Origin of the sequence: Streptomyces mexicanus, from assembly GCF_902506575.1 — a bacterium.
Lineage (GTDB): Bacteria > Actinomycetota > Actinomycetes > Streptomycetales > Streptomycetaceae > Streptomyces > Streptomyces mexicanus.
This window is the reverse complement of sequence record NZ_LR732544.1, coordinates 5,420,945-5,478,615: the sequence shown is the minus strand read 5'-3', so window position 1 is coordinate 5,478,615 and position 57,671 is coordinate 5,420,945. Positions and strand designations below refer to the sequence as shown.

Annotated in this window: 43 protein-coding genes and 3 pseudogenes (1 of these 46 cut by a window edge); 25 read left to right on the top strand and 21 right to left on the bottom strand. The window is 73.0% G+C overall.

Annotated features, from left to right (window positions below; translation table 11 throughout):
- Positions 1-133: 133 nt before the first annotated feature.
- Positions 134-748: a hypothetical protein gene (locus tag GV126_RS24590; RefSeq protein WP_159670662.1), complete on the bottom strand. Its 615-nt coding sequence runs from the start codon at positions 746-748 to the stop codon at positions 134-136.
- A 306-nt stretch (positions 749-1,054) separates the two neighbouring features.
- Between GV126_RS24590 and GV126_RS24585 the strand changes: the two genes are divergently transcribed.
- Positions 1,055-3,208: a RecQ family ATP-dependent DNA helicase gene (locus tag GV126_RS24585; RefSeq protein ID WP_159670659.1), complete on the top strand. Its 2,154-nt coding sequence runs from the start codon at positions 1,055-1,057 to the stop codon at positions 3,206-3,208.
- A 214-nt stretch (positions 3,209-3,422) separates the two neighbouring features.
- On the top strand, positions 3,423-5,510 hold the full coding sequence (locus tag GV126_RS36640) for a DUF4192 domain-containing protein (protein WP_236570091.1): 2,088 nt from the start codon (positions 3,423-3,425) through the stop codon (positions 5,508-5,510).
- A gap of 245 nt (positions 5,511-5,755) precedes the next feature.
- Here the strand turns inward: GV126_RS36640 and rnhB are convergent, their stop codons facing one another.
- The 4 genes and pseudogenes from rnhB to GV126_RS24560 form a co-directional block, all read right to left on the bottom strand.
- Positions 5,756-6,457: a ribonuclease HII gene (rnhB, locus tag GV126_RS24575; RefSeq protein ID WP_159670656.1), complete on the bottom strand. Its 702-nt coding sequence runs from the start codon at positions 6,455-6,457 to the stop codon at positions 5,756-5,758.
- A 443-nt stretch (positions 6,458-6,900) separates the two neighbouring features.
- Positions 6,901-7,809: an ADP-ribosylglycohydrolase family protein gene (locus GV126_RS24570; RefSeq protein WP_159670653.1), complete on the bottom strand. Its 909-nt coding sequence runs from the start codon at positions 7,807-7,809 to the stop codon at positions 6,901-6,903.
- Positions 7,810-7,821: 12 nt separating this feature from the next.
- The gene (locus GV126_RS24565) at positions 7,822-8,481 is read right to left on the bottom strand and encodes a histidine phosphatase family protein (RefSeq protein WP_159670650.1); all 660 of its coding nucleotides are present in this window, start codon (positions 8,479-8,481) and stop codon (positions 7,822-7,824) included.
- A gap of 150 nt (positions 8,482-8,631) precedes the next feature.
- A pseudogene (locus GV126_RS24560) lies at positions 8,632-9,211 on the bottom strand (DUF4937 domain-containing protein).
- A 156-nt stretch (positions 9,212-9,367) separates the two neighbouring features.
- On the opposite strand from GV126_RS24560, the gene GV126_RS24555 reads away from it, so the two are divergent.
- On the top strand, positions 9,368-9,901 hold the full coding sequence (locus tag GV126_RS24555) for a TerD family protein (RefSeq protein ID WP_159670644.1): 534 nt from the start codon (positions 9,368-9,370) through the stop codon (positions 9,899-9,901).
- Between the two features lie 217 nt (positions 9,902-10,118).
- Here GV126_RS24555 and GV126_RS24550 read toward each other — a convergent pair whose 3' ends face one another.
- Both GV126_RS24550 and nrdR read right to left on the bottom strand, forming a co-directional pair.
- Positions 10,119-13,007, bottom strand: a complete 2,889-nt coding sequence (locus GV126_RS24550) for a vitamin B12-dependent ribonucleotide reductase (protein ID WP_159670641.1) — start codon at positions 13,005-13,007, stop codon at positions 10,119-10,121.
- Positions 13,008-13,168: 161 nt separating this feature from the next.
- Positions 13,169-13,729 (bottom strand): transcriptional regulator NrdR, encoded by a 561-nt coding sequence (gene nrdR, locus GV126_RS24545; RefSeq protein ID WP_159670638.1) that lies wholly within the window; start codon positions 13,727-13,729, stop codon positions 13,169-13,171.
- Positions 13,730-14,533: 804 nt separating this feature from the next.
- Here nrdR and lexA point away from each other — a divergent pair.
- Entirely contained in the window at positions 14,534-15,310 is a 777-nt protein-coding gene (gene lexA, locus GV126_RS24540) for a transcriptional repressor LexA (protein ID WP_159670635.1), read from the top strand.
- Positions 15,311-15,719: 409 nt separating this feature from the next.
- Here the strand turns inward: lexA and GV126_RS24535 are convergent, their stop codons facing one another.
- The 3 genes and pseudogenes from GV126_RS24535 to GV126_RS24525 all read right to left on the bottom strand — a co-directional run.
- The gene (locus GV126_RS24535) at positions 15,720-17,720 is read right to left on the bottom strand and encodes an ATP-dependent DNA helicase (RefSeq protein ID WP_159670632.1); all 2,001 of its coding nucleotides are present in this window, start codon (positions 17,718-17,720) and stop codon (positions 15,720-15,722) included.
- Positions 17,721-17,814: 94 nt separating this feature from the next.
- Positions 17,815-18,639: a GNAT family N-acetyltransferase gene (locus GV126_RS24530; protein ID WP_159670629.1), complete on the bottom strand. Its 825-nt coding sequence runs from the start codon at positions 18,637-18,639 to the stop codon at positions 17,815-17,817.
- A 370-nt stretch (positions 18,640-19,009) separates the two neighbouring features.
- Positions 19,010-20,200 (bottom strand): annotated as a pseudogene (locus GV126_RS24525) (IucA/IucC family protein); the annotation flags it as partial.
- A gap of 364 nt (positions 20,201-20,564) precedes the next feature.
- On the opposite strand from GV126_RS24525, the gene GV126_RS24515 reads away from it, so the two are divergent.
- From GV126_RS24515 to GV126_RS24500, 4 genes are all read left to right on the top strand, one after another.
- A complete protein-coding gene (locus GV126_RS24515; RefSeq protein WP_185946735.1) occupies positions 20,565-21,227 on the top strand; it encodes a hypothetical protein in 663 nt (220 codons plus the stop codon).
- 260 nt (positions 21,228-21,487) lie between these two features.
- Complete coding sequence (locus GV126_RS24510; RefSeq protein ID WP_236570090.1) at positions 21,488-21,724, top strand: hypothetical protein; 237 nt, start codon at positions 21,488-21,490, stop codon at positions 21,722-21,724.
- A gap of 174 nt (positions 21,725-21,898) precedes the next feature.
- Entirely contained in the window at positions 21,899-22,369 is a 471-nt protein-coding gene (locus tag GV126_RS24505; RefSeq protein ID WP_236570089.1) for a DUF5994 family protein, read from the top strand.
- A gap of 135 nt (positions 22,370-22,504) precedes the next feature.
- Entirely contained in the window at positions 22,505-23,698 is a 1,194-nt protein-coding gene (locus GV126_RS24500) for a PP2C family protein-serine/threonine phosphatase (protein ID WP_159670619.1), read from the top strand.
- A gap of 53 nt (positions 23,699-23,751) precedes the next feature.
- Here the strand turns inward: GV126_RS24500 and GV126_RS24495 are convergent, their stop codons facing one another.
- Together GV126_RS24495 and GV126_RS24490 are read right to left on the bottom strand one after the other, a co-directional pair.
- Positions 23,752-24,234: a DUF5994 family protein gene (locus GV126_RS24495; protein ID WP_185946734.1), complete on the bottom strand. Its 483-nt coding sequence runs from the start codon at positions 24,232-24,234 to the stop codon at positions 23,752-23,754.
- Between the two features lie 322 nt (positions 24,235-24,556).
- A complete protein-coding gene (locus GV126_RS24490; protein WP_185946733.1) occupies positions 24,557-25,099 on the bottom strand; it encodes an MOSC domain-containing protein in 543 nt (180 codons plus the stop codon).
- Between the two features lie 145 nt (positions 25,100-25,244).
- On the opposite strand from GV126_RS24490, the gene GV126_RS36635 reads away from it, so the two are divergent.
- The gene (locus tag GV126_RS36635; RefSeq protein ID WP_236570088.1) at positions 25,245-25,691 is read left to right on the top strand and encodes a hypothetical protein; all 447 of its coding nucleotides are present in this window, start codon (positions 25,245-25,247) and stop codon (positions 25,689-25,691) included.
- Between the two features lie 46 nt (positions 25,692-25,737).
- On the opposite strand, the gene GV126_RS24480 is transcribed toward GV126_RS36635, so the two are convergent.
- From GV126_RS24480 to GV126_RS24455, 6 genes and pseudogenes are all read right to left on the bottom strand, one after another.
- Positions 25,738-26,565, bottom strand: a complete 828-nt coding sequence (locus GV126_RS24480) for a GNAT family N-acetyltransferase (protein ID WP_236570087.1) — start codon at positions 26,563-26,565, stop codon at positions 25,738-25,740.
- A 250-nt stretch (positions 26,566-26,815) separates the two neighbouring features.
- Positions 26,816-28,231, bottom strand: a pseudogene (locus GV126_RS24475) (sensor histidine kinase); the annotation flags it as partial.
- Positions 28,232-28,981 (bottom strand): response regulator transcription factor, encoded by a 750-nt coding sequence (locus tag GV126_RS24470; protein WP_159670610.1) that lies wholly within the window; start codon positions 28,979-28,981, stop codon positions 28,232-28,234.
- 263 nt (positions 28,982-29,244) lie between these two features.
- The gene (locus tag GV126_RS24465) at positions 29,245-29,865 is read right to left on the bottom strand and encodes an FMN reductase (protein ID WP_159670607.1); all 621 of its coding nucleotides are present in this window, start codon (positions 29,863-29,865) and stop codon (positions 29,245-29,247) included.
- A complete protein-coding gene (locus tag GV126_RS24460; protein WP_159670604.1) occupies positions 29,862-30,989 on the bottom strand; it encodes an LLM class flavin-dependent oxidoreductase in 1,128 nt (375 codons plus the stop codon). The genes GV126_RS24465 and GV126_RS24460 overlap by 4 nt, the downstream gene beginning before the upstream one ends.
- A 165-nt stretch (positions 30,990-31,154) precedes the next feature.
- Complete coding sequence (locus GV126_RS24455; protein ID WP_159674053.1) at positions 31,155-32,438, bottom strand: MFS transporter; 1,284 nt, start codon at positions 32,436-32,438, stop codon at positions 31,155-31,157.
- Between the two features lie 158 nt (positions 32,439-32,596).
- Here GV126_RS24455 and GV126_RS24450 point away from each other — a divergent pair, with 158 nt between their 5' ends.
- From GV126_RS24450 to GV126_RS24415, 9 genes are all read left to right on the top strand, one after another.
- Entirely contained in the window at positions 32,597-33,541 is a 945-nt protein-coding gene (locus GV126_RS24450; RefSeq protein WP_159670601.1) for a LysR family transcriptional regulator, read from the top strand.
- 240 nt (positions 33,542-33,781) lie between these two features.
- Positions 33,782-34,123 (top strand): YnfA family protein, encoded by a 342-nt coding sequence (locus GV126_RS24445; protein ID WP_159670598.1) that lies wholly within the window; start codon positions 33,782-33,784, stop codon positions 34,121-34,123.
- A gap of 52 nt (positions 34,124-34,175) precedes the next feature.
- Positions 34,176-34,952 (top strand): SDR family NAD(P)-dependent oxidoreductase, encoded by a 777-nt coding sequence (locus GV126_RS24440; protein ID WP_159670595.1) that lies wholly within the window; start codon positions 34,176-34,178, stop codon positions 34,950-34,952.
- Positions 34,949-35,107, top strand: coding sequence for a hypothetical protein (locus GV126_RS35885; protein WP_185946729.1), 159 nt, complete (start codon positions 34,949-34,951; stop codon positions 35,105-35,107). Before GV126_RS24440 ends, GV126_RS35885 begins: the two co-directional genes overlap by 4 nt.
- 43 nt (positions 35,108-35,150) lie before the next feature.
- Positions 35,151-36,416 (top strand): tyrosine-protein phosphatase, encoded by a 1,266-nt coding sequence (locus tag GV126_RS24435; protein WP_159670592.1) that lies wholly within the window; start codon positions 35,151-35,153, stop codon positions 36,414-36,416.
- Positions 36,417-36,590: 174 nt separating this feature from the next.
- A complete protein-coding gene (locus GV126_RS24430; protein ID WP_185946727.1) occupies positions 36,591-37,391 on the top strand; it encodes an LAGLIDADG family homing endonuclease in 801 nt (266 codons plus the stop codon).
- Positions 37,392-37,648: 257 nt separating this feature from the next.
- The gene (locus GV126_RS24425) at positions 37,649-38,503 is read left to right on the top strand and encodes a DUF3558 domain-containing protein (protein WP_159670586.1); all 855 of its coding nucleotides are present in this window, start codon (positions 37,649-37,651) and stop codon (positions 38,501-38,503) included.
- Positions 38,504-38,620: 117 nt separating this feature from the next.
- Positions 38,621-39,562 carry a DUF3558 domain-containing protein gene (locus GV126_RS24420; protein ID WP_159670583.1) on the top strand — a complete coding sequence of 314 codons (942 nt, stop codon included), beginning with the start codon at positions 38,621-38,623 and terminating at the stop codon, positions 39,560-39,562.
- A gap of 130 nt (positions 39,563-39,692) precedes the next feature.
- A complete protein-coding gene (locus GV126_RS24415; RefSeq protein WP_159670580.1) occupies positions 39,693-40,973 on the top strand; it encodes a DUF2637 domain-containing protein in 1,281 nt (426 codons plus the stop codon).
- A 92-nt stretch (positions 40,974-41,065) separates the two neighbouring features.
- Here GV126_RS24415 and lysS read toward each other — a convergent pair whose 3' ends face one another.
- The gene (gene lysS / locus GV126_RS24410) at positions 41,066-42,817 is read right to left on the bottom strand and encodes a lysine--tRNA ligase (protein WP_159670577.1); all 1,752 of its coding nucleotides are present in this window, start codon (positions 42,815-42,817) and stop codon (positions 41,066-41,068) included.
- A gap of 266 nt (positions 42,818-43,083) precedes the next feature.
- Between lysS and argS the strand changes: the two genes are divergently transcribed.
- Positions 43,084-44,853: an arginine--tRNA ligase gene (gene argS / locus GV126_RS24405; RefSeq protein WP_159670574.1), complete on the top strand. Its 1,770-nt coding sequence runs from the start codon at positions 43,084-43,086 to the stop codon at positions 44,851-44,853.
- A gap of 96 nt (positions 44,854-44,949) precedes the next feature.
- Here argS and GV126_RS24400 read toward each other — a convergent pair whose 3' ends face one another.
- Positions 44,950-45,330, bottom strand: coding sequence for a peptidase inhibitor family I36 protein (locus GV126_RS24400; protein ID WP_236570086.1), 381 nt, complete (start codon positions 45,328-45,330; stop codon positions 44,950-44,952).
- A 306-nt stretch (positions 45,331-45,636) separates the two neighbouring features.
- On the opposite strand from GV126_RS24400, the gene GV126_RS24395 reads away from it, so the two are divergent.
- The 6 genes from GV126_RS24395 (at position 45,637) to GV126_RS24370 (ending at position 56,568) form a co-directional block, all read left to right on the top strand.
- A complete protein-coding gene (locus GV126_RS24395) occupies positions 45,637-46,488 on the top strand; it encodes a peptidoglycan-binding protein (RefSeq protein WP_159670571.1) in 852 nt (283 codons plus the stop codon).
- On the top strand, positions 46,485-47,477 hold the full coding sequence (locus GV126_RS24390) for a helix-turn-helix domain-containing protein (protein ID WP_159670568.1): 993 nt from the start codon (positions 46,485-46,487) through the stop codon (positions 47,475-47,477). The genes GV126_RS24395 and GV126_RS24390 overlap by 4 nt, the downstream gene beginning before the upstream one ends.
- Before the next feature lie 193 nt (positions 47,478-47,670).
- A complete protein-coding gene (locus GV126_RS24385; RefSeq protein ID WP_159670565.1) occupies positions 47,671-48,444 on the top strand; it encodes a DUF4253 domain-containing protein in 774 nt (257 codons plus the stop codon).
- A gap of 146 nt (positions 48,445-48,590) precedes the next feature.
- Positions 48,591-54,275, top strand: coding sequence for an FxSxx-COOH system tetratricopeptide repeat protein (gene fxsT / locus GV126_RS24380; protein ID WP_159670562.1), 5,685 nt, complete (start codon positions 48,591-48,593; stop codon positions 54,273-54,275).
- On the top strand, positions 54,272-55,552 hold the full coding sequence (locus GV126_RS24375) for a hypothetical protein (protein WP_159670559.1): 1,281 nt from the start codon (positions 54,272-54,274) through the stop codon (positions 55,550-55,552). Before fxsT ends, GV126_RS24375 begins: the two co-directional genes overlap by 4 nt.
- Positions 55,549-56,568 carry a hypothetical protein gene (locus tag GV126_RS24370; RefSeq protein WP_159670556.1) on the top strand — a complete coding sequence of 340 codons (1,020 nt, stop codon included), beginning with the start codon at positions 55,549-55,551 and terminating at the stop codon, positions 56,566-56,568. The genes GV126_RS24375 and GV126_RS24370 overlap by 4 nt, the downstream gene beginning before the upstream one ends.
- Before the next feature lie 53 nt (positions 56,569-56,621).
- Here the strand turns inward: GV126_RS24370 and GV126_RS24365 are convergent, their stop codons facing one another.
- Positions 56,622-57,671, bottom strand: partial view of a transcriptional regulator gene (locus tag GV126_RS24365; RefSeq protein WP_159670553.1) — the 3' portion only. The gene runs 648 nt beyond the window's last position; 1,050 of the gene's 1,698 nt are visible here — the last part of the coding sequence; the start codon falls outside the window, past its right edge — the gene reads right to left on this strand; the stop codon is at positions 56,622-56,624.

The following is a 57,671-nucleotide window of genomic DNA, read 5'->3' as shown; positions in this document are numbered from 1 at the left end:
CACCCCGGCATCAGCCGGTACGACCCCGTACAGGCCGCCGTTGGCGGGACGTGTCGGCGGGCGGCGGGCGGCGGAAGCTGTCGCCGAGAACGTGACCAGGGGGCGGCGAAACCTCGCGCCCGGATGCCGGTCCTCAGCGGGCCGCCGCCCGGCGCAGCACGTCGGAGGCCGCGCCTCCGGGCCGTGGCCGCGGCGGCGGTAGCTCGGCCGTCTCGAAGGGCTCGGGCGCGGAGCCGGCGTTCGGCCGACGGCCGCCGCGGCCCTCGCCCAGCACCTGCCAGCCGTCCGGGGTCAGCGTGATGTACGCCCCGCAGCGCAGCCCGTGCAGGGTGCAGGCGTCACGCAGGCCCCACATCCACGCGCCGTCCTCCTCCGTCCAGCGCGCGTCGCCCTCGCGGCAGTACAGAAGCACGGCGGTGCGCACCGGAGTTCGGCGCCGCAGGTCGTGGGGGATGACCCGACGCAGCTGGTCCAGCAGCGCGTTGCGGAACATCCAGCCGTCGGCGGGCGCCGGGCGGCGGACGAACGAGGCACTGGCCCGCAGCCGTTCGTCCGGGTCGAGGACCGCGACCACGGCGGTCGCCGGTCGCGGCCGGTGCCGGGCGTGGAGCCCGCTGACGACGTCACGGGGGTTGCGCAGCAGAGGGATGCCCGCGGCGGCCCACTCCGCGGGTTCCAGCACGCGATGGGCGGAGGCGGCGGACGTCGACAACGATGCCGCCGAGGACGGAGCGAATCCGAAGGTCACGTTCCTCCCTTCGGCTACGCGCCCACACTGCGGGCGGGGTCGGATTCGGGAGCGCACCGCAGCAGAGCCCAACCAAATCACGGCCCAGCCGTGCGGGAGCGGACTTCAATTCTTCCTGTCGAACTGGGATGCGGCAACGAGCAATTGGGGCCACCGACCGTTATCGGACGGCCCGTGCCTTTTATCCCCAGCGGGATATACCTACCCGGCGCCGAGCCCCGCGACGCCTGAGAGCGGCCGATCGTCCCGTGGCCGTCACCCTGAGTGAAGTGGCCGAGGGGGCGCGGTCTCGGGTTGCATGGGGCCATGGACACTCCGCAGCTGCGCGCCGAAGCCGATGCCGTTCTTGCCGAGCTGGTCGGTGCCCCAGGGGCACGGCTGCGGGAGGACCAGTGGCAGGCGGTGGCGGCTCTGGTGCGGGAACGCCGGCGTGCCCTGGTGGTGCAGCGCACCGGCTGGGGCAAGTCCGCGGTGTACTTCGTGGCCACCGCTCTGCTGCGCCGGCGCGGCGCCGGCCCCACGGTGATCGTCTCGCCGCTGCTGGCGCTGATGCGCAACCAGGTGGAGGCGGCGGAGCGGGCCGGCATCCGGGCGCACACGATCAACTCCGCCAACCCGGAGGAGTGGGAGTCGATCTACGGGGAGGTCGAACGCGGGGAGACCGACGTGCTCCTCGTCAGTCCCGAGCGTCTCAACTCCGTCGACTTCCGCGAGCAGCTGCTGCCCCGGCTCGCCGCCACCACCGGTCTGCTGGTCGTCGACGAGGCGCACTGCATCTCCGACTGGGGCCACGACTTCCGGCCCGACTACCGCAGGCTGCGGTCGATGCTCGCCGACCTCGCCCCCGGAGTGCCGGTGCTGGCCACCACCGCGACCGCCAACGCCCGGGTCACGGCGGACGTGGCCGAGCAACTGGGCACCGGCGGCGGTGAGGCCCTGGTGCTGCGCGGCTCGCTGGAGCGGGAGAGCCTGCGCCTCGGCGTCGTGCGGCTGCCCGACGCCGCGCACCGCCTGGCCTGGCTCGCCGAGCACCTGCACGAGCTGCCGGGCTCCGGGATCATCTACACGCTCACCGTCGCCGCGGCCGAGGAGGTCACCGCCTTCCTGCGGCAACGCGACTTCCAGGTGGCCTCCTACACCGGGCGCACCGAGAACGCCGACCGGCTGCAGGCCGAGGCCGACCTGCTCGCGAACCGCGTCAAGGCGCTCGTGGCCACCTCGGCGCTCGGCATGGGCTTCGACAAGCCGGACCTGGGCTTCGTCGTCCACCTCGGGTCACCGTCCTCGCCGATCGCCTACTACCAGCAGGTCGGCCGGGCCGGGCGCGGCGTGGAGCACGCGGATGTGCTGATGCTGCCCGGCAAGGAGGACGAGGCGATCTGGCGCTACTTCGCCGACACCGCCTTCCCGCCCGAGGCGCAGGTGCGCCAGACGCTCTCGGCCCTCACCGACGCCGGCCGGCCGCTGTCCGTGCCGGCCCTGGAGGCGGTGGTGGAACTGCGCCGCACCCGGCTGGAGACCCTGCTGAAGGTGCTCGACGTGGACGGCGCCGTCCAGCGCGTCAAGGGCGGCTGGACCGCCACCGGCGCCCCCTGGGAGTACGACGCCGAGCGCTATGCGCGGGTGGCGCGCCAGCGCGCCGCCGAGCAGCAGGCCATGCGCGACTACGTCGGCACCTCGCAGTGCCGGATGGAGTTCCTGCGCCGGCAACTGGACGACGAGGGCGCCGCCCCGTGCGGCCGGTGCGACAACTGCGCCGGCCCCTGGATCGATTCCTCGGTCTCGGCCGAAGCGCTGACGGGCGCGCTGAAGGAACTCGACCGCCCGGGAGTCGAGATCGAGCCCCGCCGCATGTGGCCCACCGGCATGCCCGCGCTCGGCATCGACCTCAAGGGGCGCATCCCGGCGGGCGAGCAGTGCTCCACCGGGCGCGCCCTGGGACGCCTGTCCGACATCGGCTGGGGCAACCGGCTGCGCCCGCTGCTCGCCGAGAACGCGCCCGACGGACCGGTCCCCGACGACGTCCTGCAGGCCGCGGTGGCCGTCCTCGCCGACTGGGCCCGCTCCCCGGGCGGCTGGGCGCCGAACGTCCCGGACGCCTCCGCCCGGCCGGTCGGCGTCGTCGCCGTGCCCTCCCTCACCCGACCGCAGCTCGTCGGCTCCCTCGCCCAGGGCATCGCGGCCATCGGCCGCCTGCCCTACCTGGGCGCGCTGGCGTACACCGGAGCGACCGGCACCCACGCGGCGAGCCGCAGCAACTCCGCGCAACGCCTCAAGGCCCTGTCCGGCGCCTTCACCGTCCCCGAGGAACTGGCCCGGGCCCTGGCCGGCGCGCCCGGCCCCGTCCTGCTCGTGGACGACCGCACCGACTCCGGCTGGACCCTCGCCGTGGCCGCCCGCCTGCTGCGCCGCGCCGGTGCCGAGCAGGTGCTTCCGCTGGTCCTCGCCGCGGCGGGCTGAGCAACCGGGCCGCCCGGGCTGCGAGGTGCGCGAAGACACCGTGCCGAGGGGGTGCGGACGTGCCCCGGATCGAAAGAAGGGGGAGCGGACGTGCCCCTTGTTCGAAGCAGGGGTGCGGACGTGTTCCTGACCGAACCAGGGGTGTTGGCGTGCCCCTGATCGAAGTTGTCCACAGGGTCAAACGGAGATCGGGATTCCGCGAGATCGTCGTCGCATGACGAATCACAGCCACACGACCGGACCCCTCGGCAGCGGCCACATCACCTACGCCGGACCCGGGCCCGAGCACCAGGTCACCCTGCGCACCCCGGCCGAACTCGCCGACGCCCTGCCCTACCTCCTCGGGTACCGACCCGAGGACAGCATCGTCCTGGTCGCCCTGCACGACCGGGGCGGACGCGGCAGGTTCGGCGGCCGGGCCAGGCTCGGCATCCCGTCGAACAGGCGTGACTGGCCGTCCGCGGCCCGGCAGCTGGCGCACGGCCTGATCACGGGCAGCGAGCGCAGGGGCGCCAAGCCCGAGCAGATGGTCGCCTTCCTCTGTCAGGAACCGGCGGCGGGCGAGACGGCACGCGAAGTGATGCAGAGGCTGCGGCCCCTGGCCCAGAAACTCCGCACCGAATGCGGGCGCCTCGATGTGCCGGTGATCGAGGCGCTGTGCATCTCCGCAGGCCGCTTCTGGTCCTACTGCTGCCCGACCGAGGGCTGCTGCCCCGACGAGGGCCGGCCCATGGGGCTGCCCGGCACCTCCGTGCTGGCCGCCGCGGCTGCCTACGCCGGCATCCAGGTGCGGGGCAGCCTACGGGAGCTGCAGGCCAGGTTGCTGCCGTGGGAGACCGCGGCGGCCCGGCAGCAGGAGAGCGCGCTGGACGCCGCCGGCAGGGCTCTGGTGCCCAGGATGCTGAACGAGACGCACCGCGAGGCGGTGGCGGTGGAGACCCTGGAACTCGCCGAAGGGGTCATGCGGCGCTTCGCCGAGGCACCGGCCGTTCCCGGCGTCGCCGCCGCCGACCTCCGCGACGACCGGATGCTCGAGGACGAGGAGGCGGCCAGGCTCATCCTCGGCCTGCAGGACCGCACGACGCGCGATCGCGCCGCCGAGTGGATGGAGGGGGAGGAGGCCGGTTGGGCCCTGCGGCTGTGGCGGGCCCTGGCCCGCCGCTGCGTCGGGCCGTACGGCGAGCACGCGGCGGCGCCGCTGACGCTCGTGGGCTGGGTCGCCTGGTCGACCGGCGACGAGCTGGAAGCCCGGGAGGCCTTGGCCATGGCCCTGGGCGCGGACCCCGACTACCTCTTCGCACGCCTGCTGCACCAGGCGTGCAACGAGGGACTGGATCCCGAGTCGGTACGCCGCTGCCTGCGCGCGGCACGCGCGGAAAGGACCCGGCCACCCGGGGCGGAGACGGCCGGGACGACCGGGATGTCCGGGAGCGCGGTGCCGGTGGAGCCCGCGGAGGCGGCAGAAGCGGCGGAGACGGCCCCCGGCCGGACCGCAGCGGGAACCGCCTCGAGCCAGGAAGCGACGGACGCTGCGATCCGCGAGGCCGCGGAGGCCTCGCACCACGCACCGGCGGTGAGCGAGGCGGACGGCGACGGGGGCGAAGACGACGCGGATGCCTCGCACCACGCATCGGCGGTGAGCGAGGCGGACGACGACGGGGGCGAAGACGACGCGGATGCCTCGCACCACGCACCGGCAGTGAGCGAGGCGGACGGCGACGCCAGCGAAGACGACGCGGGCGAACACGATGCGGGCGAAGGCGACGCGGGCGAAGACGGCGAGAGCGGCGACGCAGACCGGAGCCACCACCGCAAGGCGCACGAGTCCGGTGCGGAGGAATCCTCGGGCGGCGGGCAGAGCCGCACAGCCGCAGCGGCGGCGGACGCACGCCCCAGGGCGTCCGGAGACCGCTCTGACCGCCCTGACAGCGCTGACCGCTCTGACCGTGGGGACTGCGCTGACCGCACTGACGGCCCTGACCGCTCTGACCGTGAGGACTGCGCAGACCGCCCCGCCTGCGCTGACCCGGCTGACGACGCCGGACGCGGCGCCGGGGGAGCGGGAGCCGTGGCCCGGCGCCGGCGTCGGGCCCGTGCCGACGGCCCGCGTCCGGGCGTGCCCGGGCCGGAGGGGACCCGCCCGGCGTCCCGGGCCGACGGCGTGCGTCCCGCTGCTCCCGTCACGCCGGGGAAGCCGGGCCGCGCTCGCCCGCGCGTGGAGCCGAAGGCCGGTGCGCGGCACCGCGGCACAGGCCGACCGGGCCCGACCGCGCGAAGCGCCGAGCCGGAGGAGCGGACGTGAACCCGGCGCGGGTCCCTTCCAGCGACGGGCCGACGCCGGCCTTCGACCCCCAGCCGCCGCGCAACCCGCCCGGCCTGGTACGGGACGGGGGGTCGGCGCGGTACGGCCGCTGGCCGGAGTGGCGCGGGGACCCTGGGCACTCTCGTGAATCTGAGGCTCCTCGGGAATGAGAGGCATGGGCTGATATTTATCAAACGTTGGTGCGGCCCGCGTGGGCGGGTGCCGCACGCGGGCAGGCGACGCCGTCAGAAGTCGAAGCCGAGCTGACCCTCGATTTCCGGAACGGACCCGTCCGCCCAGACGCGGACCTTCTTGAGGTGCCGCCACCTGGGCAGCGCATCAAGATACGCCCACGACAGCCGGTGGTACGGGGTGGGCCCCCGCTCCTCCAGCGCGGCCTTGTGCACGGGCGACGGATATCCGGCGTTGGCCGCGAAATCGAAGTCTGCATGGTCGATACCCAGTTCGGCCATCATTTTGTCGCGGTGCACCTTGGCGATCACCGAGGCCGCCGCGACGGCCACGCACAACCGGTCGCCCTTGATGACCGTACGAACCCGCCACGGGGCACCGAGGTAGTCGTGCTTCCCGTCGAGGATCACCGCGTCGGGACGGACCGGCAGTGCCTCCAGGGCCCGCACGGCGGCGAGCCGCAGCGACGCCGTCATCCCCAGTTCGTCGATCTCCTCCGGGGAGGCGTGACCGAGTGCGTAGGCCGTCACCCACTTCTCCAGCTCCGCGGCGAGCTGGGTGCGCCGCTTGACGGTGAGCAGTTTGGAGTCGGTGAGGCCCACGGGCGGCCGACGCAGTCCGGTGACCGCCGCGCAGACGGTGACGGGACCGGCCCAGGCGCCGCGCCCCACCTCGTCGACACCGGCAATGACCTTCGCTCCGGTCGTGGCCCGCAGGGAGCGCTCGACGGTGTGAGTAGGTGGTTCGTACGGCATGGCGCCCTTAGCGTACGCCGCCCTGATCGCGCCGCGACACCCCGGTTCCCCCTGGACGCGCGCCACCGCCGCGTCCCGGCGGCCGGGGCCCCGGCGGACGCGGCGGCGGCGCCGCCGACCGGCCGGTCGACTGCTCCGGACCCGCGCCCGTGCCTTCACTGGTGCACATCGTTGTGCGGCACCTCACCCATGGCCGCGACGGCATCCAGGACCTGCCCGTTCGCGGCACCGCACGCCTCGCCATCCCCCCCTGCACGCCATGGCCGGTGACCGCCCGAGGACGCCTGGCGGACGACTTCACGACTCCGCTTCCGGCTCCCTCGAAGAGCGCGCCACGGAAGCGTTCCGCCCGGTCCGGATCGCATTCGTGAATCACCGATCACCGCACGGAGCAGGTGACCAAGGCACGAGAAACCGTGGGTCGCCGGCCGGGCGGCAAGGGCTCAGTCCGGCACCGGCACCCAGTCGGGCAGCGGTTCGGTGCGGCGTACCCACTCGGCAGGTGGCGCCCCCGCCTTCGCGGAGGCGAGGACCCCGCCGACGATGGCGCAGGTGGTGTCCACGTCACCGCCGGCGCGGACGGTCGTCCAGAACGCGTTCTCGAAGTCCCCGAGGCCCCGGGCGGCCGACCACAGCGCGAACGGGACCGTGTCGTGGGCCGTCGTGCGCCGTCCGCAGCCGAGCACGGCCGCGACCGTCGCCACGTCGTCGTAGTCCAGCATGTCGCGGGCGCGCCGCAGCCCGGCGCCGACGGCGCTGCGGGCCGGAACGAGCGCGATGACGCCGTCGAGCAGTCCCTGCGCGGTCCGCGGTCCGCCGGGGGCGGCGGCCAGCGCGGCGGCCGCAGCGACGGCCATGGCGCCCACCACGGCCTCGCGGTGCTGGTGGGTGGGGTAGGCGGAGATCTCCGCCTGGTGGGTGGCCTGTTCCGGGTCGTCCGCGTACCACGCGCCCAGCGGGGCGATCCGCATCGCCGCGCCGTTGCCCCACGATCCCTGCCCCTTGAAGAGCGCGGCGGCCGGCTCCCGCCAGTCCACGCCCTCCCGGACCAGGCCCAGCAGGTGGCCGACCGCCTGCCCGTAGCCCCGGTCGGCGTCGTGGTGCCGGGCGAAGGACTGTGCCAGGGCGTCCTGGTCGATGCGGTGGTGGGAGGCCAGGACGGCCACCACGGAGCAGGCCATCTCGGTGTCGTCGGTCCACCGCCACGGGCCGGGCGGCAGTTCGCGGCGCCGGAGCAGCGGATAGTGGGCCGGCACGGAGAACTGCGAGCCGAGCGCGTCCCCCACCGCGAGACCGCGCAGCCCGGCCAGGGCGCGAGCCAGTCGCGCGCCGGGAGAGGAGTCAGGGGTCATGGCTCACCCACTCTATCCAGTGATCCCGTAGGGCTCCGGGTCGCGCCACCGGTCGAAGGGCCGGTCCAGGGCGTACTTGCCGTCGTCTCCGAGAACGAGCATCCGCATCTCGCCGTTCCCGGGGTTCGACAGGCACTCGAACTCCGCGACCGTCCAGTGGAACCAGCGCATGCAGAACAGCCGCATCGCCAGGCCGTGGGTCACCAGCAGCACGTTGGGCGGGTGGTCCGGGGCCTCGAAGCTGCGGAAGAGGCTCTCCAGGAAGCCGCCGACCCGGTCGTAGACGTCGGCGCCGGACTCGCCCTGGGCGAAGCGGTAGAAGAAGTGCCCGTAGGCGTCCCGGTACGCCTTCTGCAGGCGTACGTCGTCGCGGTCCTGCCAGTTCCCCCAGTCCTGTTCCCGCAGCCGCGGCTCCTCGCGCACGCGTATGAGATCGGGGTCCAGGTGGAAGGCGCGCAGGGTCTCGTGCGTGCGCCGGTACGGGGAGACGTACACGCTCACGCGCTCGCGGCCGAACAGCTCGCGCAGTTCCTTGCCCGTCTCCTCGGCCTGCTGCCACCCTCGTTCGGTGAGGGCCAGCGCGTGGTCGGGTTCGCGCTCGTACACACTGTCGTCAACATTGCCCGTTGACTCACCGTGCCGGACAAGAACGATGCGCCGTGGTCGTGCCATGCCAAAACACTAGATCGGGTGACGCCCGATCGAAGACTCGAACGGCCCCCGTACGGCGTACTTCACACGCGCCGTGCACGCCGGGCGACCGGAGGCACACGGGGAGTCCGCGCGTGCGCCGGGCACCCCTCGCACACGCCGTGCACCCGCTCACACCGTCCAAGCCGGCTCCAGATCCACGAGGTCGCCCGTCAGGGCCGCCACGTCGGCCTCCAGCTGGGCACGCAGCGCGAGCCGTTCGATGCGCTCCGTGCGGTACTTTCCGTGCTCCGCGGACGACTGCCACATCGACAGCACCAGGAACTCGTTGCCGGGGGCCTCGCCGAACAGACCGCGGACCATGCCGGGCGAACCGGCCATCGCCGGGTTCCAGACCTTCTCCTGCATCAGCGTGAAGTGCTCGGCGCGCTCCTCGTGCACCCGGCACAGGGCCACCCGCAGCAGGTCGGTGTCGGTGAAGCGCGGCTCGAAACCGGTCTTCACGTCGAACTTGTGATCGAAGAGTCGGACCTGAGCGTCCCTGAACGTGCCCGCCTGGGTCGCTGCGAGCCGGTCGTGGGAGCGGGCCATGAGGGAGTCGTAGAAGGCGCGGCTCTCCCAGAAGGCGAAGACGTGGGCCACTCCCTGCCGCGTCCGGCTCCAGCCACCCCAGAAGCCCCGCCCACTTCCGCTGCCCGCGCTCGAAGCCGCGGCGGTCCACCACGGTGCAGCGAATCCACTTGACCAGCACCGCGCCATGGTAAGGCCCTGGGCGTGGCGTCGGTCACTGTCGCGGGGACGGCGCCCGCGCGAGCACCGCCGCGCCCATGGCACGATGGCAACCAGCGCCCGGCTCCAGGAGGTTGGGGCAGGACGGGGCGCACGGGACCGGGGAAGGGGGAGTCCGGTGAGCGGGCTCAGCAAGGGCATCCGCACGATCGAGATCGCCGTCAAGTGGGACCCGAGTCCGGCCGGAGCGCCGGCCACCGATCTGGACATCGTGGCGGCCACGTTCCCGCAGAGCGATCCCTACGGTGATCCGGCCTACCTGGTGCACTTCGACAGCCGGTCCCCCGACGGCACGATCCACCTCAACCGGGACAGCCAGGACGGCAAGGGCTTCGGCTGGGACGAGGTCATGACCGTCGAGCTGGACCGGCTGGACGCCCGGTACGCGCGCGTGGTGGCCGGAGTGGTGATCCAGCAGCAGGGTGGACACCGTACGTTCGTCGACGTGCGCTCCCCCGGCCTGCGCATCCGCGAGGGCTACACCGTTCTCGCCGAGGACGACTTCGGCGGGGTGCTGGGGGCGAGCGCGGCCACGGTCGCCGAGTTCGTCCGCGACGCGTCCGGTGCCTGGGTCTTCCCCCCGGGCGTGCACGGCTTCGACGGCGACCCGGCCGCCTTTGCCCAGAACATGGGCCGCGCCCGCCGGTCGTAGCCCCCGCCGACCATGAGTCCCGCCGGCCGTGGTCGGCGTCCTCCGAGTCTGCTGATCACCAGATCACCGAGGGATCGGAGGGGGTCGGGCGGGGTAAGGCGGGGCCGGGCAGATCGGCTCGTCTTCCGGCCACTGCGGCCGAACGGACGGGTGGGGTGCCCGCGCGCCGCGGACACCCCACCCCAGCGCCGTCACGCGCTCACGGACGGCTGAACGATCAGCTGCAGCCGCTGGTCGAGCCGCAACCCTCGCAGATGTAGCAGGAGCCGGCCCGCTGCATCTTGGTGCCGCAGGAGAAGCACAGCGGGGCGTCCGCCTGGATGCCCAGCTGCATCTCCACCAGCTCGGCGTTGGTGTGCGCCTGCTTCGGGGCGGGCGCGGCCGCCTCCGCCTCGGCCTTCGGCGTGCCGACGGCCTTCAGGTCGGTCTGGCGCGGCGCCGACTGGGCCAGGCCCTCGACGTCGACCTCCTCGTCGATCGGCTCGTAGGAGCCGGTCTCCAGGTGGCGCTGGCGCTCCTCGGCGGAGTGGATGCCGAGTGCGGAGCGGGTCTCGAAGGGCAGGAAGTCCAGCGCCAGGCGGCGGAAGATGTAGTCGACGATCGACTGCGCCATCCGCACGTCGGGGTCGTCCGTCATACCGGCCGGCTCGAAGCGCATGTTGGTGAACTTCGAGACGTACGTCTCCAGCGGCACGCCGTACTGCAGGCCCACCGAGACGGCGATGGAGAAGGCGTCCATCATGCCCGCCAGGGTCGAGCCCTGCTTGGACATCTTCAGGAAGACCTCACCGAGACCGTCGTCGGGGTAGGAGTTGGCGGTCATGTAGCCCTCGGCGCCGCCGACGGTGAAGGAGGTGGTGATGCCCGGACGGCCCTTGGGCAGGCGCTTGCGGACCGGGCGGTACTCGACGACCTTCTCGACCTTGGCCTGGACCTCCTCGGTCTCCGTCTTCTCCGCGGCCGATTCCTTCTTCTTGGCGGACAGCGGCTGGCCGACCTTGCAGTTGTCGCGGTAGATCGCCAGCGCCTTGACGCCCAGCTTCCACGCCTCGAAGTAGATCTCCTCGACCTCCTCGACGGTCGCCGACTCCGGCATGTTGACCGTCTTGGAGATGGCGCCGGAGATCCAGGGCTGGATGGCGGCCATCATGCGGACGTGGCCCATCGGGGAGATGGCCCGCTCGCCCATCGCGCAGTCGAACACCTCGTAGTGCTCCTGCTTCAGGCCCGGCGCGTCGATGACGTTGCCGTGCTCGGCGATGTGGGCGACGATCGCCTCGATCTGCTCCTCCTGGTAGCCCAGGCGGCGCAGGGCCTGCGGGACGGTGCCGTTGACGATCTGCATCGAGCCGCCGCCGACCAGCTTCTTGAACTTGACCAGGGCGAGGTCGGGCTCGACACCGGTGGTGTCGCAGGACATGGCCAGGCCGATGGTGCCGGTCGGGGCGAGGACGGACGCCTGGGAGTTACGGAAACCGTTCTTCTCGCCGAGGCGCAGCACGTCCTGCCAGGCCTCCGTCGCGGCGGCCCACACCGGGGTGTCCAGGTCGTCCATGCGCACGGCACGGGCGTTGGCGTCGGAGTGCTGCTTCATGACGCGCAGGTGCGGCTCGGCGTTGCGGGCGTAGCCGTCGTAGGGGCCGACGACCGCGGCCAGCTCGGCGGAGCGCCGGTAGGCGGTGCCGGTCATCAGGGAGGTGATGGCACCGGCGAGGGCGCGGCCGCCGTCGGAGTCGTAGGCGTGGCCGGTCGCCATCAGCAGGGCGCCGAGGTTGGCGTAGCCGATGCCGAGCTGGCGGAAGGCGCGGGTGTTCTCGCCGATCTTCTGGGTCGGGAAGTCCGCGAAGCAGATCGAGATGTCCATCGCGGTGATGACCAGCTCGACGACCTTCTGGAAGCGCTCGGTCTCGAACGACTGGTTGCCCTTGCCGTCGTCCTTGAGGAACTTCATCAGGTTCAGCGACGCGAGGTTGCAGGACGTGTTGTCCAGGTGCATGTACTCGCTGCAGGGGTTCGAGCCGTTGATCCGGCCGGACTCCGGGCAGGTGTGCCAGTGGTTGATCGTGTCGTCGTACTGGATGCCCGGGTCGGCGCAGGCCCAGGCGGCCTCGGCCATCTTGCGGAAGAGGGCCTTGGCGTCGACCTCCTCGATGACCTCGCCGGTCATGCGGGCCCGCAGGCCGAACTTGCCGCCCTGCTCGACCGCCTTCATGAACTCGTCGTTGACCCGGACCGAGTTGTTGGCGTTCTGGTACTGGACGGAGGTGATGTCCTCGCCGCCGAGGTCCATGTCGAAGCCCGCGTCGCGCAGGGCGCGGATCTTCTCCTCCTCCTTGACCTTGGTCTCGATGAAGTCCTCGATGTCGGGGTGGTCGACGTCGAGGATGACCATCTTGGCGGCGCGGCGGGTGGCACCACCGGACTTGATGGTGCCGGCGGAGGCGTCGGCGCCGCGCATGAAGGAGACCGGGCCGGAGGCGTTGCCGCCGGAGGAGAGCAGCTCCTTGGAGGAGCGGATCCGGGAGAGGTTCAGGCCGGCGCCGGAGCCGCCCTTGAAGATCATGCCCTCTTCCTTGTACCAGTCGAGGATCGACTCCATGGAGTCGTCGACGGACAGGATGAAGCAGGCGGAGACCTGCTGGGGCTGCTTGGTGCCGACGTTGAACCAGACGGGGCTGTTGAAGCTGAAGATCTGGTGCAGGAGGGCGTAGGCCAGCTCGTGCTCGAAGATCTCGGCGTCGGCGGGCGAGGCGAAGTACTTGTTGTCCTCACCGGCCTTGCGGTACGTCTTCACGATGCGGTCGATCAGCTGCTTCAGGCTGGTCTCGCGCTGCGGGGTGCCGACGGCACCGCGGAAGTACTTGCTGGTGACGATGTTGACCGCGTTCACCGACCAGAAGTCGGGGAACTCGACGCCACGCTGCTCGAAGTTGACCGAGCCGTCGCGCCAGTTGGTCATGACGACGTCACGGCGCTCCCAGACCACCTCGTCGTACGGGTGTACGCCGGGGGTGGTGTGGATGCGCTCGATCTGCAGCCCCTTGTTCCCCGCCTTCGCGCCCTTGGCTCGGGAACCTCGTGCCGGACCGCTCGCCGTCTCTGTCATGCCGCCTCCCTGTACGGGCAAAAACGCCCTGAAGTGCCCCGATGTTCCGGAGACACGGTGTTCTGTCTGGTGCTGCGGGCACCCTCAGTCGCTGCCGCCCGCAACCGTCTTCCTCGCCGCCGCTGAGCCGGGCCGGACGCGCGTCCGGACCGGCCCGCCGATCAGTCGGCGGCGCGTGCGGGCTCGGGGACCTCAGCCGTCCCCGCGCGCCCGCGATCGTCTTCCTGGCTCCCCGCGACGGCGCCGTCGCCGCCCTCCTGCTGCGCGGCGGGGCCTCGCGCGCCTTCCCTGAGTTCCGCGATGGCGGCCTCGAAGTCCTCCAGCGAGTCGAACGCCCGGTACACGGACGCGAACCGCAGGTAGGCCACGAGGTCGAGTTCCCGCAGCGGGCCGAGTATGGCCAGCCCCACGTCGTGGGCGGCCACCTCGGCGCTGCCGCTGGCCCGCACCGCCTCCTCGACCCGCTGGCCGAGCTGGGCGAGCGCGTCCTCGGTGACGGGCCGGCCCTGGCACGCCTTGCGCACACCGTTGATCACCTTGGTGCGGCTGAAAGGCTCGGTGACTCCGGACCGCTTGACCACCATGAGTGAGCACGTTTCCACGGTGGTGAACCGGCGGGAGCAGTCAGGGCACTGGCGGCGCCTGCGGATCGACGTGCCGTCGTCGGCCGTGCGGCTGTCGACGACGCGACTGTCGGGGTGCCTGCAGAAGGGGCAGTGCATGGACTCCAACCCTCCTCACAGCAGACTCAATAGCCTCGCTGGGACTCACAGGCCCCGCGAAGCAGCCCCAAGCATAGGCGATGTTCGCGGGCCCGCAGACCCGGGGGAACACAACTTCTGGGCTGCCGTAGCCATCCAACCACTACATGTAGGGATCGGCATGAAGACGGGCCGGGAGAGGCGCGTGTCGCGCGGGGCGGCGGCGAGGCGCGCGCCGGAGGGCGCCGGGACGGCCGCGACACATCGGCGGCACTCCGCCCCCGGAGGTGCCGCAGGCGCCCGTGGGGCCACGGCCGGGCGACCGACCCGCGCCCCGTGCGCCCTGTGCCGCGAACCGCGTCAGGGTCACACTGTGCGCTCTGCGTCACAACCCCTCGAAGCGGCCGGACGCGGACGCGCCCTGCGCCGGGGACGCACTCGTGATGCGGCCGCAGGCACACCGCCGGCACGCGGCACGGATCGCGCGCAGGCGCGGACACGCCGAGCGCAACCGTACGGAGATCCCGTGAGCACCGCGCGGAAGACACGCGGAAAACGCGTGCGACTCCGCGACAGACCGGGGATGCGCTCTCGGTTGACGAACCTGCGGATGGCAGACTGGGGCGGCGCCCGGGAACGGAGCGCACCCCGGCGGTGAAGAGTACAGCAATAGGGGCTTTTGTCCGCCGGACACCGCGTAACCCATACACCCAGTTACAAGATCAAGACAGGCAATCCGCGCTTTTTCACTCGAACGTGTGTTTGGCGCAACCTTTCGAAAGCAACTACCGTTGTGCCGGAGGGAGACCACCGAGAGGGGCCGACGTGACCACCACCGCAGACAGTGCCACCATCACTGCCCAGGACCGCCCGGGCCGACTCGAGCCGGTACATGCGATGAACGAAGCCGCGAATCCCGAGGGGCACAAGCGCTCCCTGCCGGGCCGACCTCCAGGCATCCGGGCGGACAGCTCGGGCCTCACCGAACGGCAGCGCCGGGTCATCGAGGTCATCAGGGACTCCGTGCAGCGGCGCGGCTACCCGCCGTCCATGCGCGAGATCGGCCAGGCCGTCGGCCTGTCCAGCACCTCGTCGGTGGCCCACCAGCTCATGGCGCTCGAGCGCAAGGGCTTCCTCCGCCGCGACCCGCACCGCCCGCGCGCGTACGAGGTCCGCGGCTCCGACCAGGCCGCTCCCCTCCAGCCCACGGACACCGTGGGCAAGCCGGCCGCCTCGTACGTGCCGCTGGTCGGCCGGATCGCCGCCGGTGGGCCGATCCTCGCCGAGGAATCGGTCGAGGACGTCTTCCCTCTCCCCCGGCAGCTGGTCGGTGACGGCGAGCTGTTCGTCCTGAAGGTCGTCGGCGACTCGATGATCGAGGCCGCGATCTGCGACGGCGACTGGGTGACGGTCCGCCGCCAGCAGGTCGCCGAGAACGGCGACATCGTGGCCGCCATGATCGACGGCGAGGCCACCGTCAAGCGGTTCAAGCGCGAGGACGGCCATGTCTGGCTCCTCCCGCACAACGCGGCCTACGACCCGATCCCGGGCGACGACGCGACCATCCTCGGCAAGGTGGTGGCGGTCCTGCGGCGCGTCTGAGCGACGCCGCGGACGGCTCACCGACCGCCCCCTCGATCGGGCCCCGGAACCCCTGCGCCGGTTCCGGGGCCTTGTGCTGTGCGGCCGGATCCCGACCTTGTGCTGCGCGTGGGAGGCCGGCGGACGCCCCGGCCGTGCTGTGCCGACGGCTCGCCGCGGCCCTGTGCCTCGACAGCCTGCGGGCATCCCGCTGTCCCTCGATGGGCCTGAGGGACTCGATGTCCTGTCTGACTCGACGCCCTGCCGTGCCTCGGTGCCTGCCGTCCGCCCGGTCTCAAGGCGTGTGGGGTCGCGGGGTAGCCTGACCCGGCTGCGGGTCAGGCTACCCCGCGACCACGGCCACCCCCGCGACCACGGCCACCCCCGCGACCACGGCCAGCGCCACGACCACACCGGCGCCGGGGGACGGTCATGTCGCCGACGCCGCCGCCTCCGGCTGCTGTTCCGCCTGCCGGGCCGCGGCATCGATGGCCGCCAGCGACCTGCGCACCTGACTGCGGTCGGTGGTGTACCAGAAGTCCGGCAGCGACGCCTTCAGATAGCTTCCGTACCGCGCCGTGGCCAGCCGCGGATCCAGTACGGCGACCACCCCGCGATCGCCCGAGGCCCGTACGAGGCGCCCCGCGCCCTGCGCCATCAGCAGCGCCGCGGGGGTCGCGGCGACCGCCATGAACCCGTTGCCGCCCGCGTCCTCGACCGCCTTCTGGCGGGCGCTCATCAGCGGGTCGTCGGGGCGCGGGAACGGGATCTTGTCCATGACCACCAGCTGGCAGCTGGGGCCGGGCACGTCCACACCCTGCCAGAGGGAGAGCGTGCCGAAGAGGCACGTCCGCGGGTCGGCCGCGAAGTTCTTGATCAGCTCCCCGAGGGTCTCCTCGCCCTGCAGCAGGATCGGGTACTGGGGGATCCGGCCGCGCAGCTCCTCCGCGGCGAGCTGGGCCGCGCGCATGGAGGAGAACAGTCCGAGCGTCCGCCCGCCCGCGGCCTGGATCAGCTCCGTCAGCTCGTCGAGCATGTCCGCGCGGTCGCCGTCCCGTGCGGGGCGGGCCAGATGCTTGGCGACGTACAGGATGCCCTGCTTGCGGTAGTCGAAGGGCGAACCGACGTCCACGCCCTTCCAGTGCGGCGTGTCGTCGCCCTCCGAGCCCTCCGGGGCCAGCCCGAGCGAGGCGGCGACCCCGTTGAAGTCACCGCCGAGCTTGAGGGTCGCGGAGGTCAGGACGACGGAGCGGTCCGTGAACAGCTTCTCCCGCAGCAGGCCGGACACGGACATCGGGGCCACCCGCAGCGAGGCGCCGAAGCGGTCGTGCCGCTCGTACCAGACGACGTCCCATTCGGAGCCGTTGGTGATCCGCTCCGCCACGTCGTGCACGTTCTCCACGGAGGCCAGTGCCTGCTTGCGGACCGCGTCCTCGTCCTGGACCGACTTGTCCCGGGTGGTACCGAGGGCCGTGATGACGGTGCGGGCGGCGTCGCGCAGCGCCATGAGCGCGTACCCGAGGTCCTCGGGGATCTCCTCCAGGCGGCCGGGCAGGGCCAGCTCCATCAGCCGTTCGAAGCCCTCGGCGGCTGTCTGCAGCTGGTCGGCGGCCTTCTCGTTGACGAGTTTGGCCGCGCGGCGCACCGCGCGGTTGACCTGTCCGGGGGTGAGTTCGCCGGTGGCGACGCCGGTCACCCGTGAGACCAGCTCGTGCGCCTCGTCGACGATCAGCACCTCGTGCTGCGGGAGGACCGGGGCGCCCTCGATGGCGTCGATCGCCAGCAGCGCGTGGTTGGTGACGACGACCTCGGCGAGCTTGGCGCGCTCGCGTGCCATCTCGGCGAAGCACTCGGCGCCGTAGGCGCACTTCGTGGCGCCCAGGCACTCGCGGGAGGACACCGACACCTGGGACCAGGCCCGGTCGGAGACCCCGGGGGTGAGGTCGTCACGGTCGCCGGATTCGGTCTCGTCCGCCCAGTCCCGCAGCCGCAGCAGGTCCTGGCCCAGCTTGCTGGTGGGCGCCGCCGCCTCGAACTGGTCGAACAGGCCGTCCTCCTCGTCCTGCGGGACGCCCTCGTGCAGCCGGTGCAGGCACAGGTAGTTCGACCGGCCCTTGAGCATCGCGAACTCGGGACGGCGCCGCAGCAGCGGATGCAGCGCCTCGACCGTGCGCGGCAGGTCGCGCTCCACGAGCTGGCGCTGCAGGGCCAGCGTGGCCGTCGCCACGACGACCCGCTCCCCGTGGGCCAGCGCGGGCACGAGGTAGCCGAGGGACTTTCCGGTGCCGGTCCCCGCCTGGACCAGCAGGTGCGAGCCGTCGTCGATGGCGTCGGCGACGGCTTGGGCCATGGTCACCTGGCCGGGGCGCTCCGTACCGCCGACGGCTGCGACGGCGGCATGCAGGAGTTCGGGGAGAGAGGGCTTCGTCATAGCTCGACCACCCTACGGCTCGGGACTGACAAACGGGCGACCGAGCCCGGGACATGCGCAGCGGCACAGGACGCGCGCCCCGCCGGCCGGGTCCTCACAGCACCTCGCGCAAGGACCGGTCGCGGATCATGAGAGCGGCCCGCTTGTCGGGCAGGTCCACCTCCGCCGAGAACCGGAACCCGGCGGTCAGGAAGGCGGCCACGGAGGGCGTGTTGCGCAGGTCGGGCTCCGCCACGACACGGGAACAGGCGAAGCGCCGGTCGAGGACGAGGTCGGCCACGGCACGGAGCAGCGCGCTGCCGATCCCTCGCGCGCGGTCGGTGACGCTGCCGATGAGGAGGTGGACGCCGGTGTCGTGGGGCCGGGCCGGGTAGTGGCGGGCCAGCGGGTCGAGGTCGGCCCGGTAGATCTCCCAGTAGCTCATCGGCCTGCCCTCCAGCAGTCCGAGGCAGGGCACGCTGCGTCCGTCACCGTCCAGCTGCGCGCGCAGATGGGCCTCGGTCACGCTCTGGTCCCCGGCCAGCTGCCAGAACTCGGCCACGGCGGGGTCGTTCATCCAGCGGCTGATGACCGGAAGGTCACGTTCGATCCGGGCCGGGACCAGCTGGAAGGAGCCGACGGGGGTGCGCCGCGCACCCCAGCCACCGACGCCGTCCAGGAGATCGGGCGTGGGCAGCGTGCCGATCCCGGTGATCTCGGCGTGGAGCGAGCCGAAGCCGTCGGGCAGCCGCATGTCGAGCGTGTCCTCGCCGTCGGTGCCCGTCCCGGGCGGCTCGGTGCGGGAACGGGTGCTGGTCTTCGGGAGGTCCTGGTCGGGCCGGCTCGGGGTGGTGCCGGACGGGGCGTCCTCGTCGGGACGGCAGGGGACGGTGCCGGCCGGGGCGTGCCGGGTGGCGGCGCCGGCGTCGGTGGGAGCCATGACGTGCTCCTCTCGAAAGGGAACTAAGGGGCGGAAGGGTGGGGAAGGAGGAAAAGGGTGGACGGAAGATTGAGGGGTGGACGGAGGGTTGAAGGGGCGTGGCGGACGGTGTGAGGCGGTGCGGCAGGGCGACGCGTGGTCCTCACGGACGCAGGGAGGTGCGGCCGGTCGGCACGCGGGCCGGGCCCGATCGACACGGCTCAGCACGCGGCGGACGTCGGTCGAGGGACCCTGGGGACACCTGTCGTCCGAGGACCCGCGGTACGTCGGTCGCTCGGGGATTCCGAGGACGTCGGTCGCTCCGGGGCCCGGTCGGCGTCGGTCGTTCGGAGCACGTCGGTCGCTCCAGGGCCCGGTCGGCGTCGGTCGTTCAGGCGTGCAGGGGGTTGGCGATGGTGACGTAGACGGACTGGGTGTCGACCGGGCCGACGAGTTCGTCCAGGCCGTGCAGCCGGGTGAGCAGGTTGGCCTTGCAGCGCAGGACCGGTGAGTCGAGCAGGCGGGCCGGCAGGGTGGAGCGCGTGGGGGCCGGGCCGCGGGCCGCGTCCTGGAGGAAGCGGCGGAAGGCGGCCAGGAGCAGGCGCTCGTCGGCGAGCCGCTGCGAGCCGAAGGCGCCGATGAGACCGAAGACGTTGTTGACGGCCAGGTAGTAGGCGAAGCGTTCGTCGGTGACCTCGTCCGGCACGAAGGTGTCGCTCCGCTCGCCGATGCCGGGCAGCCGGGCGTCGAGTTCGGCGTGCCGGGAGGCACGGAAGTAGTAGCCCTGGTTGTCGCGGTAGCGGCCGCCCGCCGGCCAGCCGTCGGCGTCCAGCAGGAGCAGGGTGTTCTGCTGGTGGGCCTCCAGGGCGATGCCCGCTGCGCCGTCCAGCCACAGCACGGGGCGCACCACCTGTTCCAGGTAGCGCAGGAACCACTCGACGGCCACGGCCGCACGGGGGCGCCCCGTCCGGGCGGCCAGGTGCGCGACCACGTCCGCCAGCCGCGAGCGCAGGGCGAGTGGGGCCCCGGACCGCTCGTGGTCCGGTGGCTCCCCGACGGCTCGTGCGCCGCCGAGGCGGTCCGGGCCGGCCGGCGGGCGGGGGCGCGGGGCGACGAGTCCGGCGACGCACGAGACGTCGTCCGTCGGGCGGAACGGGTTGTGCCGGATCAGCACGTCCACTCCGGGCACGGGCGTTCCGTCCGGGTCGTCGACGGCCAGCCAGGCCGGGTCACGGACGATGTCGAAGCCGGGGTGCGCGGCCCGCCACTGCGCGGACAGGCCGCCGCGCAGCAGCCGGTGGACCTCGACACCGCGGTGCAGTTCCTTGCGGAGGTTCTCCCGGCGGGAGTTGGTGATGCGCACGGCCAGCGACAGTTTGAGCATGGCGGGCGCGCCGGTGCGGTGGACGGTCCGTACGGAGGAGGTGGGGCTCCAGGCGGGACCGTGGGGGCCGAGGTCACGGAGTCGGCCGGTGTCGAGCAGGGCCGCCGTGTCCGCACGGTGCCGCAGCTCGCGCATCTGCCACGGGTGCAGGGGCAGGGCCGGGGGGCCGCCCGGGCGCGACAGCCCCGGGGCGGCGAGGGGCGGCGGACGTCGGACGGACGCAGGGCGCAGGAGCGCGGACATCAGGCGGACGCAGGGAGGCGCACCGCACGGTCATCGGGCGGACGCCGGCCGGTGGCTTCGCGGACATCGGACGGACGCCGGCGATCCCGCTCGATGTCCGGCGACGCGGCGGAAGCCCCCAATTCCCCCCGGCCATCTGAGAAACTGGACGCCTCGTACGTATGGACAGGGCGAAGGGTCGTGTCGAGGGCCGCGCAGGTCCCCGTGGGCAGATGGTGTCAGGCACGTTTCGGCGTGCGGCCGTGGGGGAGGTCACTGACACGATGATCGGGTTGCGCGGCCCCGGCCACGCAGCCTAGAAAAGCAGTCGGGTGGAGATATGCATCGCGGTGGCGGACTGGGCGAGGGGACTGACGACCTGGGTCCTCGACGTGCCCGGCGGGGAAGGCACCGGCGCGACGCGGAGGAATCTGCCGAAGCACGTCAGGAACAGGGTGCCCCGAGTGACCCCGAGCGGCTCGACCGGCGGATCGATCACCGGATCGATCACCGGCTGGACCGCCGGACGGACCGCCTGAGGGCGGGGAGCAGGAATGGTGGTCGGGTGGGGGTGACGTACAAGTACTTCGGCGCGCCGGACGGCGCGACCGCGGCCCGCGTCCCGATCTCGATGCGCCCCGAGGAACTCGGCGGCGACGAGCTGGGCATGAACGGCATGTTCACCAAGATCAAGCCGGAGACCATGGCGGCCATGGTGCTGACCGGCATCGAGGGCGTCCCCCTGCACAAGGTGCCACCCCTGGAGCTGGTCGTCCTGCACCCCGACTACGCGGTCGTCAAGCTCCCCATGACGGTCGTCGACCCGCTGCGCGGCGTCGGCGAGGAGGCGGTCGGCGCCGCCGCCTTCATCTGGTCCACGGTCCCCGACCGCGGCGGCCCGCGCGACGCGTTCAACGTGTACCAACTGCTGCACGAATGGCAGGACTTCAGCCACCGGCTGCACGAGGCGGGGCATCAGCCGTATTGCCTGGTGTGGCCCTGAGCCGGGGTTTCTCGGGTGGTGGGCGGGGTCCTCGGGCAGGGGTGCCGGAGGACGTGCATCCCGTCCTCCGCTTCCAGTCGCCCCCGGGTGAAGACGCTCGCCGCCAGGGACCGCCGCCTCAGCGGCGGACCTGACGCCGCCAGGCGGGTCTGACGCCCCCCGCCGGGGCCGCCGGCGGTTGCGGCCGACGTACGGTTGAAGTACCGAGGGCAATCCAGCGGCTCACCTCCCACGCACGGTTCGTCGTCCTCACCCAGGTGGTGGCCCACCCGCACGGTCAGCAGCGGGACATCGCCCGCCGCCTGCAGCAGCGTCTGCTCACCGACCTGCACTCCTCCCTCGGGATCACCCTGCTGCACCCCGGCGACCGGGCGGGACAGGCCGCCTTCTCGTCCTGGGGCTGGCAGAACATGGGCGAGGTCGTCGGGCTGCCCGGCCCCATCGACCCCTGCGTGCTGACCCTGTCCGTCGAAGGGCGTCCTCCGGCCCGCCCGTGATGCGCCACGGGAGCGACGAGCCGGCGGTCGCGCCGGCTGCGCGCCACGCCGCCCGCGACGGCCGGGGGTAGCCTGGCAAGTACCGAGAACTTCCGGGCGCACGACCACGGCCGCGCCGTTCCCGGCGAGTGACAGACACGGGCAGCCGGATACCGCCCGGAACGGGACCGCACGATGAACTCCACGACCCATCCCGCCGAAGATGCCGCGCCCGCGTACGGACACTCCTACCGGATGCCCTTGCCCCGGCTCGCCCTCGCGCCGGACGCCGGCCACGGCCCGCTGGACGGCGCCTGGTGGCCACGCTGCGACGCGCTCGAACTGGAGCTGCCCGCGCTGGTCGGCTCCTTGGACCCGGGCGTCGGCACCGTCACCCGCGTGACCGTGGGGACCGCCGCCTGGCCCGATGCCCCGCGGCGGGTGATGGCGCCGGGGCATGTGATCGAGGTGGCCCTGAGCGACGACGACGCCGAGACGCATGCCATCACCGTGGACTGCGGCACCGTGGGGCGCTGGCAACTGCTGCTGACCGCCGCCTCCGACCCCGAAAACCCCTGGCCGGCCCCGCGCCTGACGGCACTCGCCGAGAGCGGCCTGGACGGACACGGCACACGGAAGCCGGAAGGAGGGACCGGACTCAGGTAGGCAGCCCGCCCCGGCCGGCCCCGCGTGACCGGCGGGTCCGGGGGTCCACGACCCCGTGATGGAGCCATGGCACCGACAGATCCTTTGTCCTCCCGGCCCACCCCCGGCGCGACGCGGACCACGGCAGCTGAGGGGATGCCGGCAGGACGGCGCGCGGACCGCTCCGAGAGCTTCGGGGAGGCTCTCCTCGGGCAGATCCTCGACAGCGCGCACGAACTGCCGCCCCATCTCATCGGGCCCCTGGTCGCCGACGTGGTGCAGCGGCTCGGTGGCCGCCGACCGCAGGTGCTGTTGCAGGACTACGGCCAGCTGCTGCTCGTACCGCTGCCCGGCGAGGGCCTGACCGGCGGGGAACCGCACGTGATCGACCACTCCCAGGCGGGCCGCTGCTTTCTCGACGCGGTCCCCGTGGAGCTGTCCCAGGAGGACGGTGTGCGGGTCCATGTGCCTCTGCTGGACGGCGGTGACCAGGTGGGGGTCATGGCGGTGACGCTGGACAGGGTCGACGACGACGACCGCCGCCTGCTGCACAGGCTCTCCGGCCTGGTGGCCGACCTGCTGGTGACCAAGCACGGATACTCCGACCTGTTCTTCGGCGTGCGACGCCGTGAGGCGATGAGCGTCGCCGCGGAGATCCAGTGGTCCCTGCTCCCACCGCTCGCGATGATCATGCCCAAGGTCGCCGTGGCCGGGATCCTGGAACCCGCCTACGACGTGGGCGGCGACAGCTTCGACTACGCGCTCAACGACGACATCCTCCACGTGGCCATGATCGACGCGATGGGCCACGGACTGGACGCGGCCGCGATGGCCACCGTGGCCATCGGCGCCTACCGCCACGCCCGCCGCGCCGGCATCGGGCTGGCGGAGATCTACGCCTTCATGGACCGTGCCGTGGCAGAGCAGTTCGGTCCCGAGCACTTCGTCACCGCGCAGATGATGCAGCTGGACACGACGACGGGACAGGTGCACTGGGTCAACGCCGGGCACCCGCCGCCGATCCTGATCCGCGACCACCGCGTCGCGCAGCGGCTGATCGCCCCGACGACCCTCCCCGTCGGCCTGGGTGGTCCGGTGCCTCAGGTCAGCGAGCTGGGGCTGGTGCGCGGGGACCGCGTCCTCTGTTTCACCGACGGAGTGATCGAGGAGCACACGAGCGGTGGGGAGGAGTTCGGGGAGCAGCAGCTGATCGACTGTGTGAACCATCTGGAAAGGACCGGCCGCGGCATTCGGGCGGTGACGCGGTCCCTGTCCCACACGCTCAAGCAGGCGCGGGGCGGACGGACCAGCGATGACGCCACGCTGCTCATGGTGGAGTGGCGCGGCTGACCTCCCCCGCCCTCCGGCACCCGTTCCGCCGGTCGCGCCCGGCGGCGCGCCCGTCAGCCCGACGGGCCGCGGCCGCTCCCGGTGTCGACAAGGATCTGTTCCGCCTGGCGGACGTTGTCTGCCCGGACCGCCTGGGCCATCGCGGCGCGGGCGCCGTCCGGCGCGGCGTCCGGCGGGACCACCAGCAGCGAGAAGAGGTCCCGGTCGCCCCGGGTGATCAGGATCGTGTCGTCGCCGACCGGGAAGGAGTCGATGTGCACCACGCGGTCGTCCACGACGATGCGGGTCGGGAGACCCTCCCAGGCCGCGGTGTCCAGCCCCACGCGCGTCACCGGGCCGAGGTGGGCGGTGAGGGCGCTCAGCAGTGCGGGCAGCTCAGCCGTGACGTCGCGCGAGCGCGGCCACCACGCGCCGTCGAGAACACCTTCGCGCGAACCGGTCGTCTCCAGCCGGAGAAGCGCACACCCCGGCCGCAGGGCCTCGTCGATGCCGCTGGGCAGATGCCCGGGAACAGGTGAGGTATCGGAGCCGGTCATGACGTCCACCCGTCTGCAGCGCCGGTGCGACGACGGCGAACTCCGCCTCGCACCTGCCACGTTACTCCTGGAAACCCGGGGGTACGGCGGCGCTGACCCCGCGAGCGCTACCGAGAGGGGGTTTCCACAGGTCCATTCACCTTTCACCGGGCAACCCGCGGTCGGCCCCGCCCCTCGCGTGCACTGCGCGAGCGGCAGGACGTCAGCCACCGGCTGCACGAGGCGGGACATCAGCCCGGTTGCCCGGTGTCGCCCTGAGCCGGGGTCTTCAGGAGTCGGCGGCCGGGCGGGCTCCCGGGCGGAGGGCGTCGGTGAGCCGGGGTCAGACCCGTTCGAGCGGGCGGTGCGGCTCGGCGGGGAGTTCGGCCCGGATCGGGTCGCCGGGACGGACCTCGCCGCCGTGCACGACGATGCTCATGATGCCCGCCTTGCGGACGACGTTGCCGTCCTCGTCGCGGCGCACCACCTGCTTGAGCAGCCCGGACCGGAAGGAGTCGATCTGCAGGCAGGGATTGCGCAGGCCGGTGACCTCCACGACCGCCTCGGCACCGATGTGCAGCAGCGTGCCGACGGGCAGGCCGAGCAGGTCGATGCCGCTGGTCGTGATGTTCTCCCCGAGGTCCCCGGGGGAGACCTCGTACCCCGCACGGGCGACCTCGGCGAAGAGTTCCTCGTGGATGAGGTGCACCTGGCGCAGGTTCGGCTGCGTGGGGTCCTGGGCGACGCGGGAGCGGTGCTTGACCGTCACCCCGGCGTGGACGTCCCCCTCCACGCCGAGCCCGGCGAGCAGGGTGATGCTGTCCCTGTTCGGCTTGGTGAACGAGTACGTGCCGTTGCTGCTGACCGCCTTCACGGTTGCGCCCATGTCGTGCCCCCTCCTCGGCTGCTCGGGCAGACGCGCCCGAATCGATCCTATGCGCGAGGGGCAGCCGCATGGCCGGTTTCGTCCTCGGACGGGGCACTACGTACTGTAGGGTCCGGCTCGCCGTCCATCCGTCCACGGGGGATCCATGCAGGAAGCACACTGTCCGCGCCCGTCCTCCTCGTCCGGTGAGGAGGACGGGAACGGGCTCGCCCCTACCGTCGCGGTCCTCGTCGTGAGTCTGGCCGTCGCGGCCATCGGCGTGTACGAGCTGTGCGGGTTCGGGCTGCACAGCCTCAATCCGCGGCCGCACCTGTTCAACAACGGGTTCGCCACCGCGGGAGTGATCGTGGCCACGGTGGCGGCCGGTGCCGCCTTCGGCAATCTGGCGTGGCTGCTGACGGCCTCCCGCAGGCGGGCAGCCCACCCCACCACCGGCACCGGCACCGGCACCGGCAACGGCAACGGCAACGGCAACGGCAACGGCAACGGCAACGAGAGCGTCGGTCTCGCCCAGGACGACACCGGACAGAGCGGGGAGGACGCCACTTCCGGGGTCGGTTCCTCCGGTGCCGTGCGCGCCGGCGGGGAGTGAGCGTCCGTCCCCGGTCCGGCCCTGCCGGATCCCGCCGGACGGCGCCTCAGCCGGCCCGGCCCGCCGCCCCGAACAGCCGCGCGCGCATTCCGGCCCGCTCGTACGCCCTGACGGCCGGGGTGTTGTCGGCGTCCACCATGAGCGCGGCGCGCCCGTACCGCCGTACGAGCGCGTCGATGACGAAGGCCGAGACGGCCGCCCCCAGCCCGCGGCCCCGCGCCCGCGGATGCGCGACCACCCCGGCGAGCAGCCCGCACCCGGCGGCCGACCAGGCGTCCGCGGCCACGGCCAGGAGCCTTCCGCCCCCACCGTCTGCGTCGCCGTCGCCGGCACGCTCGCCGTCGCCCTCGCCCGCGCCGTCGGGCCGTTCCGTCGCGTACACCCCCGCCCAGCGGCGCACCCCCGGCCGACCGGGCTGCGCGTAGGAACCGGGGAAGAAGCGGTCGAACAGCGTCTGCGCCTGCCGTTCGCCGCCCGCGTCCAGCCAGCCGAGGCGCAAGCCGGGCGCGTGGACCGGCTCCGGCGCGGTGCGCGTCTCCATCCAGTGGAAGGGGGCCCCGCCCGGCTCCAGCCCGTCGATCTCCCGTATCAGGGCGTCGATCAGCTCGGCGTCACCGAAGGGCCGGTAGGTGGGTCCGACCTCGGCGAGCACCTCGCGTACGAGCGGCACCGCGTCCGCCGGGCGGCCCGCCACGGCGATCCGGTCCCGCCCCGACAGCGCCGGACTCGCCACCGCCGTGGCCGTTCCCCGGCGGCGGATCCGCACCCCCGGACCCGGCCGTCCCTCGGGTGTCGCCTGCGCGGCCCACACCAGATGCCCGGTGTCCCCCTGGAGGTCCGCCTGGTCCAGGCCGTCAAGCTCCCCGTGCCGCACTCGTCGTCCCTCCGCTGTCGTGCGGTCCTCGGGGGCCTGCTTCCGGGTCCCCGTCGCGCACCCGGTCCGGCCCCCATACCCGCTCCGGACCCCCCGCCGGATCATGATCCCAGGCTCGTTCCCCGGACAGCTCCCGGTCCCGGTCCCACGCCCGGTCACGGTCACGGTCCCACGCCCGCTCCAGGTCCCACACCCGGTCCAGGTCACGTTCCCTGTCCCGGACCCGCTCCCGGTCCCGTCCGCCGTGCTGTTCCGTGCCCGCGCCCACCGTGAAGCCGATCACCGCCCCGCCGCCCTCGCGTCCGAAGGCGAACGGCGCTCCGCCGTGCGCCAGCGCCACCTCCCGCACGATGGACAGCCCGAGGCCGGAACCGGGCTGGGAGCGGGCGTCGGGGGCGCGGTAGAAGCGGTCGAAGATGCGGAGCAGATCGCCCGCGGCGATGCCGGGGCCGCGGTCGAGGACCTCGACGCGCACGGTGCCGGGCAGGGCGGGCCCGGAGACGGCGATCTCGATGGGCGCGGTGCCGCCGCGGTCGAACTTCGCGGCGTTCTCCACGAGGTTGGAGATCGCCCGCTGGAGCCTGCCGGGGCGGCCGTCGGCCGTGGTGTCGCCGCTCGCGCGGACCAGGATGTCGCGGCCGGTGCGGCGGCGGGCGAGACCGGCCACCTCCTCGGCGATGTCGGCGAGGTCGACGCGCTGGGGCGGCTCGGTGTCGGACTGCCCGGCGGCCAGGTCGACCAGCTCGTTGACCAGGTCGGTCAGTTCGCGGGCCTCCTGGGTGAGGTCGGCGACCAGTTCGTCGCGGGTGGCGGGCGGCAGCTCGTCGATGCGGCGCAGCAGGGAGATGTTCGTGCGCAGGGAGGTCAGCGGGGTGCGCAGCTCGTGCCCGGCGTCCTGGACCAGCCGGCGCTGGTCCTCCTCGGACTGGGCGAGCCGGCCCAGCATCCGGTCGAAGGCGCGGCCGAGGCGGCCCACCTCGTCGTAGCCGGTGACGGGCACCTGGATGCCGAGCTGCCGGGTGCGGGCGACGTCCTCGGCGGCCGAGGTGAGGACCACCAGCCGGCGGGTGATGCGCCGGGCCAGCCACCAGCCGCACAGCCCGGCCGCGATCACCACGATCGCCATCAGGACGAGGGTGCGCTGCTGCAGTTCCCGCAGCAGGTCCTCGGTGTCGCTGAACTCCTGGGCGACCTGTACGGCGCCGCGGCCGTCGCCGAGCGCGACGGTCGCGACCCGGTAGACGTCGTCGCCGACGGTCACGTCCTTGTACTCGAGGGTCTTCCCGGCCGCGCCGGCGGCGGCGACGGCCCGGTCCTCGGCGGTGACGGGCAGCTGCGGGCTGCCGTGGTCCACGATCTGCCCCTGGGCGCCGAGCACCTGCACGTCGGTGCGGCTGGGCCGGACCACCTCGTGGCCGGGGCGGGAGGAGGAGAAGTCCTCGGGGACCCGGTCGTAGCGCCGCACCTCGTCCTGGACGTCCTGCACGACCTGCGTGAACACCGACTGCTGGTCCACGCGCACCAGGCGGGCGGCGGAGTTGTAGGACAGGATGCCGACGACGACGGTGACGGCGGCGGTGACCACGGCGAACGTCACCGCGAACGTGGTGCGCAGCGACGACAGCCGGGGCCGCGGCCGGGCCGGCAGCCGCGCGAGGCGGCCCACTCAGTCCTCCCGCAGCACGTAACCGACCCCGCGGACGGTGTGGATCAGCTGCGGCGCGCCCGGCTCGTCGAGCTTGCGGCGCAGGTAGCCGACGTACACGGCGAGGTTCTTGGAGCCGGGGCCGAAGTCGTAGCCCCAGATCCGGTCGTAGATGGTGGAGTGGTCCAGGACGATGCCCGCGTTGCGGACCAGCAGTTCCAGCAGTTCGAACTCGGTGCGGGTCAGCTCCACCTCGCGCGTGCCCCGCCACACCCGGCGGGCCTGCACGTCCATGCGGATGCCGGCGGCTCCGATGTGCCGCTCGGGAGTCTGCGGGCCCTTCGCCGGGGCGTCGCCGCCGGCCGCGGGGGTACCGGACGCGGCGGTGCCGGCGGAACCCGCGGGGCTGGTGCGGCGCAGCAGGGCCCGCAGCCGGGCGAAGACCTCCTCGACGTCGAACGGCTTGACGACGTAGTCGTCGGCGCCGGCGTCCAGGCCGGCGATCCGGTCCGCGGTCTCCACCAGCGCGGTGAGCATGAGGATCGGGGTGCGGTCGCCCTCGGCGCGCAGCACCCGGCACACCTGCAGCCCGTCGATGCCCGGCATCATCACGTCCAGGACGAGGACGTCCGGCGGGTTCTTGTGCGCCTGCGCGAGTGCTTCCACCCCGTCGGCGACCGCGGTCACCTCGTAGCCCTCCAGGGTCAGCGCCCGTTCCAGGGCGTGACGGATGGCGCGGTCGTCTTCGGCGAGCAGCACAGTCTGAGGCACGCGTCCAGTCTGCCAAGGCGGCAGCGGTGCCGCCCGGGCGCTCGGGCCTACGATCCCGCTTTTTCCCCGCCTCTCACCGGCGGGGACGCGACCGGGAGCGGCCGGCCGCCTACGCTGCTGTCACCGTCGGCCGTCCACGGTCCTCTCCCCGCCGGCCGACGGTGCCGGCCCGGGCGCCAGTGCTTTCCGGTCAGGCGCGGTGCCCGCCGGTCGTCCCCCGCACAGGGGCGCGGTGCCGCCCGTCAGGGGCGCGGTGCGCCCCCTCAGGGGCGCAGTGCCGCGAGCTGTTCCTCGAAGGGGACCACCGCCAGGTCGTCCCCGGAGCGCTGCGCGCCGGGGGCCGGCTGCCGGGCGGGCGCCCCGGTCATGAGCGCCGCGAGTTCCCCGGCCGCCCGGTCGATGCGTTCCGGCAGGCCCTCGGCGCCCCAGTCCTCGGAGGCGGCGTAGACGCCGGTGGGCGCGACCACGGCCCGCAGGTACGCCAGCAGCGGGCGCAGCGCGTGGTCCAGGACCAGGGAGTGCCGGGCGCTGCCGCCGGTGGCGGCGATCAGCACCGGCTTGCCCGCCAGCGCGTCCCTGTCCCACGCCCCGAGCACGTCGAAGAAGGACTTGAACAGTCCGCTGTACGACGCCGAGAACACCGGGGTGACCACGATCAGCCCGTCCGCACCGGTCACCGCGTCCAGCGCGGCGGCCAGGTCGGGCCCGGGGAAACCGCTGGTGAGGTGGTGCGCGATGGCGACGGCGAGGTCGCGTACCTCGATCCCCCGCACCTCCGCGCCGGTGCGCGCGGCGACGGCCTGGGCGAGGCGGTCGCCGAGCAGCCGGGGGGAGGACGGCACGCTCAGCCCCGCCGAGACGACGACGATCTTCCGCTCGCTCATACGGTGCTCGCCTCCTGGGAGTCGCTCCGGACGGTGGGGGAGTCCTGCTGGGCGTCCTTCGCGGCCAGCAGGGACGCGTGGGTCGGCGCGTCGGGCACGTCGGCCGGGCGGCCCTTGGCGAACTCCGCGCGCAGCACCGGTACGACCTCCTCGCCGAGCAGGTCGAGCTGCTCCAGGACCGTCTTGAGCGGCAGCCCGGCGTGGTCCATCAGGAACAACTGGCGCTGGTAGTCGCCGGCGTACTCGCGGAAGGACAGCGTCTTTTCGATCACCTGCTGCGGCGAGCCCACGGTCAGCGGGGTCTGGGCGGTGAACTCCTCCAGGGAGGGCCCGTGGCCGTAGACCGGGGCGTTGTCGAAGTACGGGCGGAACTCGCGCACCGCGTCCTGGGAGTTCTTCCGCATGAACACCTGGCCGCCCAGGCCGACGATCGCCTGCTCGGGCGTGCCGTGCCCGTAGTGGGCGTACCGGGTCCGGTACAGCTCGACCATCCGCTTGGTGTGGTCGGCGGGCCAGAAGATGTTGTTGTGGAAGAACCCGTCGCCGTAGTACGCGGCCTGCTCCGCGATCTGCGGGGAGCGGATGGAGCCGTGCCAGACGAAGGGCGGTACGCCGTCCAGCGGGCGAGGCGTGGCGGTGAAGCCCTGGAGCGGCGTACGGAACTTGCCCTCCCAGTCCACGACGTCCTCGCGCCACAGCCGGTGCAGCAGGGCGTAGTTCTCGATGGCCAGGTTGATGCCCTGGCGGATGTCCTGCCCGAACCAGGGATAGACCGGGCCGGTGTTGCCGCGCCCCATCATCAGGTCCACCCGGCCGTCCGCGAGGTGCTGGAGCATCGCGAAGTCCTCGGCGATCTTCACCGGGTCGTTGGTGGTGATCAGCGTGGTGGAGGTGGACAGGATCAGCCTCTGCGTCCGCGCGGCTATGTAGCCGAGCATGGTGGTCGGGGACGACGGCACGAACGGCGGGTTGTGGTGCTCGCCGGTCGCGAAGACGTCCAGGCCGACCTCCTCGGCCTTCAGCGCGATGGCGACCATGGCCTTGATGCGCTCGCGCTCGGTCGGCGTCCGGCCGGTGGTGGGGTCCGGCGTGACGTCGCCGACGCTGAAGATCCCGAACTGCATGGTCGCTCACCCTCCATGTTGTTGAGCATTCAACTATAGCGGGTGAACCATCCCCGGGCCTCGGGTATTCCGCACAGACGGTCGGCGGCGCCCAGACGGTCGGCGGTCGCAGACCTGATAGGGGTCACCGGATCACCGGTCGCCGCGCTCACCGCGCTCGCCCGGTCAAGCGGCCTCCGCCGCCCCCGCCGTTTCCGCCGCCGGCGTGACCGGTGCGGGCCGCCCCGTCCCCCGCTCGCGCCACGGCAGCAGCAGCGGTGTCGCCAGCAGGAGCAGCCCGGCGGCGCCGATCGCCGTGCGAGGGGTGGTGAGCGTGGCCAGCAGACCCCACAGCGCGGTCAGCGCCGCGGTGGTCGCCTTGCCCGTGACCGACCAGGCCGCCAGCGTACGGGCCACCCGGTCCGACGGGGTCTGCTCCAGCCGGTGGGCCGCGAACACCGGGTTGAAGACGGCACAGCAGGCGATCAGCACCAGCTCGATCCCCATCACCAGCACCAGCCCGGGCACGCCCGGCCGGACGAAGACCAGCCCCACGGGCCAGCACACCCGCAGCGCCCCCGCGGTGAGCATCACCCGCCGCTGCCCGTACCGTGCGACCAGCCGGCGCGCCAGCCGGGAGCCGGCCAGGCCGCCCAGGCAGGGCGCGGCGAAGGCGAGACCGTACTGCCACGGCGCGAACCCCAGCGGGCCGAGCATCAGTACGGCCAGCAGCGGCGCGGCCACCATGATCAGGGCGTTGGTCAGGAGCGTGTGGAAGAACAGCGGCCGCAGCCCCGGGTGGGTCAGGATGAGCCGCCACCCTTCGAGCAGCTCGCCCGCCCGCAGCCGCGCCGGCGTCCCACCCGGTGCCGTCCGCGGCCTCGGCTCGGGCTCCGTCCCGCCGATCGCCCGGATCGCCGCGGCCGACAGCAGATAGCTGACCGCGTCCGCCGCCACGGTCACCACCGGGCCGAACCATCCGATCAACGCGCCCCCGGCCGGCGGCCCCAGCACGCTCGCCGTCCACGTCGTCGACTCGAAGCGGCTGGACGCCACCAGCAGGTCCGCCGCCGGCACCAGACTCTTCAGGTACGCCCCGCTCGCCGCGGCGAACGCGATGTCCGCCGCGGCCACCACCACCGACACCGCCAGCAGCCAGCCGACCCCGAGCCCGCCCAGCGCGAACGCCACCGGCACGCTCGCCAGCGCGGCACACCGCACCAGGTCCGTCGCGATCATCACCGGCCGCTTGCGCCGGAACTCGATCCACGGCCCGAGCGGCGCCGCCAGCACCGCGCCCACCGCCGGGCCCGCCGCCGACAGCAGCGCCACCTCGGCCGACCCGGCGTGCAGCACCACCACCGCGATCAGCGAGAACGCGTCGAAGGCCAGCCAGGTCCCGAACGTGCTGACCGCGTACGCCGTCCACAGCCATCCGAACCGCCGCCCCAGCGCCCGCCGCGCCACCACCGTCCGCACCTCCTCCCGGACCGGCCGTCTCCACCGGCCCTCACCCACCGGGCCTCGCGTATCCAAGCCGCCGGCCGGGCCGCCCGGCAAACAACCGACCGGCCGCCCGGACACAACCGACGGTTGTGACGACCCCCCTGCGGCTAGGCTCGAACGACGTGGACCTCAATGCCGTGCGCACCTTCGTCGCCGCAGCGGACGCGGGCCGGTTCCAGGACGCCGCCACCGACCTGTCGATCACCCAGCAGGCCGTCTCCAAGCGCATCGCCACCCTGGAGAAGCAGCTCGGGGTACGGCTGTTCACCCGGACCGCGCGCGGCGCCCGGCTCACCGTCGACGGGCAGGCCTTCCTGCCCCACGCCCGCGAGCTGCTGCGCGCCGAGGAACGCGCGGCGGCCTCCGTACGCCCCGGCCGGCGGGCCCTGCGCGTCGACGTCATCGGCCGCAAGCTCGCCCCGGCCGCCCTGCTGCGCGACTTCCTGCGCGCCCACCCGGACACCGCGCTGGACGTGGTGACCCTGCACGACGTGGAGGCAGCCGTCGCCGCCCTGCGCGCGGGCACCGTCGACGCCTCGTTCCGCGCCGTCACCATGCCCGGCCGGACCCTGCCCGACGACATCACGGCGACCCCGGTCCTCGACGAACCCCTCCACCTGCTGACGGGCCCGGCCCACCCCTTCGCCGACGCCCGCTCCGTACGCCCCGCCGACCTCGCCGGGCACCCGATCTGGATGCCCGAGCTCGCCCCCGGCAGCGAGTGGGCCGCCTACTACGCCGACCTCGCCGCCGCCTTCGGCCTGGCCATCGATGTCGTCGGCCCCCACTTCGGCACCGTGCCCCTGCCCGACGTCCTCGCCGACTCCCCCAGCCTGACCACCTTCGTCGGTGAACTCACCCGCGTGCTGTGGCCCGCCGACTACGACCTGCGCCGCATCCCCCTGCGCCACCCGGTTCCGGCCTACCCGCACTGCCTGCTCCACCACCGCGACAACCCGCACCCCGCGCTGGCCGCCCTGCGCGACCACCTCACCCGCACCGCGGGCGACCACCGCGTCCCCGGCGAGGTGTGGACCCCGCCCTGGGCCCGCCGCAGCAGCCCGTGACCGCCCGGACCGGCGGCCCTCCGGACGCCCGGGCGTCCGGGCGGGCAGCCTCCGGGCTCGCGGACGTCCGGACGGGCAGCCCGCTGCTCCCGGACGTCCGGACGGGCAGCGCCCAGGTGGCCGGACGTTCGGACGGGCAGCATCCGGGTGGCCGAGCGTCCGGACGGGCAGCATCCGGGTGGCCGAGCGTCCGGGCGGGCAGCGGTCCGGGCGGTCACGGGCCCGTGCGAAGCTGCCCCCATGCCCGTGATCCTCCGCTCCGCCGCCCTGTTCGTCCTCGCCGCGCTCTTCGAGATCGGCGGCGCCTGGCTGGTGTGGCAGGGCGTGCGCGAACACCGCGGCTGGCTGTGGGCCGCCGGCGGCGTGCTCGCGCTCGGCGCGTACGGCCTCGTCGCCACCTTCCAGCCCGACGCCCACTTCGGCCGCATCCTCGCCGCCTACGGCGGGATCTTCGTCGCCGGCTCGATCCTGTGGGGCGTCGTCGCGGACGGCTACCGGCCCGACCGCTGGGACCTCACCGGCGCGCTGGTCTGCCTCGCCGGCATGGCGGTCATCATGTGGGCGCCGCGGAACGGCGGCTGACGTTCGCCTACGCTGGGCGGAGCCGAGCCGGACATTCCCCGAGGAGCAGCCCATGGCCACCGCCGTACCGCCCGCCGCCTCCCGCATCGCCGTCGTCACCGGCGCGAGCAGCGGCATCGGCGCCGCCACGGCGCGGCAGCTGGCCGCCGCGGGATACCGCGTGGTGCTGACCGCCCGCCGCAAGGACCGCATCGAGGCGCTGGCCGAGGAGATCAACGCGGCCGGCCACGCCGCCACCGCCTACCCGCTGGACGTCACCGACCGGGCCGCCGTCGACGAGTTCGCCACCGCCTTCACGACCGTCGGCGTCCTGGTCAACAACGCGGGCGGCGCGCTCGGCGCCGACCCGGTGGCCACCGGCGACCCCGCCGACTGGCGCACCATGTACGAGACGAACGTCATCGGCACCCTCAACCTCACCCAGGCCCTGCTGCCCAAGCTGGTCGCGAGCGGCGACGGCACGGTCGTGGTGGTCTCCTCCACCGCGGGCCACGCCACCTACGAGGGCGGCGCGGGCTACGTCGCCGCCAAGCACGGCGCCCACGTCCTGGCCGAGACCCTCCGGCTGGAGATCGTCGGGCAGCCGGTCCGCGTCATCGAGATCGCGCCCGGCATGGTCAAGACCGAGGAGTTCGCCCTCACCCGCTTCGGCGGCGACACCGAGAAGGCGGCGAAGGTCTACGAGGGCGTCGCCGAACCGCTGACCGCCGACGACGTCGCCGACACCATCACCTGGGCGGTGACCCGCCCCAGCCACGTCAACATCGACCTGCTGGTGGTGCGCCCGCGCGCCCAGGCGTCGAACACCAAGGTGCACCGGGAGCGGTGAGCGCCGACCAGTCCGCGCGGGACGCCGCCGAGCGCGACCGTCTCGCCCTGGAGAAGAAGCGCGAGCGGTACGTCTGGTACTACCTCGGCTACTTCCTCTTCGGCATCCACATCGTGGCGTTCGTCATGATCTACGCCGTACGCCACGCCAAGTGAACCCCCGGACGGCGGGGCGGACGGCAGCCTAGGGTCACTGACCGTGGACCGACACATACACTTCGACGCCCTGCGCAACTTCCGCGACCTGGGCGGCTACGCCACCGCGGACGGCTCGCGCGTCCGCCCGCGCCTGCTGTTCCGCTCCGACGGGCTCGGCAAGATCCGCCCCGGCACCGCGGACTGGGACCGCTTCCTCGCCCTCGGCATCGGCACGGTCATCGACCTGCGCCACGGCTGGGAGGTCGAGCGCCAGGGCCGCGTCCCGGAGCACCCGTCCTTCACCTACCACAACCTCAGCATCGAGCACCGCCCCTACGACCAGCCGTCGCTCGGCCCGGACGTGGAGCCGGGCCCGTACCTGGCCGCGCGGTACCTGGAGGTCGCGGCGGACGGCACCAAGGAGATCCGCCGGTCCCTGGAGCTGATCGCGGACGCGGCCGCCTCCGGCACCCCCCTGGTCTTCCACTGCGCGTCCGGCAAGGACCGCACCGGCCAGCTGGCCTCCCTGGTCCTGGCCCTGCTCGGCGTGCCGGAACCGACGATCGTGGAGGACTTCAGCCTCACCGAGCTGGCCGCACCCGCGCTCCTGGCCGACTGGCGGGCGCGCAACGGCGGCCGCACCCCGTCCTGGCCGGGCTACGGCCGCGCCCCCGCCGCCGTGATGCGCCTGTTCCTGGCCGCGCTGAAGGAGACGTACGGCTCGGTCGAGGCGTACGTCACCGACGCCCTCGAACTGGACGCGGCGGACCTGGCCGCAACCCTGCGCGCCCACCTCCTCGCGCCCGCCCCGACGACCTGGCCGGCGCTGACGTACCGTCCGGCGACCGCGGAGGACGCCCCCGCCCTGGTCCGGCTGCGCGACACCGTGGCCCTCGGGCAGCTGGCCCGCGGCATCGACCAGTGGAAGCCCGGGGAGAAGGACGAGGCGCACTTCCGCACCCGCATGCGCAAGGGCGAGGTGTGGCTGGCACACGCGGGCGACGACCTGGCCGGCGCCTTCGAACTGTGGTGGGACGACCCCGCCGCCTGGGGCCCCCGCCCGGCCGACGCCGGCTACATCCACCGCCTGATGGCCACCCCGCACACCGCGCCGCCGGGCACCGGCCGCCGGATGCTCGCCCGGGCCGAGGCCCGCACCGCCGCCTCCGGCCGCCCCTGTGCCCGCCTCGACTGCCTCGCCACCAACCCGCGCCTGCGCGCCTACTACGAGGCGGCGGGCTACACGGTCGTCGGCGAACGGCCCGCGACGACGGACGGCACGGGCAGCCCGTACGCGGTGACCCTCATGGAGAAGCGGCTCGGTTAACTCACACAGGTGAACGTCGTCGATCACCCGAACGGCGGGCGAACTGCCGACCTAGGCTCACGCCATCACCGAGAACGACGGCCTTCGACCGGGCGGCATCCCGGCCGAAGGCCTCACCAGCACGGAAGTGGAGGCTTCCCTGTGGCTGACTGCGAGCCTAACGCCCCCCGGTTCATGGACCTCACGGTGCCCGAGTATGCGTACATGTTCGGGTTCCTGCAGGCCGACGGGCACCTGTACCAGGGCATCGGGCAAAAGGGGTGTCTGACGGTCGAAATCAGCGCCCGAGACAAGCACCTCCTGCACGCGTTCCAGAAACTGACGCCCTACAACAGCAGCATCACGGAACGCACCCGGTCGACCAACTTCGCCGAGACCCACACCGCCGCCATCTGGTCCCTGTGTGCCCTGGAAGCAAGAACCAAGATCCACCAGCTCGGTCTGCCCTACGGGCGCAAGTCCCAAGCGATCGCTCCGCCCGATGTCGAGTTCTCGCGCCGGGACTATCTGCGGGGCTTGATCGACGCGGACGGCTCAGTCGGCTTCACCAGCAGGGGCTTTCCCTTCGTCTCCCTCACCACGGCCAGCAGCGCCATCGCCTCCTACCTCTGCGACTACGGGAAGGACGTCACCGGAGTCACTCGCAACCCGCAGCGCAACGCCCGCGACGGCATCTTCAACGTCCTCTACATGATGGAGTTGGCTCAGCGCCTGGCTGCCGAACTGTACTACCCAGGCTGTCTCTCACTGGAACGCAAGCACACGGCCGCCGACTCGCTCTCGGCATGGGTACGGCCCCCAGGAATGAGGGCCGCCCACACAAGGCGTCGCTGGACCGAGTCCGAAGACCGGATCCTGCTCGAACTCAACAGCCCCATGGCCGCTGCAAAAGCGCTCGGCAGGACCACCCAGAGCTGCAATCTCCGCCTATGGCGTCTGCGCAACGGCAAAGTCTCCTCGCCCAGCGATCAGTGATCCGGAAGGGAGGCCCGACACCGGGGCCTCCCTTCCGTCTCTGACCCCCGTGAACCCCGCGAACGGGGCAAAAGACCTATACCGCAATACCGGCGCCAAGGTCGACGAAACAGGACAACGGACCGGCGTCCACGGCAGTGCGTGCGATACACATTGTCTTCGCCACACGCCCTCGCCCGGCAACCGAATTACCGGCGGGGACCTGCGGTCACCAGCGCACGACCACCGTCGAACCGTTCGTCGAGAGGAGCCCGTCCGTGCTGCGGAAGGCCTATGGATCCGGCGCGGCCGCACTGCTCGCGGCACTGCTGCTGGCCGGTTGCACCGGCGGCTCGTCGGGCGGCGGCACGGCGGACGGCACCAACCCGGACGGCCCGGGCACGGCGCAGGCCCAGGCGCAGCCGGGCAAGTACCGCACACTGCCGGAGGCCTGCGGCTCGGTCGGTCACCGCATGCTCGACTCCCTGCTGCCGGGCATCAAGCAGATCACGGACCCGGAGCAGCGCGACAAGGCGTACGCGGGCGAGGACACCCTCACCTACGACACCGACCGCAAGGTCGGCTGCCGGTGGACGGTGGACTCCCCGCAGGCCACCGACCACCTGTACGTGGACTTCGAGCGGGTCGTCTCCTACGACAACACGGTGAGCGACGACACTCAGGCGGAGTCGGTCTTCGCGGCCAAGCAGAAGGCGGCCGGCCTTCCCGCGACGCCGACGGGCTCTGGTGCGACGAGCAGCGGTTCGCACAGCGCCGCGGGCAGCGGCTCGGCGTCCGGTTCCTCCTCCCCCACTCCGTCCTCTTCCTCCGGTTCCTCCGGTTCGTCCCCGTCCTCACCTCCTTCGGCTCTTTCGTCCTCCTCCGCGGAGGATCTGCAGCCCCGCACCCTCGGCGACCTGGGGGACGAGGCGTTCCTCGACGACCGGCTCGGCAGCTCGGGTTCGACGGCCCGGCAGCGGACGGTCACTGTGGCGTTCCGCACGTCGAACGTGGTCGTGACCATCGAGTACGAGGAGCAGCCGGCGGTCGCCAGTGCGGTCCCGGACAGCAAGGAAATGCAGGACAAGGCCCGGAAACTGGCGGCGCAACTGGCGGATTCGCTGGGTGGTTGACCCGTCGGGCGCGGCCCGCGCCGGGGGCGGGTGCCACCGGGGAAGTACGACCATGTGAGCGGCGCAGCGCGTACGGTGGCCCCTCGGAACCGTTCCGACCCAGGAACCACGAGTGTCATGAGTGAAGGAACCATGCAGCGAGCAGCCCACCGAGACCAGCGTGACCGGCGCAGCGCAGGAGGACGGCGGCGCGGCCGCGTCCTTGTGGGTGCGGCGGCCGTCCCCGTGCTGCTGCTGGCCGCGGCCTGCTCCTCGGGCTCGGACTCCGGCTCGGGCGACGGGGCCAAGGAGACGCAGGCCGGCAAGGCGGAGGTGTCGGCGAGTCCGAGCGCGTCGCCGACGGTGCAGGCGGCGCGGTACGCGAAGTTGCCCGAGGCGTGCAAGGTGCTGTCGGGCAGGACGCTGGACGATCTGGTGCCCAAGGCCGACGAGGCGGGCAAGGAGGGCACGTCCAGCGATGTGTCCCAGCGGGCCAGCTGCTCCTGGGACAGCCTGCAGAACCGCGGGGTGAAGGGGTCTCAGTTCCGCTGGCTGAACGTGTCGTTGCTGCGTTTCACGTCGGATCAGACGCGGGGCACCGGTGAGCGGCAGGCGCAGGAGTTCTACCGCAAGCAGGTCCAGGACGCGCAGTCCGTGGACGGTGCGAAGAACACCAAGGCCGAGCCGGTGTCCGGGACGGGCGACGAGGCGACGGCGGTGCGCTACGACCTGAAGAAGAAGGAAGGCGCCTTCAAGCAGCAGACGGTCGTGGCGCGGGTGGCGAACGTGGTGGTCACGGTGGACTACAACGGTGCCGGGCTGGCCGGAGACAAGACCCCGGACGCCGACGACCTGATGAAGTCCGCGGAGAAGGCCGCCGAGGAGGCGGTGACGGCGGTGGCGAAGGCCAACGGCGACAGCACGGCCGCCTCCGGCTCGGGTTCGTCGTCGTCGACCGGGTCGCCGTCCGCGTCGGCGTCGAAGGGCGCGTCGGGCAAGGGCGAGGGTTCGGCGAGCCCGTCGCCGTCGAAGTCGTCCTCCGCGTCCGCCTCCGCGTCGGCGTCCGCCGCGAAGAGCTGAGCGGCCGGTCCCCACGGGCGGGCAGACGGATCCGGCCGTTCGCGTCTCGCACGGGTGTGCCACTCTGTTGCGCGCAACAACACGCAATGGGAGGGGAGTACGAGTGGCCGCGCCACTGCAGCTGACTCGGATGCACCGCGTTCTCATCGGCGTGGTCGTGACGGGCGCCCTGATCATCGCCGGGATCGGCTTCGCGGGGTCGTACGCGGCCGTGCGCGCACTGGCCGTCAAGAAGGGCTTCGGGAACTTCAGTTACGTGTTCCCGGTGGGCATCGACGCGGGTATCTGCGTGCTGCTCGCCCTGGACCTGCTGCTGACGTGGATCCGGATCCCCTTCCCGCTGCTGCGTCAGACGGCGTGGCTGCTGACGGCGGCGACGATCGCGTTCAACGGTGCGGCCGCCTGGCCGGATCCGCTGGGTGTGGGCATGCACGCGGTGATCCCGGTGCTGTTCGTGGTGGCGGTGGAGGCCGCCCGGCACGCCATCGGGCGGATGGCGGACATCACGGCGGACAAGCACATGGAGGGGGTCCGCCTCACCCGCTGGCTGCTGTCGCCGGTGCCGACGTTCCTGCTGTGGCGTCGGATGAAGCTGTGGGAGCTGCGCTCCTACGATCAGGTGATCAAGCTGGAGCAGGAGCGGCTGGTCTACCAGGCGCGGCTGCGGTCCCGGTTCGGGCGGGCCTGGCGGCGCAAGGCTCCGGTGGAGTCGCTGATGCCGCTGCGGCTGGCCCGGTACGGGGTGCCGCTGGCGGAGACGGCCCCGGCGGGGCTGGCGGCGGCGGGCATCGAGCCGGTGCTGATCCCGCCGGCGCCGCAGGCCGAGGCGGCCGCGGCGGGGCGGCCCGCCGCGGCGCCCGCGGCCGGCTCCTCCGGGGGGGCGGCGGGGGGGGGGGCGCCCGCCGGCGGGCAGCGCCCGCCGCTGGGCGGCGGCGCCCCCGCCGAGCCGCCGGAGGCCGCCGCGGAGGCGGACCAGAGCCCGTGGTTCAACGTGCCGCGGCAGATCGAGTACCACGGCGACTACGACCCGACGTACGACCCGGCCGAGCAGTACGCGCACTGGTACGAGGAGCAGCGGCAGGCGGAGGAGTACCGGGACCAGTACGAGGAGGAGCCGCCGCTGCAGGAGCCGGCTCCGGAGGAGACGGGCACCTTCCCGATCCCGGTGGGTCCGAACCGTACGCGCGAGCTGGGCGAGGGCGGGGGCACCGAGCCGGTGGAGCCGGGCGAGGACGACTACTACCAGGTCTTCCGGCAGTCGATCAACGGCAGCCTGCCGACGCCGCGGGAGTTCGCGGACGCGGTGGAGGCGACGTACGGGATCACGCTGCCGCCGCGGGAGGCGGCGCGCATGGTCAACCGATTCGGCAACCGCTTCAACGCGGAGCTGGAGGAGGACCACATCTCCTGACGGCGCTGCGCACGCCCACGGACAGCATGCGGAAGGGGGGCGCCCGGTGTCACCGGGCGCCCCCCTTCCGCTTGGCCTGCGAGGGGCCGCGTCTACTCGCCGAGCAGCTTGCGCACCCGCTCCTGGCCCACCGCCAGCAGCAGCGTGGGCAGGCGCGGGCCGGTGTCGCGGCCGACGAGCAGGTGGTACAGCAGCGCGAAGAAGGACCGCTGGGCGGTCTTGATCTCCGGCGGCAGTTCCTTGGGGCCGGCATCGGCGGAGAACCCGGCCTGCACCTTGGGCACGCCGTAGACGAGGTGGGTGAGCCCGTCGAGCGACCAGTGCTCGGCGAGGCCGTCGAGCAGCAGCCGGACGGACTGCTGGGAGGGCTCGTCGAGGGACTTCAGCAGGTCGGTGTCGGGCTCGTCGCGGACGATGGTGCGCTGGTCGGCGGGGACGTGGGTGTTGATCCACGCCTCGGCCTTGTCGTACCGGGGGCGGGCCTCGTCCAGCGAGGTCAGCGGCCGGGAGGGGTCCAGTTCGCTGAGGATGCGCAGCGCCTGGTCCTCGTGGCCGGCGGTGATGTCGGCGACGGAGGCGAGCGTGCGGTAGGGCAGCGGGCGCGGCGTCTTCGGCAGCTCGCCGGCGGCGGTGCCCACGGCCCGGGTGTAGGCGGCGACGTCGCCGGGGAGCGCGGAGCCGTCGGCGACCTTGGCGGCGAGCTTGTCCCACTCGTCGTACAGGCGCTGGATCTCCTGGTCGAAGGCGATCTTGAAGGACTGGTTGGGCTTGCGCCGGGCGTACAGCCACCGCAGGAGCTGCGGCTCCATGATCTTCAGCGCGTCGGCCGGGGTGGGCACGCCGCCGCGCGAGGAGGACATCTTCGCCATGCCGGAGATGCCGACGAAGGCGTACATCGGGCCGATGGGCTGCTTGCCGCCGAAGATCGGCACGATCTGCCCGCCGACCTGGTACGAGGAGCCGGGCGAGGAGTGGTCGACGCCGGAGGGCTCGAAGACCACGCCCTCGTAGGCCCAGCGCATGGGCCAGTCGACCTTCCAGACCAGCTTGCCGCGGTTGAACTCGCTCAGCCGGACGGTCTCGGAGAAGCCGCACGCGGTGCAGGCGTACGTCATCTCGGTGGAGTCGTCGTCGTAGGCGGTGACGGTGGTGAAGTCCTTCTCGCAGTTGCCGCAGTACGGCTTGTACGGGAAGTATCCGGCGGAGCCGGAGCCGTCGTCCTCGCCGGCGGCGCCCGAGCCCTCGGCGGCCTCCAGCTCGGCCTCGTCCACCGGCTTCTGCCTGGCCTGCTGCTTCTTCTGGTCGGCCGGCTTGGGCTTGGTGCGGTACTGGGCGAGGATCGCGTCGATCTCCGCGCGGTGCTTCATCGCGTGCAGGATCTGCTCGCGGTAGGCGCCGGAGGTGTACTGCCGGGTCTGGCTGATGCCGTCGAACTCCACGCCCAGCTCGGCCAGCGAGGCGATCATGGCCGCCTTGAAGTGCTCGGCCCAGTTCGGGTGCGCCGAGCCCCGGGGGGCGGGCACGGAGGTCAGGGGCTTGCCGATGTGCTCGGCCCACGACTCGTCGATGCCGCTGACCCCGGCCGGAACCTTGCGGTAGCGGTCGTAGTCGTCCCAGGAGATCAGGTGCCGCACCGCGTGGCCGCGGCGGCGGATCTCGTCGGCGACGAGGTGCGGGGTCATGACCTCGCGCAGGTTCCCCAGGTGGATGGGGCCGGACGGCGACAGACCGGACGCGACGACGACGGGTTTGCCCGGGGCCCGGCGCTCCGACTCCTCGATGACCTCATCCGCGAAACGGGAGACCCAGTCGGTGGTCTCGGTGCTCTGAGCCACGATCGGCACGTCCTCTTTTTCTGAAGGTTCTCTGAAAGGTTGCAGCGGCAGGTCGTCTCGGCGATCTTCGGGCGCCGTACCAGGCCGCCCGGCCGGCCACAGCCTGGCCACTGCCATTGTCCCAGGCGGTCCGACATCCGCGAAAACGCCTTTTCACCGCAGGGGACGAGGCCGCGCGGCCCGGGGTTGGCCCGGCGGGAAAAAAATCCGCTTGGCTCCCCGTGGGATACTGGGCGGGTCTATCCATCCCCACGAGGAGAACGGCACCCATTCCTATGGCCTCGGTCACGTCCCTCACGTCCGCCGTCCACCAGCGCCTCGCGAACGCCCTCACGGCAGCCCTGCCGGAGCGCGCCGACGCGGACCCGCTGCTGCGACGCAGCGACCGGGCGGACTTCCAGGCCAACGGCATCCTGGCGCTGGCGAAGAAGGCGAAGGCGAACCCGCGGGAGCTGGCGGCCCAGGTCGTGGAGCGGGTGGTCACCGGTGACGTGATCCAGGACATCGAGGTCTCCGGACCCGGCTTCCTCAACATCACGGTCACCGACCGGGCGATCGTGGAGAACCTGGCCGCGCGCGCCGAGGACCCCGCGGGCCGGCTGGGCGTGCCGCACGCCGAGCACCCCGGCACCACGGTGATCGACTACGCCCAGCCGAACGTGGCCAAGGAGATGCACGTCGGCCATCTGCGGTCGGCGGTGATCGGCGACGCGGTGGTGCAGCTGCTGGAGTTCACCGGCGAGAACGTGATCCGCCGGCACCACATCGGCGACTGGGGCACCCAGTTCGGCATGCTCATCCAGTACCTGGACGAGCACCCGCACGAGCTGGACCACAAGGCCGGCGAGGTCAGCGGCGAGGAGGCGATGTCGAACCTCGACCGCCTCTACAAGGCCGCGCGCAAGCTGTTCGACTCCGACGAGGAGTTCAAGACCCGCGCCCGGCGCCGGGTGGTGGACCTGCAGGCCGGCGACCCGCACACGCTCGCCATGTGGCAGAAGTTCGTCGACGAGTCGAAGATCTACTTCTTCTCCGTCTTCGAGAAGCTGGACATGGAGATCCGCGACCCCGACATCGTCGGTGAGTCCGGGTACAACGACATGCTGGCGGAGACCTGCCGCCTGCTGGAGGAGTCGGGCGTGGCGGTCCGCTCCGAGGGCGCGCTGTGCGTGTTCTTCGACGACGTCAAGGGCCCCGACGGCAAGCCGGTCCCGCTGATCGTGCAGAAGTCCGACGGCGGCTACGGCTACGCGGCCACCGACCTGTCCGCGATCCGCGACCGCGTCTTCAACCTCAAGGCGGACAGCCTGCTGTACGTGGTGGACGCCCGCCAGTCGCTGCACTTCAAGATGGTCTTCGAGACCGCCCGCCGGGCCGGCTGGCTCGGTGACGACGTCAAGGCCCACCAGCTGGCGTTCGGCACCGTGCTCGGCAAGGACGGCAAGCCGTTCAAGACCCGTGAGGGCGAGACGGTCAAGCTGGAGGACCTGCTGGACGAGGCGGTGGAGCGGGCCACGGCCGTGGTGCGGGAGAAGGCCGAGAAGGTGGGCCTGTCCGAGGAGGAGATCGTCGAGAACGGCCGGTACGTCGGCATCGGCGCGGTGAAGTACGCCGACCTGTCCACGTCCGCCGTGCGCGACTACAAGTTCGACCTGGACCAGATGGTCTCGCTCAACGGCGACACCTCCGTCTACCTGCAGTACGCCTACGCCCGGATCCAGTCCATCCTGCGCAAGGCCGGCGAGGCCCGGCCGGTCGCCCACCCTGAGCTGGCGCTGGCCCCGGCGGAGCGGGCGCTGGGCCTGCAGCTGGACCGGTTCGGCGAGACGGTGCTGGAGGTCGCGGCGTCCTACGAGCCGCACAAGCTGGCCGCGTACCTGTACCAGCTGGCCACGCTGCTGACGACGTTCTACGACCAGTGCCCGGTGCTGAAGGCCGACACCGCGGAGCAGGTGGAGAACCGGCTGTTCCTCGTCGACCTGACGGCCCGCACCCTGCACCAGGGCATGGCCCTGCTGGGGATCAGGACGCCCGAGCGGCTCTGAGCGGTCCCGGCGTCCGGGCGGGCGGCGACGCGACGACGTGCCGAGGGCGGCACCTCCTGCCGGGGGTGCCGCCCTCGGGCGTGTCGGCGGGGTCGGTCAGCGGCAGTTCACCCACGTGTTGGACTTGATGTAGTGGTGCAGGTTGTCGGTGGCCTTGTAGCCCCGGGGGACGATCCCGCTGGAGCCGCCGTAGTTCTTCTTGGCGTACCACCGGAAGTCACACGACTTGCCGTGGTTGTACCAGGACTTGAAGTCCTGGAAGACCGAGAACTTGGTCAGGTCCGCGTTCTTCCCGGCGACCTTCTGCATGTGGCCGGTGTAGTTCTTGCCGGACCAGACGCAGAACCAGCCCGACGGGCAGGACGACGCCGCCTTCGGCGTCACCTCCGCCGCCGCGCCGGCCGTGCCCGCGGCTCCGGCCAGCAGGCCGCCGGTCAGTGCGATGCCACCGGCCACGGCTGCGAACTTCCTGGTCATGCGCATGCTGCTACCCCCTGTGAGATCCGGGTGGGCCGGCCGCGGCGGCCGGCCCGCCACGAGACTGCGCCGCCGCCGGCCCGAGGCGCCACACAGCCCGGCCAGGTGACGCCCCGACGGGACGTCCCACGCGCTGACCTGCCGGGACGCCGTCGCCGAAGTCGCCGCGGCGGGACGGCCGGGGGGACGGGCGGGTGGCCGATTCCCCCCTGATGCGGGAATCGCGTTCCGGTACGGGCCCTCGGCCGTGGGGCAGTATCCAAGAGGGTCCGGGACCAGGACCCGTCAGAACGCGAGTGGGGGAACATGTCGCGTTGGAAAGAGCTGCCCGAGGAACTGAATCCACGCGTCCGCCAGTTGGTGGTCCGCCTGCGCCGGCTCAAGGACCACAGCGGGCTGAGCCTGCGGCAGCTGGCGGCGAAGACGGGCTACAGCGCGAAGTCGTGGGAACGCTATCTGGGCGGCAGATCGCTGCCGCCCAGGGACGCCGTGGAGGCGCTGGCCAGGATCGGCGCCGACGACCCGACCCGGCTGCTGGCGCTGTACGAGGTGGCCGCGGAGGCGTGGGGACGCGAACGCGAGGCCGTGCCCGCTCGGACGGAGGGCGGGGCGGGCGAGGACGCGGGCGCCTGCGAGGCCACGGACTCCTGCGCCGCCGCCGGCACCGGCCCGCCGGCCGGCGGGCCGGCGGGGTCGGAGCGGGAGCAGCCCGGTCCACGCGGGCGGGCGCTGCACATCACGGTCGTGGCGGGGGTGGTGACCCTGGTGCTGGCCCTCTCCTCGGTGGTCCTGGTGCTCGTACGGAACTCGGGCGGCGACGGCCGCACCGCCGCGCACTCCGGCCCCTCCACCACGCCGCCGCCGGCCGCCACGTCCTCGCCGGCCCTACCCACCTACACCTGCCGGTTCGAGCGGCGCGCCGGCCAGTGGTACGCCGGCAACAGCCGCACCCAGGACGCCATCCTCGCCAACGGCCTGGCCGGCCCGGACATCGCCGAGGCGCAGTGCCTGCTGCGCCGGGCGGGCTTCTCCCCCGGTGACGTGGACGGGATCTACGGCCCGCTGACGGAGAACGCCGTCAAACGCCTGCAGAAGCGGGCCGGCCTGGTCGTGGACGGCATCATCGGCCCGCACACCTGGAAGGCCCTGCGGGGATGACACCACCGGAACCACCGCAGCCACCGAAGCGACCGCGACCACAGGAGCGACCGCAGCCGCCGGAACAGGCGCGGCTGACCGCCGCGCTGCGGGAGCTGAGGCAGCGCACCGGCCTGAGCCTGGCGGCGCTGGCGCAGCGGACCCCGTACAGCAAGTCCTCCTGGGAGCGTTACCTCAACGGCAAGACGCTGCCGCCGCGCCGGGCCGTGGAGGACCTGTGCCGGCTGGCCCGCGAGCCGGCGGGGCGCTGCCTGGCGCTGTGGGAGATCGCGGAGTCGCAGTGGAGCGGTCGCGCGGCCGCAGCGACCGCGGCCGGCACCCCCTTTGGCAGGATCGCCGACACGACCGCCGGCGCCTCCTCCGGCACGACCGCCACGCCCTCCTCCGGCACCTTCTCCGGCACGGCCGCCGGTGTGCCCCCGCCCTCCTCCGCGCCCCCGCCGCGAAAGGCCCGGTGGTTCGGGCGGAAGGGCGGGGTGGCGCTGGCGGTGCTGGTGTCGGTGTGCGCCGTGGCCGTCGGGAGCCTGACCGCGGCGCTGGTGCTGCTGCCGCACCGGGACGTCCCGCCCCGGTCGTCGCTGTCCGCGCCGTCGTCGGCCACCGGCCCCCGCTGCCGTGCGGCCACCTGCGAGGGCGGGAACCCGATGCAGCTGGGCTGCGCCCTCGGCCTGGTCACCGTCGCCTCGTACCGCACGGCCACGGGCGCGCGGGTGGAACTGCGCTACCACGACGGGTGCCGGGCCGGCTGGGCGCGGATGTGGCACACGCGGATCGGCGATCGGCTCGCCGTGACCGCGGGCGGACCGACTCGTTCCGCCACGGTGCGGGACGGCCTCGACGCCGCGTCCTACGTCTACACGCCGATGACCGCGGCCCGCCCGGGCACGGTCCTGCGCGCCTGCTTCCGCCCGGCGGACGGCGGCGGCACGGAGTGCTTCACCGGCCGGGTGCGACCGGGTCCCCCGCACACGCCACCGGCGGCGGGGTGAGGGGGCCTCGGGGCACGAGGTCCGCGAGGGAAGACGCTCTTGCCGACCCGTTCCAGGGCGGTGACGGTGAGGACGGCGCAGGTGTGCCGTCCACGCCGGTGACGGTGACCGGGTCGGCGGGCGCCGCCCGGCCCAACTCCCCTTGCGGAACGGCCGAGTCCGATTGTCAGTGGCCCCCTCTACAGTCACGGGCATGGCGACTCTTCCGAACCCGCTGCCCAAACTGGCGGCCGACCCGAGCGGGCGTTCGCTCGGGCTCCAGCTGCCGCCCGGTGTCCTGCTCGACGCGACGGAGGACGGCCCGTGGCACGAGCCGCTGCTCTGGTACGCCGGACGGTCGGCGTCCCCGGGGAACTGGTCCGCGCTCGGCGCCCCCGCCTCCCGCGTGGGGCTGCTGCCCGTGCTCCTCGAGGTGGGCGGCAGCCAGGGCGGCCCGGAGGAATGGGTGCTGCTGCCCGGGGAGACGTCGTATCCCGGCGACCACGACGCCGAGGACGTCCTCGCAGCGCTCTGGGAGGAGTGCGCGGCACCGGACCTGGGCCCGTGGCCCGGGCTCACCGGACCGCTCCCGCTGACCGCCGCCCCCGAGGTGCGCGCCGCCGAGGTCGCCGACTCGCTCACCACCGAGCGCCCCTGGCTGAAGGACCCGCGTCTGGCGCTGGTGCCCGCCCGGCGCAGCGCGGACATCCCCGCCGTCCTGGGATGGACCGGCCCGCTCAACCACGACGACGACGTGGCGCGCCTGTGCGCGGTCCTGCGCTCCTGGGAGGACCGCTTCGGCATACGGGTCGTGGCGCTGGGCTTCGACCACCTCACCGTGTCCGTCGCGGCGCCGCCCACCGGCCGGGACGAGGCGCTGGCACTCGCCGCCGAGCACTTCGCCTTCTGCCCGGACGCCGTGGAGCGCCCGGAGACATACGCGGACCGGCTGCTCGGCGAACCCGCCTGGCACTTCTGGTGGGACTGACCCGGCACGGGAGCGGCCCGGCGGCTCGTACGGCCTGACAACCACCTTGGTGGCCAGTACAGTTGAATGTCCACGTTGATGGTCGATCGCAGGGCCATGGTGCCGGCGGGCTGCATGGCCACGTGGATGGTCGGTGCGGGGGAGTCATGATCATCAACCAGAGTCCGAGGGCCGCGGAACGCACGGTCTTACCGGCGGAACGCACGGTCCCGCAGAACGACCCGACCGTGCTCGTGCAGGACGGCCGCGGTTTCCGCGTCAGCGGCAACCCGCATCTCGAGGAACGCACGACGGTGCTGTCCGCGGCGGCGAAGGACGCGGCCCGCCGCATCGCGCCCCGCGGCCCGCTGCACAACCTGCCCGCCCTGCCGCCCCAGCCGTTCATCGGCCGGACCGAGGACCTGGACCGCTTGCAAGCGTCCCTGCGGGCCGGGGGCGGAGTCGTCACGCAGACGTCGGCCACCGCGGTGAGCGGCCTCGGCGGCATCGGCAAGACGGCGCTGGCGCTGCGTTACGCGCACCACCGCCTCGACCGGTACCGGGTCGTGTGGTGGATCACCGCCGAGACCCAGGAACAGATCACCTCGGGCTTCGCCGACCTCGCGCTGCGGCTGCATCCGTCCTGGGCCGGCGACGCCACGCCCAAAGAGCGCACCGAGTGGGCACTGACCTGGCTGGAGGCCCACGCGGACTGGCTGCTGGTCTACGACAACGCCGAGCGGCCGCAGGAACTGACCCCGTTCCTGGGACGACTGCTGCACCGCGGCCACCAGCTGGTCACGAGCCGCTGCCGCACGGGCTGGCCCGAGGGCGCCGCTCTGGTCAGCCTGGACGTACTGGAGCACGGTGACGCCGTCGACCTGCTGTACACGACGTCCGGGCGCGACCCCGGCCACTCCCCCGGCGGACCCGGCGCCCTCCTCGCGGCCGAACGGGCCCAGGCCAGTGCGCTGGCGGAGGAACTCGGGCATCTGCCGCTGGCGTTGACGCAAGCCGGCGCCTATCTGCGGGAGACCGGTATCGGGTTCGCCGCCTACCGGGCGAAACTGGCCCGCGTCCCCGACCTGGTGCTCACCGACGGCACGGGCCGCGCCGGGCGGACCATCACCCGGATCTGGCGGACCAGCCTCGCCTCCATCCGCCCGCACCACCCCTCGGCCGCCCCGCTGTTGCACGCGCTCGCCTGGTACGCCCCCGAGACCGTGCCGCGCGCGGTGCTGCACCGCCTGGGCCTTCCGGCCGACACCGTGGAGCGCTCGATCGACGCGCTGGCGACCTACCACCTGGTCACCACGGGCCCCGACGGCCTGACGCTGCACCGGCTCGTCCAGCACACCCTGCGCCACGCCGGGCCCGTCGAGGCGCCCGACGCCCGCGACCGGGCCGAGGCCGCGCTGGCCGCCGAACTGTCCGGCGCGGACCCCGAGCGCGTACGGCAGTTCCTCGTGCACATCCAGGCCCTCGCGGAGACCGGACCGGCCGCCACGCCGGACCCGGCGGTCGTCGAGATGTACCGCCGCGGCGCCCGCGAACTCATGGCCCGGGAGCAGCACGTCCTGGCCATTCCGCTGATGACGCTCGCCGTCGACGGAAGCACCCGGCTGCACGGGGTGGACCACGACACCACGCTCGAGGACCGGGACCGGCTGGCGGAACTGCACGCGCGGGCCGGCGACCCGGCCCATGCGGTCCGCCTGTGCCAGGACGTCTACCTGGACCGTGTGCAGGCCGGCGGCAATGACGCCCCGCAGACCCTGGCCGCCCGCGAACGGCTGGCGTACGCGTACCGCAAGGCGGGCGAGGCCATGCAGGCCGTGCGCGAGCTGACCGCCGTGGTCGAGGCCCGCCGCCGCCTGAAGGGGGACAAGGACCCCGCCACCCTCACGAGCCGCAACGACCTGGCGTACGCCCTGCAGTCCGCGGGGCGGTACCAAGCCGCCATCGAGGAGTTCCGGGCCGTCGTCGCCGACCGCGAACGCGAGCTGGGACCCCAGGACAAGGACACCCTGGTCAGCCGCACCAATCTCGCCTACGCCCACCTCGAGGCCGGCGACCACCGCACGGCGCTGCGCCTGTACGAACGGGCGGTGGCGGACCGGCGCCGGGTCCACGGACCCGACCACCCGGACACACTGACCAGCCTCGGCTGGCTGGCCGCCGCTCACCGGGCGGCGGGCGACCCGCGCGCGGCCCTGGCCCTGTACCGGCAGGTGGTCGCCGACCGCCGCCGGGTGCAGGGCGAGGACCATCCGGACACCCTGCGCAGCCGGCACGACCTCGCGTGGGCGTTGTCGGACGTCCACGGCCCGGAGGCGGCGCTGCCCGAGTTCGAGGCGCTGGCGGCGGACAGCGCCCGTGTGCAGGGACCGGACCATCCGTCCACCATCGACTACCGCGACGACATCGCGGAGGCCCACCGCGACAGAGGCGACCACGTGACGGCGGCCGCGCTGTACGAGGCCGTGATCAGCGACTACACGCGCGTGAGGCACGAGCACCATCCCGACACGCTGTGGGCCAGGGAAGCACTGGCGTACACCTGGCAACTGGCGGGGGACCACAGGCGTTCGATCCGCGCACGCGAGTTGCTGGTCGCCGACCGAGAGCGGGCCCAGGGCCCTCAGCACCCTGAGACGCTCATCGCCCGGGCGAACCTGGCCTACGCCCATCAGGCGGCGTCCGACTTCACCACCGCCGTCCGGCTCCTGCGGCAGCTGGTGGAGGACCGCAGCGCGGTCCTGGGCCCCGACCACCCTCATGTCTTCCACACCCGTGAGTCGCTGGCCCGCGCCCTGCAGGGGGCAGGCCGCCACGCGCAGGCGGTCGAGGAACTGCGGTCGCTGCGCGCCGACATGGAACGGTGCGTGGACGCCGACCACCCCCGTGTCCTCGACGTCCGGCTCGCCCTGGCCCGTGTGTTCACGGAGGAGGAGCGGTTCCCGCAGGCCCTCGCCGAGTTCACGCCCCTTCTCGAGGACTGCGAACGCGTCCTGGGGGACGTCCACCCCACGACCCTGACCGTGCGCCTGTGGCTGGGTGCCGCTCACCGCTCGGCCGGGAACCACGACCGCGCCGGCGAGGTGTTCGACGCGCTCATCGCCGACCACGAGCGGGTCCAGGGGCCGGAGCACCGGGACACGCTCAACGCCCGGAGCTGGCGTGCCTGGGTGTTCCGGTCGGCGCAGCAGCACGAGCAGGCGATCGCCGCGTACGAGGAACTGGTCGAGGTCCACACCCGGCTGTTCGGCGCGGACGCCCCCGACACGTTGCACGTCCGCAACAGCCTGGCCGTCACCCGACTGGACGCCGACGACCACCGGGGGGCGATCGAGGAGTTCACCACGCTCCTCGACGACCACCGCCGCGTCCTCGGGGACGACGCCCCGGACACCCTGCTCGTCCGGGAGAACCTGGCCGACGCCTGTTCGCGGGCCGGAGAACCCGACCGCGCGATCGCCCTGTACGAGGAAGCCGTCGCGGCCTGGACCCGGACCTGGGGGGCCGAGCATCCGCGCACCTTGCGCGCCCGGCGGGACCTGGCGCTGGTGCTGAGGACCGCCGGCCGGCACGAGCAGTCCCTTCAGCTGCTGGCGCACGTCCTCGAACAGCGTCTGCGCCGCGACGGCCCCGACCAGCCGGCCGTGCTCGACCTGAGGCTGGACCTGGTCCGGGGCCACCTGGCGGCGGGCTCCCCTCCGCGCGCCGTGGATCTCGCCGATCGGTTGGTCGGCGACTGGGCCCGGCTGCGCGGCAAGGACCACGTCGCCACGCTGAACGCACGCTGGTGGGCCACGTACGCACGACTGATGGCGGGCCGGCACCGGCAGGCGATCCTCGGGTGCGAGGCGCTGGTGAAGGACCGCACGCGGGTGCAGGGACCGGAGCACGGGCAGACCCTGGAGGCCAGGGCACTGCTCGCCCTGGCCTTCGCCCTGCAGCAGGACTACGAGCAGGCCATCGAGCTGGGCCTGAGGTTGCTGGAGGACCGCAGACGCATCCAGGGCCCCGACCACCCCCAGGTGTCGGCGGACCGAGTGGTCCTGGCCCGGTGGCGGGAGCGGGCGGGCGACCGGGCGGGAGCGCTGCGCGATCTTCAGGAGGTGCTGCGCGACCTCGTACAGGTCAAGGGCGCCTGTCACCCCGACACCCTCGAGGCCCGTCAGGCCCTCGCCTGGGTCCTGCTGGGCGAGTCCACGGCCGCGCGGTCGATCGAGGCCGCCCATAGCCTGGTGGACGACCTCACCCGGACGTCGGGACCGCACCACCCGGACACCCTCGACGCGCTCACGCAGCTCGCCGAAGCACACGACATGGCAGGTCACCTCGCCTGCGCGTACGCGCTCAGGTCCTCGATCGTGGAGAAGCGGACCCGGGCACAGGGCCACGGTCACGCGGCCGTACTGGCCGCGCGGAAGAACCTGATCTGGTCTCGGCGCCAGCGCGGCGAGCGCGTCCCGAGCGTGCGCGACCTCACGGCGCTCGTCGACGAATACGACCGCGAGCTGGGCCCGGACCACCTGGATTCGCTCAGGTGCCGCACCTCGCTGGCGTACGCGTGCCGGGAAGCCGGTGACCCCCGGCACGCGTCCGTGATCCTGGAAGATGTCCTCCGGCGCTGCGAGGCGTCCCTCCCCGAAGAACACCCGGAGATCCTGTGGGTCCTCGGCGACCTGGCGTGGCTCGCCGCCGACACGGGCGCCGCCGACCGGGCGGTGCGCATGGCGCAGGACCTGATCGCCGAGTGCAGCGCCCGCTACGGAGCGGGCCACCGGCGGACACTGGACCACCTGCGCGTGCTGGCGCACGCCCTGTCCCAGGCGGGACGCCCCGAGGAGGCACGGGACGTGCTCGAAGGGCTGCTGCGGGGCTGGGCCCGGCTGTCGGCGGGGCCCGCGGGTCTGCCGACGACGGCCGACGAGGTCACCCGGCTCCATCTGCGCGCCGCCGCGCTCGCGCCGCAGGCAGGACCGGCGGCGGCCGACGCACCGCAGACCGGACCGGGAGCGGAGGGCACCCCGCAGACCGGACCGGAGGCGGACGCGCCGCAGGCAGGACCGCGAACGGCGGGCACCCCGCAGACCGGACCCGGAGCGGGCGGACGTCGCGGGCCGGACGCGGACGAAGCGCTCCGCCTGGCCGTGATCGTCGAACTGTTCGCCAGGGAGTACACCCCCTTCCTGCCCACACTCGCCGTCCAGCTCGCCGACGTCCTGGCCGACACCGGCGACACCGCCGCGGCCGTCGCGCTCCTGGCGGCCGTGCACGCCGGGCGGGCCCGGATGTTCGGCGACGACCACCCGCAGACCCTGGAGGCCCTCGCCGCGCTGGTCTTCGCCCGTCTGGAAGCCGGCCAGGACGGCACGCCCTCACCGCGGGAGCTGCTCCGGCGCTGGGAACGGGTCTTCGGGCCGGACCATCCCGACACCGAGGAACTGCGCCGGCGGCTGCGCACCGCCCGCCCGTCCTGGTCGGCGCGGCTGACCCTCCCCACGGACGAGCCCCCGGCCGTCGGCCGGCCCACGCTCATCGACGTCCGCCTGGAGCGGGAGGAGAAGACGGAGTCCGTCTCCCTGCCCCGGCTGATGGTGGTCCCCGCCTGCGGCCCGGGCGCCTCGCTCAGGCCGGCCATGGCGCCGTACGACCCCGGTGGCACTCCCGCGCGCTTCGCCCTGACCGCGCGGACCCCGGGAGAGCACGCCGTGCGCTTCACGTTGTACGACCACGCCTCCGGTGTGCTGCTGCAGGAGCTGGGCACGGTCATCGGCGTCGCGGGACCGTCCTCCCCGGGCGGGGGCGCCGCCGAGGGCTCGACGGAGGACGGACCCGCATGACGCAGGAACTGGCCGTGGAGGTGCTGAAGGACCCTTCCCAGGGCTTCACGGGGATCCCGCCCCAGCGGCAGGCCCCCCGCACCCCCGCTCAGGACGAGCCTCGGGACCTGAAGCTGAAGCTGTACTCGTCCGACAACGAGCTGTGGATCCACGCCATCGTGCCGGACCAGGCCTCGGAGACCGGGTCATGGCACCAAGCCCCCCTGGAGGTGTCGCCCGAGGAGCTGCTGGACCGGGCGGCCCGCCTGCGCGCGCTGTGGCGCGACCAGATCGTCCACCACCAGAGCACCGCCCTGGGGCCCGGCCGGCGGGTCGGCGGCTACCCACTGGCGGAGACCGCCGACCTGAGCGAACTGCGCGCCGTGACCGAACCGCTGGTGGCGAAACTCGCCGCCGAGGGACACGACCTGCTCTACGTGCTGCTCGACGGCACGGGCTACAACCTGGGCCGGTTCCGCGAGGTCCTGCTGGACGCCCTCAGCTCTGACCGGCCGCTGCGGATCAGCATCGACTCTCCATGGCACCTGCCGTGGCCCATGCTCGCCGTGGATCCCGCCGACTGCGCCGACCCCTGGGAGGCGTTCTGGGGCTACCGTCACCAGGTCGAACAGGCCTCCCCCGACTACCCCTGGGACCAGGCTCCCCTGGGCCACCGGGAACTGGCCACCACGAGCCTGAACAAGGACACGGCCCTGGACCACGTGGGGCGGGCCCAGGACGTGCACGAACTCCTCGATCAGCGTTCGCGGCTGATCGTGCGCACCCACAGCGAGGACCTGCTGGACGCCCTGTCCTGTTCCGTGCTGCACGAGGACGTCATGTACTTCTGGTGCCACGGCCACTACGTGCACAGCGGCCCGTCGAACCAGTGCCTGGCCATCCGGCTGTCCGACAGCGAGAACATCGACGGCCCCGTCGTGCGCCGCACCCGCCGGCGCTACGACCACCGCACGCCCCAGGCCCGCTTCAAGCCCTTCGTCCTGTTGAACGCCTGCCACACCGCGCAGGCGGCACCCCCCGGCAGGCTCAAGCACCTCGGGCAGGAACTGATCGCGCTCGGCGCGGCCGGAGTCCTCGCGCCGCAGATCGAGATACCCCAGGTCTTCGCCACCGAGTACGCCTACGCCTTCCTCGACCACTATCTGACCGGCAAGTACACCGCCGGGGAGGTCAGCCAGTTGCTGGTCCGGCAGTTCGCGCAGGACTTCCACAATCCGCTCGCCCTGACCTATTCGCTGCACGCGGGCATGAACAGCCGCCTGGACCTGGCGTCATGAGCGCGCCCGTGTCCCCGGCCGAGGTGGACCTCGACGCACAGGGCCGCCTGACCGTGCCGGGCAGTGGCACGGCCGTCCCCGTGCACCGCGTGGCCGAACACTTGGCCGACCGCCTGCGCATTCCGGAGTGGGCGACCGACATCCACGTGTACGTGCACGGCTGGCAGACCCCTCCGGCGGTGGCGACGAAAACCGCCACCCGGCTCCTGACGAAGGCGCTGGAGCTGAGATCGGCCGCGCCGGACCGCTATCCGGGCCTGCGGGCCGGGTACCGGCCGTGGTGCGTCGTGGTCCGCTGGCCGTCCTCCAGCCTGCCCACCCTGCGGGGCTACCGCAGGATCCGTGACCGCGCCCACGCGATGAGCGCGGAGGGGGACGGCCATGCCCCATACGTCATCGGGCACCTGCTGGGCTACCTGGACACCGAGCGCACCGACCCGAACGGGCCCGCGGTCCTCGCCGGCCGGAGCGGCCAGTACCTGCACCTGATGGGGCACTCCTTCGGCGGTCGTTTCCTGTGCGAGGCGGTGCAACGGGCTGCCGAGCCCCCGCCCGTGCTCGGCTGGAGCACACCGTACGACCCGCGGCGGCCGTTCACCGTCGACAGCGCCCTGATCTTCCAGATGGCCGCGCCCCGGGACGCCTTCGCCCACCTGTTCGACACGCTGTTCCCCACGGACGCACACCCGGGCGCCCCGCTGCGCGGCCCGGTCGTCCTGACCCATTCCCGCTGGGACCGGGCGACGGGCTTCTGGCACCTGCGCGCCGAGAAGTCGACCGGCATCGGCCACTCCGGCGCGGGGGCCGCCCCGGTACGCCCGTTCCCCACCCGCCTGCTGCCCACCGACGCGGTCTATCCGCAGCACGCCCTGGACCACCGCCTGGTCAACATGGAAGCCGACTGGCTCTACCGCGGCGGCCGCCGCAGCCGCCTGTCCCCCGCCGGCGCCCACTCCGACTTCCTGCGCCCGGAGTCCTCCCACCTTCTGCTGACGCTGGCGGAACGCTCACGCTGAGCCGACCGGGCGAGGCGGGCGAACCGTGCGGCGGCCCCCTCGGCCTTTCGATGTCAGTAGTCGTCCACCCGCTGCCACTCGTGGCGGCCCAGCGGCTGGACGTAGTACGGCTTCCCGGAACCGCTGGTGCGGAAGGGCCTGCCGTGGTCGTCGACGCGCACGGTGCCGTGCCGCTCGCCGCTGGACCAGTCCAGCTCCAGGTACCAGCGGACGTCGTGCCCACTGGTGTGGGCGTTGACGTAGAAGACCTCGGGGTCGGACTCGCTGACCTTGTACGGGAAGGGACGTTGCCCGGCGATCGGCTGGGCCAGAGGGTTGCCGAGGTCGAGCGAGACGTCGAAGGACTTGGTGTCCACGCCGCCGCCGCAGCCGTCGCCCATCGCGTACTTGTTCCAGGTCAGCGGTGCGCCGCTGCTCACCACGCGCACGTGCAGCGCCTGCAGCACGACCGTCCGGGCACCGGTCCCCTGCACGGTCAACACCACCGTCTGGTGGTCGGCGGCGACCGCGCCCAGCGGGGTGGCCCAGCCCACCGCGTCCTGCTGCGGGGGCGGCGGCGGAACGTTCTGCGGACTGCGGTCGACCAGGAAGCTCTGCTCGCACGGCAGGTGCCAGTAGTACGGCGTGGTGGCGACCGTGACCGGCACCGGCCCGGCCGCGTCCGCGCCACCGGCGTCGCCCGTTCCCGTACCGCCGGAGGCCCTGTCCGCCCCCCGCGCGCCCGTCCCCGCCCGGCTCTTGCCGCCGGACGCGGTGGCGCTCGGCGTGGCGCTGCCCTGCACCGACCGGGACGCCGAGGGCGACGGCGACGCGCTCCCCGACGCACCGGCCGTCCCGCCCGTGTGCGCGGTGGACGCGGGGGCGGACACGGCCTCACCGACACCGCGGACCCGGTCCGCCCCGCCGGAACCGCCCGGCACCAGATTCACCACGAGCGCCGTCGCCGCGGCCACGGCCACGATCCCGGCGCTGACGAGCAGCGCGGCGGGCCGCTTCTTCCGGTCCCGCGGCGCGAGGCGCGGTCCGACGGCGGGTACGGCCTCGGGTTGCGGGCTGTGCGGGGCGGCCGGGTGGGCGGGGGATCCGGCCGAACGCCCCACCGG

Bases quoted from the DNA above. Each gene is read 5' to 3' on its own strand.
- GV126_RS24585 (WP_159670659.1), top strand. From the start codon at position 1,055: ATGGACACTCCGCAGCTGCGCGCCGAAGCCGATGCCGTTCTTGCCGAG.
- GV126_RS36640 (WP_236570091.1), top strand. From the start codon at position 3,423: ATGACGAATCACAGCCACACGACCGGACCCCTCGGCAGCGGCCACATC.
- rnhB (WP_159670656.1), bottom strand. From the start codon at position 6,457: ATGCCGTACGAACCACCTACTCACACCGTCGAGCGCTCCCTGCGGGCC.
- GV126_RS24570 (WP_159670653.1), bottom strand. From the start codon at position 7,809: ATGACCCCTGACTCCTCTCCCGGCGCGCGACTGGCTCGCGCCCTGGCC.
- GV126_RS24565 (WP_159670650.1), bottom strand. From the start codon at position 8,481: ATGGCACGACCACGGCGCATCGTTCTTGTCCGGCACGGTGAGTCAACG.
- GV126_RS24550 (WP_159670641.1), bottom strand. From the start codon at position 13,007: ATGACAGAGACGGCGAGCGGTCCGGCACGAGGTTCCCGAGCCAAGGGC.
- nrdR (WP_159670638.1), bottom strand. From the start codon at position 13,729: ATGCACTGCCCCTTCTGCAGGCACCCCGACAGTCGCGTCGTCGACAGC.
- GV126_RS24535 (WP_159670632.1), bottom strand. From the start codon at position 17,720: ATGACGAAGCCCTCTCTCCCCGAACTCCTGCATGCCGCCGTCGCAGCC.
- GV126_RS24530 (WP_159670629.1), bottom strand. From the start codon at position 18,639: ATGGCTCCCACCGACGCCGGCGCCGCCACCCGGCACGCCCCGGCCGGC.
- GV126_RS24515 (WP_185946735.1), top strand. From the start codon at position 20,565: ATGCATCGCGGTGGCGGACTGGGCGAGGGGACTGACGACCTGGGTCCT.
- GV126_RS24505 (WP_236570089.1), top strand. From the start codon at position 21,899: ATGAACTCCACGACCCATCCCGCCGAAGATGCCGCGCCCGCGTACGGA.
- GV126_RS24500 (WP_159670619.1), top strand. From the start codon at position 22,505: ATGCCGGCAGGACGGCGCGCGGACCGCTCCGAGAGCTTCGGGGAGGCT.
- GV126_RS24495 (WP_185946734.1), bottom strand. From the start codon at position 24,234: ATGACCGGCTCCGATACCTCACCTGTTCCCGGGCATCTGCCCAGCGGC.
- GV126_RS24490 (WP_185946733.1), bottom strand. From the start codon at position 25,099: ATGGGCGCAACCGTGAAGGCGGTCAGCAGCAACGGCACGTACTCGTTC.
- GV126_RS36635 (WP_236570088.1), top strand. From the start codon at position 25,245: ATGCAGGAAGCACACTGTCCGCGCCCGTCCTCCTCGTCCGGTGAGGAG.
- GV126_RS24465 (WP_159670607.1), bottom strand. From the start codon at position 29,865: ATGAGCGAGCGGAAGATCGTCGTCGTCTCGGCGGGGCTGAGCGTGCCG.
- GV126_RS24460 (WP_159670604.1), bottom strand. From the start codon at position 30,989: ATGCAGTTCGGGATCTTCAGCGTCGGCGACGTCACGCCGGACCCCACC.
- GV126_RS24445 (WP_159670598.1), top strand. From the start codon at position 33,782: ATGCCCGTGATCCTCCGCTCCGCCGCCCTGTTCGTCCTCGCCGCGCTC.
- GV126_RS24440 (WP_159670595.1), top strand. From the start codon at position 34,176: ATGGCCACCGCCGTACCGCCCGCCGCCTCCCGCATCGCCGTCGTCACC.
- GV126_RS24430 (WP_185946727.1), top strand. From the start codon at position 36,591: ATGGACCTCACGGTGCCCGAGTATGCGTACATGTTCGGGTTCCTGCAG.
- GV126_RS24420 (WP_159670583.1), top strand. From the start codon at position 38,621: ATGAGTGAAGGAACCATGCAGCGAGCAGCCCACCGAGACCAGCGTGAC.
- GV126_RS24415 (WP_159670580.1), top strand. From the start codon at position 39,693: ATGCACCGCGTTCTCATCGGCGTGGTCGTGACGGGCGCCCTGATCATC.
- argS (WP_159670574.1), top strand. From the start codon at position 43,084: ATGGCCTCGGTCACGTCCCTCACGTCCGCCGTCCACCAGCGCCTCGCG.
- GV126_RS24400 (WP_236570086.1), bottom strand. From the start codon at position 45,330: ATGACCAGGAAGTTCGCAGCCGTGGCCGGTGGCATCGCACTGACCGGC.
- GV126_RS24395 (WP_159670571.1), top strand. From the start codon at position 45,637: ATGTCGCGTTGGAAAGAGCTGCCCGAGGAACTGAATCCACGCGTCCGC.
- GV126_RS24390 (WP_159670568.1), top strand. From the start codon at position 46,485: ATGACACCACCGGAACCACCGCAGCCACCGAAGCGACCGCGACCACAG.
- GV126_RS24385 (WP_159670565.1), top strand. From the start codon at position 47,671: ATGGCGACTCTTCCGAACCCGCTGCCCAAACTGGCGGCCGACCCGAGC.
- fxsT (WP_159670562.1), top strand. From the start codon at position 48,591: ATGATCATCAACCAGAGTCCGAGGGCCGCGGAACGCACGGTCTTACCG.
- GV126_RS24375 (WP_159670559.1), top strand. From the start codon at position 54,272: ATGACGCAGGAACTGGCCGTGGAGGTGCTGAAGGACCCTTCCCAGGGC.
- GV126_RS24370 (WP_159670556.1), top strand. From the start codon at position 55,549: ATGAGCGCGCCCGTGTCCCCGGCCGAGGTGGACCTCGACGCACAGGGC.